At 41.7% G+C, this 57,671-nt stretch carries 50 protein-coding genes (1 of these 50 running past the window's edge); 31 read left to right on the plus strand and 19 right to left on the minus strand.

The features are described from left to right. The coding region (locus tag D7322_RS28735) for a hypothetical protein (RefSeq protein ID WP_220700013.1) at positions 1–196 on the plus strand (196 nt) is incomplete at its 5' end. A 632-nt stretch (positions 197–828) separates the two neighbouring features. Here D7322_RS28735 and D7322_RS04045 read toward each other — a convergent pair. The 3 genes from D7322_RS04045 to D7322_RS04055 form a co-directional block, all read right to left on the minus strand. Beyond that, positions 829–1,293, minus strand: coding sequence for an RrF2 family transcriptional regulator (locus D7322_RS04045; protein WP_121121570.1), 465 nt, complete (start codon positions 1,291–1,293; stop codon positions 829–831). Positions 1,294–1,381: 88 nt separating this feature from the next. After that, positions 1,382–2,584, minus strand: coding sequence for an NO-inducible flavohemoprotein (gene hmpA / locus D7322_RS04050; RefSeq protein ID WP_245971247.1), 1,203 nt, complete (start codon positions 2,582–2,584; stop codon positions 1,382–1,384). A gap of 251 nt (positions 2,585–2,835) precedes the next feature. Then, positions 2,836–3,672: a DUF4846 domain-containing protein gene (locus D7322_RS04055; protein WP_121121572.1), complete on the minus strand. Its 837-nt coding sequence runs from the start codon at positions 3,670–3,672 to the stop codon at positions 2,836–2,838. 162 nt (positions 3,673–3,834) lie between these two features. Between D7322_RS04055 and D7322_RS04060 the strand changes: the two genes are divergently transcribed. From D7322_RS04060 to D7322_RS04070, 3 genes are all read left to right on the plus strand, one after another. Then, the gene (locus tag D7322_RS04060) at positions 3,835–7,257 is read left to right on the plus strand and encodes a glycosyltransferase (RefSeq protein ID WP_121121574.1); all 3,423 of its coding nucleotides are present in this window, start codon (positions 3,835–3,837) and stop codon (positions 7,255–7,257) included. 102 nt (positions 7,258–7,359) lie between these two features. After that, positions 7,360–8,865 carry an NAD(P)H-hydrate dehydratase gene (locus D7322_RS04065; protein ID WP_121121576.1) on the plus strand — a complete coding sequence of 502 codons (1,506 nt, stop codon included), beginning with the start codon at positions 7,360–7,362 and terminating at the stop codon, positions 8,863–8,865. Beyond that, positions 8,865–9,284, plus strand: coding sequence for a GNAT family N-acetyltransferase (locus D7322_RS04070; protein WP_121121578.1), 420 nt, complete (start codon positions 8,865–8,867; stop codon positions 9,282–9,284). The genes D7322_RS04065 and D7322_RS04070 overlap by 1 nt, the downstream gene beginning before the upstream one ends. Before the next feature lie 241 nt (positions 9,285–9,525). Here the strand turns inward: D7322_RS04070 and D7322_RS04075 are convergent, their stop codons facing one another. After that, the gene (locus D7322_RS04075) at positions 9,526–10,113 is read right to left on the minus strand and encodes a sugar O-acetyltransferase (protein ID WP_121121580.1); all 588 of its coding nucleotides are present in this window, start codon (positions 10,111–10,113) and stop codon (positions 9,526–9,528) included. Between the two features lie 218 nt (positions 10,114–10,331). Between D7322_RS04075 and D7322_RS04080 the strand changes: the two genes are divergently transcribed. Next, the gene (locus tag D7322_RS04080; RefSeq protein WP_121121582.1) at positions 10,332–12,545 is read left to right on the plus strand and encodes a glycosyltransferase family 4 protein; all 2,214 of its coding nucleotides are present in this window, start codon (positions 10,332–10,334) and stop codon (positions 12,543–12,545) included. Here D7322_RS04080 and D7322_RS04085 read toward each other — a convergent pair. Then, on the minus strand, positions 12,517–14,001 hold the full coding sequence (locus tag D7322_RS04085; RefSeq protein ID WP_121121584.1) for a glycoside hydrolase family 130 protein: 1,485 nt from the start codon (positions 13,999–14,001) through the stop codon (positions 12,517–12,519). The genes D7322_RS04080 and D7322_RS04085 overlap by 29 nt on opposite strands. 127 nt (positions 14,002–14,128) lie before the next feature. On the opposite strand from D7322_RS04085, the gene D7322_RS04090 reads away from it, so the two are divergent. The 6 genes from D7322_RS04090 (at position 14,129) to D7322_RS04115 (ending at position 21,519) form a co-directional block, all read left to right on the plus strand. Continuing rightward, positions 14,129–15,595, plus strand: coding sequence for an aminoacyl-histidine dipeptidase (locus D7322_RS04090; protein WP_121121586.1), 1,467 nt, complete (start codon positions 14,129–14,131; stop codon positions 15,593–15,595). 343 nt (positions 15,596–15,938) lie between these two features. Beyond that, positions 15,939–17,267 carry a GntT/GntP/DsdX family permease gene (locus D7322_RS04095; RefSeq protein ID WP_121121588.1) on the plus strand — a complete coding sequence of 443 codons (1,329 nt, stop codon included), beginning with the start codon at positions 15,939–15,941 and terminating at the stop codon, positions 17,265–17,267. A 33-nt stretch (positions 17,268–17,300) separates the two neighbouring features. Beyond that, the gene (locus D7322_RS04100; protein ID WP_108632217.1) at positions 17,301–17,765 is read left to right on the plus strand and encodes a RidA family protein; all 465 of its coding nucleotides are present in this window, start codon (positions 17,301–17,303) and stop codon (positions 17,763–17,765) included. A gap of 10 nt (positions 17,766–17,775) precedes the next feature. Beyond that, positions 17,776–18,882, plus strand: a complete 1,107-nt coding sequence (locus tag D7322_RS04105; protein ID WP_121121590.1) for a D-TA family PLP-dependent enzyme — start codon at positions 17,776–17,778, stop codon at positions 18,880–18,882. Between the two features lies 1 nt (position 18,883). Further along, a complete protein-coding gene (locus D7322_RS04110; protein WP_245971248.1) occupies positions 18,884–19,975 on the plus strand; it encodes a dipeptidase in 1,092 nt (363 codons plus the stop codon). Positions 19,976–20,280: 305 nt separating this feature from the next. Next, the gene (locus tag D7322_RS04115; RefSeq protein WP_121121592.1) at positions 20,281–21,519 is read left to right on the plus strand and encodes an MFS transporter; all 1,239 of its coding nucleotides are present in this window, start codon (positions 20,281–20,283) and stop codon (positions 21,517–21,519) included. A 133-nt stretch (positions 21,520–21,652) separates the two neighbouring features. On the opposite strand, the gene D7322_RS04120 is transcribed toward D7322_RS04115, so the two are convergent. Both D7322_RS04120 and D7322_RS04125 read right to left on the minus strand, forming a co-directional pair. Then, positions 21,653–21,997, minus strand: a complete 345-nt coding sequence (locus D7322_RS04120; RefSeq protein ID WP_121121593.1) for a hypothetical protein — start codon at positions 21,995–21,997, stop codon at positions 21,653–21,655. Positions 21,998–22,130: 133 nt separating this feature from the next. Further along, positions 22,131–23,912 (minus strand): ABC transporter ATP-binding protein, encoded by a 1,782-nt coding sequence (locus tag D7322_RS04125; RefSeq protein WP_121121595.1) that lies wholly within the window; start codon positions 23,910–23,912, stop codon positions 22,131–22,133. A gap of 181 nt (positions 23,913–24,093) precedes the next feature. Here D7322_RS04125 and D7322_RS04130 point away from each other — a divergent pair, with 181 nt between their 5' ends. From D7322_RS04130 to yajC, 4 genes are read left to right on the plus strand one after another with little or no spacing between them, the layout of a single operon-like run. After that, positions 24,094–25,173, plus strand: coding sequence for a Glu/Leu/Phe/Val family dehydrogenase (locus D7322_RS04130; protein ID WP_121121597.1), 1,080 nt, complete (start codon positions 24,094–24,096; stop codon positions 25,171–25,173). A gap of 60 nt (positions 25,174–25,233) precedes the next feature. Continuing rightward, the gene (gene nusB / locus D7322_RS04135) at positions 25,234–26,181 is read left to right on the plus strand and encodes a transcription antitermination factor NusB (RefSeq protein ID WP_108632211.1); all 948 of its coding nucleotides are present in this window, start codon (positions 25,234–25,236) and stop codon (positions 26,179–26,181) included. Between the two features lie 14 nt (positions 26,182–26,195). Then, positions 26,196–26,657 (plus strand): DUF1573 domain-containing protein, encoded by a 462-nt coding sequence (locus D7322_RS04140; RefSeq protein WP_121121600.1) that lies wholly within the window; start codon positions 26,196–26,198, stop codon positions 26,655–26,657. Positions 26,658–26,683: 26 nt separating this feature from the next. Further along, on the plus strand, positions 26,684–27,004 hold the full coding sequence (gene yajC / locus D7322_RS04145; protein WP_121121602.1) for a preprotein translocase subunit YajC: 321 nt from the start codon (positions 26,684–26,686) through the stop codon (positions 27,002–27,004). Between the two features lie 154 nt (positions 27,005–27,158). Here yajC and D7322_RS04150 read toward each other — a convergent pair whose 3' ends face one another. Further along, positions 27,159–27,794 carry a hypothetical protein gene (locus D7322_RS04150; protein ID WP_121121604.1) on the minus strand — a complete coding sequence of 212 codons (636 nt, stop codon included), beginning with the start codon at positions 27,792–27,794 and terminating at the stop codon, positions 27,159–27,161. A gap of 501 nt (positions 27,795–28,295) precedes the next feature. Between D7322_RS04150 and D7322_RS04155 the strand changes: the two genes are divergently transcribed. The 4 genes from D7322_RS04155 (at position 28,296) to D7322_RS04170 (ending at position 32,130) form a co-directional block, all read left to right on the plus strand. After that, positions 28,296–29,300, plus strand: coding sequence for a BtrH N-terminal domain-containing protein (locus D7322_RS04155; RefSeq protein WP_121121605.1), 1,005 nt, complete (start codon positions 28,296–28,298; stop codon positions 29,298–29,300). A gap of 330 nt (positions 29,301–29,630) precedes the next feature. Beyond that, entirely contained in the window at positions 29,631–30,581 is a 951-nt protein-coding gene (locus D7322_RS04160; protein ID WP_121121607.1) for a CdaR family protein, read from the plus strand. 9 nt (positions 30,582–30,590) lie between these two features. Next, positions 30,591–31,172 (plus strand): dephospho-CoA kinase, encoded by a 582-nt coding sequence (gene coaE, locus D7322_RS04165; protein WP_121121609.1) that lies wholly within the window; start codon positions 30,591–30,593, stop codon positions 31,170–31,172. Between the two features lie 4 nt (positions 31,173–31,176). Further along, positions 31,177–32,130, plus strand: a complete 954-nt coding sequence (locus D7322_RS04170) for an MBL fold metallo-hydrolase (RefSeq protein WP_121121611.1) — start codon at positions 31,177–31,179, stop codon at positions 32,128–32,130. Between the two features lie 21 nt (positions 32,131–32,151). Here the strand turns inward: D7322_RS04170 and D7322_RS04175 are convergent, their stop codons facing one another. Continuing rightward, positions 32,152–32,556, minus strand: coding sequence for a hypothetical protein (locus D7322_RS04175; protein ID WP_121121613.1), 405 nt, complete (start codon positions 32,554–32,556; stop codon positions 32,152–32,154). 328 nt (positions 32,557–32,884) lie between these two features. On the opposite strand from D7322_RS04175, the gene dinB reads away from it, so the two are divergent. Together dinB and D7322_RS04185 are read left to right on the plus strand one after the other, a co-directional pair. Further along, positions 32,885–33,982 carry a DNA polymerase IV gene (dinB, locus tag D7322_RS04180; RefSeq protein WP_121121615.1) on the plus strand — a complete coding sequence of 366 codons (1,098 nt, stop codon included), beginning with the start codon at positions 32,885–32,887 and terminating at the stop codon, positions 33,980–33,982. Positions 33,983–34,119: 137 nt separating this feature from the next. Continuing rightward, positions 34,120–36,246, plus strand: a complete 2,127-nt coding sequence (locus D7322_RS04185; RefSeq protein WP_121121617.1) for a S9 family peptidase — start codon at positions 34,120–34,122, stop codon at positions 36,244–36,246. Positions 36,247–36,345: 99 nt separating this feature from the next. On the opposite strand, the gene D7322_RS04190 is transcribed toward D7322_RS04185, so the two are convergent. Continuing rightward, the gene (locus D7322_RS04190; protein WP_121121618.1) at positions 36,346–37,098 is read right to left on the minus strand and encodes a hypothetical protein; all 753 of its coding nucleotides are present in this window, start codon (positions 37,096–37,098) and stop codon (positions 36,346–36,348) included. 429 nt (positions 37,099–37,527) lie between these two features. Here D7322_RS04190 and D7322_RS04195 point away from each other — a divergent pair, with 429 nt between their 5' ends. The 5 genes from D7322_RS04195 (at position 37,528) to D7322_RS04215 (ending at position 41,916) form a co-directional block, all read left to right on the plus strand. Continuing rightward, positions 37,528–38,334 carry a beta-carotene 15,15'-monooxygenase gene (locus D7322_RS04195; protein WP_121121620.1) on the plus strand — a complete coding sequence of 269 codons (807 nt, stop codon included), beginning with the start codon at positions 37,528–37,530 and terminating at the stop codon, positions 38,332–38,334. 15 nt (positions 38,335–38,349) lie between these two features. Then, positions 38,350–39,507 (plus strand): 1-deoxy-D-xylulose-5-phosphate reductoisomerase, encoded by a 1,158-nt coding sequence (locus D7322_RS04200; RefSeq protein WP_121121622.1) that lies wholly within the window; start codon positions 38,350–38,352, stop codon positions 39,505–39,507. A gap of 15 nt (positions 39,508–39,522) precedes the next feature. Next, the gene (gene rseP, locus D7322_RS04205; protein WP_121121624.1) at positions 39,523–40,848 is read left to right on the plus strand and encodes an RIP metalloprotease RseP; all 1,326 of its coding nucleotides are present in this window, start codon (positions 39,523–39,525) and stop codon (positions 40,846–40,848) included. Positions 40,849–41,088: 240 nt separating this feature from the next. Next, the gene (locus tag D7322_RS04210) at positions 41,089–41,292 is read left to right on the plus strand and encodes a YwbE family protein (RefSeq protein ID WP_121122101.1); all 204 of its coding nucleotides are present in this window, start codon (positions 41,089–41,091) and stop codon (positions 41,290–41,292) included. A gap of 255 nt (positions 41,293–41,547) precedes the next feature. Further along, positions 41,548–41,916, plus strand: a complete 369-nt coding sequence (locus tag D7322_RS04215; protein ID WP_121121626.1) for a response regulator — start codon at positions 41,548–41,550, stop codon at positions 41,914–41,916. A gap of 22 nt (positions 41,917–41,938) precedes the next feature. Here D7322_RS04215 and D7322_RS04220 read toward each other — a convergent pair whose 3' ends face one another. The 8 genes from D7322_RS04220 to D7322_RS04255 form a co-directional block, all read right to left on the minus strand. Next, the gene (locus D7322_RS04220) at positions 41,939–42,151 is read right to left on the minus strand and encodes a DUF6965 family protein (RefSeq protein WP_121121628.1); all 213 of its coding nucleotides are present in this window, start codon (positions 42,149–42,151) and stop codon (positions 41,939–41,941) included. A gap of 25 nt (positions 42,152–42,176) precedes the next feature. Beyond that, on the minus strand, positions 42,177–43,643 hold the full coding sequence (locus tag D7322_RS04225; RefSeq protein ID WP_121121630.1) for an efflux transporter outer membrane subunit: 1,467 nt from the start codon (positions 43,641–43,643) through the stop codon (positions 42,177–42,179). Next, the gene (locus tag D7322_RS04230; protein WP_121121632.1) at positions 43,640–46,795 is read right to left on the minus strand and encodes an efflux RND transporter permease subunit; all 3,156 of its coding nucleotides are present in this window, start codon (positions 46,793–46,795) and stop codon (positions 43,640–43,642) included. Before D7322_RS04230 ends, D7322_RS04225 begins: the two co-directional genes overlap by 4 nt. 73 nt (positions 46,796–46,868) lie before the next feature. Continuing rightward, positions 46,869–48,032 (minus strand): efflux RND transporter periplasmic adaptor subunit, encoded by a 1,164-nt coding sequence (locus D7322_RS04235; RefSeq protein ID WP_245971249.1) that lies wholly within the window; start codon positions 48,030–48,032, stop codon positions 46,869–46,871. 498 nt (positions 48,033–48,530) lie between these two features. After that, a complete protein-coding gene (locus D7322_RS04240; protein ID WP_104382493.1) occupies positions 48,531–49,355 on the minus strand; it encodes an AMP nucleosidase in 825 nt (274 codons plus the stop codon). Between the two features lie 220 nt (positions 49,356–49,575). Continuing rightward, positions 49,576–50,826: an ATP-dependent Clp protease ATP-binding subunit ClpX gene (gene clpX, locus D7322_RS04245; RefSeq protein ID WP_077435192.1), complete on the minus strand. Its 1,251-nt coding sequence runs from the start codon at positions 50,824–50,826 to the stop codon at positions 49,576–49,578. 2 nt (positions 50,827–50,828) lie between these two features. Beyond that, a complete protein-coding gene (gene clpP, locus D7322_RS04250; RefSeq protein WP_121121635.1) occupies positions 50,829–51,530 on the minus strand; it encodes an ATP-dependent Clp endopeptidase proteolytic subunit ClpP in 702 nt (233 codons plus the stop codon). Between the two features lie 170 nt (positions 51,531–51,700). Next, positions 51,701–52,162 carry a type I restriction enzyme HsdR N-terminal domain-containing protein gene (locus D7322_RS04255; RefSeq protein WP_121121637.1) on the minus strand — a complete coding sequence of 154 codons (462 nt, stop codon included), beginning with the start codon at positions 52,160–52,162 and terminating at the stop codon, positions 51,701–51,703. A 188-nt stretch (positions 52,163–52,350) separates the two neighbouring features. On the opposite strand from D7322_RS04255, the gene holA reads away from it, so the two are divergent. Beyond that, entirely contained in the window at positions 52,351–53,358 is a 1,008-nt protein-coding gene (gene holA / locus D7322_RS04260) for a DNA polymerase III subunit delta (RefSeq protein WP_121121639.1), read from the plus strand. A gap of 21 nt (positions 53,359–53,379) precedes the next feature. Here the strand turns inward: holA and D7322_RS04265 are convergent, their stop codons facing one another. Continuing rightward, positions 53,380–54,438 (minus strand): tetratricopeptide repeat protein, encoded by a 1,059-nt coding sequence (locus tag D7322_RS04265; RefSeq protein WP_147430286.1) that lies wholly within the window; start codon positions 54,436–54,438, stop codon positions 53,380–53,382. Positions 54,439–54,810: 372 nt separating this feature from the next. Here D7322_RS04265 and D7322_RS04270 point away from each other — a divergent pair, with 372 nt between their 5' ends. From D7322_RS04270 to D7322_RS04290, 4 genes are all read left to right on the plus strand, one after another. Beyond that, entirely contained in the window at positions 54,811–55,197 is a 387-nt protein-coding gene (locus D7322_RS04270) for a DoxX family protein (RefSeq protein WP_245971250.1), read from the plus strand. Positions 55,198–55,525: 328 nt separating this feature from the next. Beyond that, entirely contained in the window at positions 55,526–56,143 is a 618-nt protein-coding gene (locus D7322_RS04280; protein ID WP_121121645.1) for a TetR/AcrR family transcriptional regulator, read from the plus strand. Then, positions 56,133–57,443, plus strand: a complete 1,311-nt coding sequence (locus D7322_RS04285; RefSeq protein ID WP_121121647.1) for a TolC family protein — start codon at positions 56,133–56,135, stop codon at positions 57,441–57,443. The genes D7322_RS04280 and D7322_RS04285 overlap by 11 nt, the downstream gene beginning before the upstream one ends. A 14-nt stretch (positions 57,444–57,457) precedes the next feature. Continuing rightward, positions 57,458–57,671 carry the start of an HlyD family secretion protein gene (locus D7322_RS04290; protein WP_121121649.1) on the plus strand. Its footprint extends 890 nt past the window's final position, so the window shows 214 of its 1,104 coding nt (coding positions 1–214); it begins with the start codon at positions 57,458–57,460; its stop codon lies beyond the right edge, outside the window.

A 57,671-nucleotide genomic window follows, 5' to 3' on the forward strand; every position in this document is an offset into this window, starting at 1 on the left:
AGCAAGCAAGCAAGCAAGCAAGCAAGCAAGCAAGCAAGCAAGCAAGCAAGCAAGCAAGCAAGCAAGCAAGCAAGCAAGCAAGCAAGCAAGCAAGCAAGCAGAGTGTAACAGAAATATACAGCATTTGAAAAATGATATTTTTAGATTGACTGGATGCAGGGAAGGCTGTCGTATTGAAGAAAAACGGTGTGGATAGAATTTTATCCACACCTTTTTTAGTTGAAAACCCCAGTTTTTTCTGTGTTTTATATATTATTTTTTTATTTATGTGAATTCTGTAAAGTATTCTATTTTAAATAATAATATAATTTATTTTGATAAATTTGGTAGCAAGGATTGAAAACTCTGGTAGAAGACAATTTTGACCAATAATGCGCATGGCCTATGTGGTTTTAACCCATAAGAAATGTGCTTTTGAACCCTGCTATTTTAGCATTTTTTCGCAAAAAGACCTACTCATCCACTGACTTATTTTTGATTAACGTATCGTTTACAGCTATTTAATGCAGACGGTATTGGGGTAGGTAATGGTGTGAAGGAATTCTTTATAGGTGTTCTTTTTCGGGAGAGAAGGCATCAGTACCTGCTGTTATAGCTACAAGATCAAAAAGAGATAGGGTACTGGTTTCTTGGTGTTTTTATTTTGTTTAAGTTGTTTTATTTCAATATAATTATGAGGTTTATTTGTTTTTTTTGTTCATAATAGAAAATCTCAATAGAGATAGCATTTGAAAGACTGCAGCAACAATTGGAATCCTGGGAAGGCATCCATAATAGGGCGAAAAATATGTTATTTTGGACCTATATTGTCCACTTTTGAGTGGCGCTTTAGTTGTCCTGGTCTGGCGTAATTTTGGATTTTGTCAGCAGTATTTTTCCTTTAATGAGGTCATCGTTGAATTGGCCGACAGTCGTTTTTTGAAGCATCTCCGATAGGCTATTGCGAATACTTTTAAACTCATGATGTAGCGGACAGGGATATTGTTCGGAGCAGAACTCCAGCCCCATTCCGCAACCCACAAAAAGGTTCTCCCCATCAATTGCTTTAACCACATCTGACAAAGGGGCAGACATATCGGATGCATCCAGATAGAACCCGCCACCAGGCCCTTTCATGGAACGAATAATACCGGCGCGGCTTAAATTTTGCAAGATTTTTCCGAGAAAGGCCTCAGGAGAATGGATATTTTCGGCGATTTCCTTTATGCCGACACGTTTGTTTTCTTGTGAACTCTGTGCGATAAAAAAAACTGCCCGAAGGCCATATTCACATGTTTTGGAAAAAATACCCATAATCTATTCTTGCTTTTTCACAAAGGTACAAAATCAAGAATAGCCATCCGCAATCCATGGAAAATTTACGGATGGCTATCACTGCTGCCTAGTTGAGCTGTAGGGAGGCTGGTCCAAACTCTTCAAAATGAATATGCTCGGTTTGGATACCTTGGTCAGTCAGATATTGAAAGTGTTTTTCTATAAAGCCCGAGGGGCCGCACAAGTAGTAATTGGCATTTTGTGGCAGATGATCTGGATGGATTTTAGCCAGATCTACCCAGCCCGGGAGATTACCACTGTTGCTTTCCTGGAGTTCATCGTAAAACGAGAAGCATCTGATATGCTCATGTTGTACCTCAAGTGTCCTGAGTCTGTCTTTAAATGCGTGTAAATCGCTATTTCTACAGCCATGAATCCATGTCACTGGATTTTGTCCCTTTGTCTTGATAAGCTGTTCCAGCATGGCCATCAACGGAGTCTGGCCGACTCCGCCACTGATAAACACATGCGGATGCCCGTTCTCAATCAGGTTGAAGGAGCCCGTAGGTGCTGTCAATTCCAGCTGTTTTCCCTCCTGAAAGTATTGGTGTAAGTAGTTGCTGACAATGCCTTCGGGTTTTCCCATGGGAGTTTCTTTTTTAACAGAGATACGAAGGTACTCACCATTACTGGCGTCAGATAGGCTGTATTGCCGCGGTTGGTAGAGGTGAAGCTCAGGTAGATACACACGTACACTTACATATTGGCCGGCAGTATGTTTTGGAAGTTGACCGCCATCAGTCGGTGCTAAATAAATCGATTGGATTTCTTCGGTCTCCGAAACGATTTTAACGATGTTAAAAGGTTTCCAACCTGTCCAGCCACCTTCGTTTTGGATCATTTGGTCGTACATCTCCTTTTCGATACCGATCATCAGGTCGGCCAATTGAAAGTAGGCAACTTTCCATGCCTCAATAAGCTCATCTGTAGCAGCATCGCCCAATACCTCCTGGATGGAAGCCAATAGGTGCTTGCCAACAATCTGATAATGTTCAGGACGAATATTGAGACTACTGTGTTTTTGTCCGATGTGTTTGACAGCGGGTAATAGTACACTGGGATTATCAATATGCTCCGCATACGCCAATACAGCGGTGGCCAATGCCGTTTGCTGTTTTGCATTTTGCTGATTCCCCATATTGAATATATGCCTGAGCTCAGGATTGTGTGTAAACATGCGTTTGTAAAAATGACTGGTTAACGCAACACCGTGCTCCTTCAAAACAGGTATAGTGCCTTTGATTAAATCTTTCTGTGTTTCGGTAATCATAATAAAATATTTAAATACCTTTTTGTCTTTTATTTTGATAAAAAAAAGGAATGAAATGTGATTTTACCTCTTTTAGAGGCTGTTAATACTCCTTGATAGGGTACATTTGCAAATGACTATCGTAAGCAAAAATAGTAAAATTAAATAAAAGACAAAAATGTCTTTTATTTAATTTACCTGCTTGCTCATGTTGACCGTTACTTGGATTTTATTGTTTAAGAATTGCGGAAAGAATATTCAGGATGATGACACTATTTCCAGGTTTTCAGGTTACGGGCATAAAAAGTCCATTCTGGGGTATTGATCACATCTTTGTCAATATCGTACCAAGGGCTTAACGCTGCATTGTTCCAATTGTTCAATAGCTGTATTTCCTGCGCAGGCATATAGCTTTGGGCGAGTAGTACAATTGTTTTGCCTTCCTTATTTTTAGCAAGGTCAACGACGATAATCGCATGGCCAATGGGGGAGCCTTTCTGTACGAAAGTGTCACCGATTTTGACAGTTGTGGACGATTTTACATTAGGAAGCTCATCGTGCAAGGAAGCCGTGTTGGCATAGGCAAAAATATACTCCATATACTTCCAATATTTTGGATACGAATAGTCTCCTTTGGCATAATCTGTATAGGTGCGTGGTTTGCCATCGGAGAGAAAATTGAAGCTAATGTCCTGATATCTCTTTTGCTGGTAGAGGTAATCTGCCCGTAATCGCATGACCGCGTCGGCACATTGGTGCAGGTCGCGTTTGCCAATATCGAGTTTTATAACGCTATTATAGATATTGTTTCGGGGCTTAATTTTTCCGTTATAATAACGTACCTCATGATCAATGGGGTATAATGGAAGGTTTTCGAGAAAACTACCGAAATCTTTTGACGTGTAGCTGAGTCTTTCAAAACCTGCAGGCAATAAGATTCTTGATTTGACAGTCATTCCCTTTGGATCAATAAATTGTCTCCCGTCAGGATTGCTGGTCTCCACAGTTAGGTCTTTGGATTTCGGTTGGGATACTGCTGAACTAGACTGTCCGCAGCCGATAAGAGCTTGTAAGGAAAGGATGGATAATAGCAGGTATGTTGTTGTCATATCAGAGTTTTTAAGTCAGTGTTACCGATCTTACTAAGATAGTCAAAATTCGGCAGAGTGTCCAGGTTGAGGAGTCTTGTGAAATTAAGGAATTTTTAAGCTGAGGATGAATGTTTTGGATCATTTTCTGATGTAGCTTAGCCAAATTAATCGCAATATTTTATGTCAGAAAAACAGATTTTTCAGACGTCGAGCAAAAAGCGTTGGTACGCTTTTTCATGGATGAGCAGGGCACTAGTCATTGGAATGATCGTAGCCATCATATGTGTTGTCTATACCCTGGGCAAGATCCAGGTACCTCCATTTCCAACAATCAATACAAATGCACCTTTGACGGCAAAGTCTACCGCAAAGTTGAAAAACTCGAAACAGTTTAAGGAGTTTACAGTCGTCAGATCGGAACTTGAAAAGATCAAACGCGACCGGGAGCTGAAACATATGAAGCATCTTGGCAATAAAAATAGGATTAACATGGGCTTTTATGTGAGTTCCTGGTCCAATGTGGTTCGTCAGCAATCTTTGTCAGACCTCAGGCGAAACATAGGACATCTAGATATGGTGGCCATGGAGTCCTTTTTTACGGTGCCCGGTCAGGATACCATTGTCGATAAAGCCGATACCGCTGCCCTGAATGCGATCCATCAATATAAACGGAAAGCAATTGCCCAAATTTCCAATTTCAGCGGCAATGACTTTGACGGACAGACTGTAAGGACAATACTGTCAGATCCAGCAAAACAGCAACGCTTTATTGATGATATTTTAATCAAAATAAAGCGGAATGGTTTTTCAGGCATCAATATCGACTTTGAAAACCTTCAACTGGATGACCGTAAACCTTTAAACGATTTTATGGCGCGAATCTATCAGGTTTTTCATAGCGAAGGTTTGCTGGTGTCACAGGATATTTCACCCGAAAATAATGATTATGACCCTATTTCGCTTCAAAAATACAATGATTACATCATTTTAATGGCCTATGATCAGCATTCTATCGAGAGCAATGCCGGCGCGATTTCCCACCAGGCTTGGGTCGAAAAGAACCTGGATGAGCTGTGCAGTAAGGTGGATGCAGATAAAGTGATTTTGGCGTTGGCCTGTTATGGATACGATTGGCCAGCTGGAAAAGTGGGCAAGACGCTGACCTATGACAATGCGGTTATCCTGGCACATAATTACAATGCGAACATTCGGTTCGATCGGGAGTCAGCGAATCTTAATTTTAGTTACAGGGATGGCAACGGCATGCGCCATGATGTCTATTTCACAGATGCTGCAACCTACTTTAATTTGATCCGTAAAGCTGACGATTGGGGATTGGCTGGTATAGCACTTTGGCGGTTGGGAAGTGAAGATGCCCGTTTATGGTCCTTTATCTCGAGATCTTTGGATCATGATCATTTGGCCAGGGAGCCTTTTGATTTTGAAAAAATAAGCAAAATCAAGGTCGGGGGGATACAATATATCGGTGATGGTGAGATTCTGGATTTGGTGAATAGCCCCGAGCCCGGATTGGTAAAATTTGCATACAATCCGGCTAATGATTTGATTGAGAATCAACAGTATGTTAAGACGCCGAGTAATTATGTGATTAAGCGTTTTGGCGAAAGGGACAACACCGTCGTATTAACTTTTGATGATGGCCCCGATCCTACATATACTCCCGAGGTTTTGGATATTTTAAAAAGAGAGCATGTTCCGGCAGCATTTTTTCTTGTGGGGGTTATGGCCGAAAAAAATATGGATCTGGTACGTAAAGAGTATCAGCAGGGGCATGAGCTTGGGAACCATACTTTTTTCCATCCCGATATGTCAACAATAGGTCCCAATCGGGTCAAATTTGAGTTAAATGCAACCCGGAAGATCATAGAATGTATTACCGGGCATAGTACGATTCTGTTTCGTGCACCGTTTAATGCTGATGCCGAACCGCAGACTGTCGCTGAAATTCTTCCGGTCGCCCAGAGCCGAAAGGAAAACTATATTAATGTTGGTGAGTATATTGATCCCAATGACTGGCTTCCCGGTCGTACTGCGGATGAAATTTATAATGAAGTTGTAAAACAACGTGACAATGGTAATATTATCCTGCTGCATGATGCTGGCGGTAATCGGGAGGCTACTATTGAGGCACTACCCCGTATTATTCATTATTTCAAAGCGCATGGTTATAAATTTGCGACGATCGGAGACCTTATGGGCAAGAAACGCGATGAGTTAATGCCGCCCGTGCAAAATGCATCGGATTCGGGGTTCAGCGGATCATCCAATCGGCTTTTTTTAGGCACACTGTTTTACGGAAATATCTTTCTTAACCTGATTTTCTCAATAGCGATTGTATTGGCAATCTTTCGTACAGTCATGGTAGCCTATCTGGCCATACGACAAAAAAGAAAAAATAGGAGGGAACAATCGGAATTGATATCGGATTCCCAGGAAAAGGTCAGTATTATTATCCCTGCCTATAACGAGGAGGTGACCGTTTTGGCGACAATCAAAAGCCTGCTTCATCTCGATTACCCAGCCTATGAACTGATTTTTGTCGATGACGGATCCAAAGATAAAACCTTCGAAATTGTGAGTAAGGTCTATGGCGACCACCCAAAGGTCAGGTTGTTTACAAAACTCAACGGCGGTAAAGCCTCGGCGCTCAATTATGGTATCCAACAGTCCGATGCGGCTTTTGTACTCTGTATAGATGCAGATACACAGTTGAAGACTGACGCTTTGCGGATGTTGATGAAGTATTTCAATAAAGATCAGGTTGCTGCGGTTGCCGGTAGTGTGAAAGTTGGTAATGTACACAATATGCTGACCCATTGGCAATCTATCGAATATATTACTTCCCAGAATATGGATAGAAGGGCTTTTGATCTGCTCAATATGATTTCGGTCGTTCCCGGCGCAATCGGTGCTTTTCGGCGGTCCGTCATTTTGGAAGTCGGTGGGTTTACAACAGATACATTGGCCGAAGATTGTGATCTGACCATGCGTATACTGAAGGCTGGTTATACCGTACGCAACTCCGCAGAGGCTGTTGCATTCACCGAAGCACCTGATACGGTAAAAATGCTTTTCAAGCAACGCTTCCGTTGGAGTTTCGGCGTGCTGCAGAGCTTCTGGAAAAATAAAGATACCTTGTTAAATCCCAAATACGGCTATTTCGGTATGGTCGGTATGCCCAATATCTTGATTTTTCAGATTATCCTGCCCTTATTTGCGCCATTGGCAGATTTATTTATGCTGTTTTCTTTGGTTAGCGGCTTGTTTTCGCTGAGCGAAGTCAATGGAATCAGCTGGACAGGGTTAGCCGGTTTGCTCTCCCTGCATAATGGTTTTGGTCAGGTCATGTTTTATTATTTTTTATTTGTATTCGTGGATATTTTCTTTGCTGGGATTGCTTTTCGGATGGAAGGTGAGAGAATGAAAAATTTGATCTACCTGTTTCCGCAGCGTTTTTTCTGGCGACAACTGATGTATTTTGTGCTATTCAAATCGGTCAGAAAAGCCATTAAAGGTGAGTTGAATACCTGGGGTACATTGAAGCGAACTGGGGGAGTGCGGGAGGTAACGGTTAGCCAATAGCGGCTATATCTTGGTGGTAACCCATTTTCTAAGTAATTTAGATCAGAGAATCTGTTTTTATCGTCAGGCAGGACATGATTCGTTTAAAAAAGGAAAATAAGAATGAAAATACTTTCGGCATCCCAGATGAGCTGGGTAGATAAACAAACAATGCATGATAAAGGGATCAGTAGCCTTGACTTGATGGAGCAGGCAGCGACCGCTGTTTTTGAAGCAATCAAGCAGCAGTATCCAAGATTGGAACAGCATTCCTTTTGTATTTTTTGTGGTAAAGGCAATAATGGTGGTGATGGATTGGTACTGGCCAGGCTTCTGGATCAACAGCAAGCCGAGGTCCGCGTCTATTTAATTGATACGCCGGATTATTCGGCAGATAACTTAGCAAACCAAAATCGCTTGCCTGCTCATCTTATCCGAAAAATTAGTACCAAAACTCAGATTCATATTCCTGGAGAGGCAATTGTGTTAGATTGTCTATTTGGTTACGGACTGAAATACCCGCTGAATGAAGACTGGCGGAATCTCATCGCAGCCATTAATGGCTTTAGTGGACCTGTTTATGCAATAGATATACCTTCAGGTCTTTTAAGTGACGAAACTACACCCAAAGATTCACCCGTGGTGGAGGCAGATCTGGTGTATACGTTTCAGTCCCCTAAATTGGCTCTGTTAATGCCTGAGAATAGATTTCGGGTCAAAGCGTTTCATGTATTGGATATTGGGCTGAGCCCAACGGCCTTTGATCAGGTTGATACTGCTTTTCACTATGTCGATTCAGCTTTGCTCAGGTCGTTCTATCGGAAACGAAATAAATTTGATCACAAAGGAACCTTCGGACATAGTCTGATCGTCGGTGGGAGTAGGGGCAAGATGGGCGCTGTGCAATTGGCCTTAAAGGCTGCTTTGCGCGCGGGCTGTGGTTTAGCTTCTGCTTATATACCATCCTGTGGGTATACAAGTATCCAGACCGCCGTCCCCGAAACTATGGTAATTACTGATCCCGACGACGATCTGATTACACAGTTTCCCGATGTGCATAGTTTTCAATCCATCGGTATCGGCATTGGTATGGGGACAGCCCAATCTACGATTGATGCTTTTAAGATGTTTATCGCGCAGGGTCTTGATACCCCCTTGGTATTAGATGCTGACGCATTGAATATCTTGGCGCAACAACCCGAACTATGGCAGTTCGTTCCGAAACAAAGTATATTGACTCCACATCCTAAAGAATTAAGTCGATTACTGGGTGCTTGGCAGAATGACTTTCAAAAGATGGATAAGGTGAAGGCTTTTGCAGCACAATACCAGTTGTACGTTTTGATCAAAGGGGCCAACAGTGCGCTGGTAACACCTGAGGGAGTAATTTATTTCAATAGCACCGGCAATGTCGGAATGGCTACGGGTGGCAGCGGAGATATCTTGACTGGGATATTGACGGCTTTGATCGGTCAGGGCTATTCTTCCCGGGAAGCACTGATTATGGGAGTATACCTTCATGGAAGGGCAGCCGATATTGCGGTACCGTCAATTGGCGTTTATTCCTTATTGCCTTCAGACATTATTAGTTATCTTCCAGCAGCTTTTTTAGAACTCGAAATACAGTGATGACAGATTGGTATATCGAACAGGTATTTGCGGCCCGCACCTGGAAGCTCCGAAAGGAAGTATTCAGTGCCAAAGGGCAACTGTCAGAGGTCATGCTTGACGGGGATTTTGAAGCCTCGCATTTTGCGGCTTACAATGGCGATGAAGTTGTGGGGGTACTTACTTTGCAGCGCTCGGAAGAGGACTATGAAATTCTTTATTTTGCCGTTCACCCCGATTTTAGAAAACAGGGAGCAGGTAGTGCGTTACTTCGTTATGCGCTACAATTTGTTAAAATAGTTGAAGGTCGTAGTCTCTTTGTTCGGACGACTTCGCAGCAGCAGCATTTTTGGATACAAAATGCATTTGTTCTAATGAAAGAATCAGGTATGCCAGACCGATTCATATACAATATAAAAGAGGATATTATATCTCCGTGAGATGCATGAATGGGGAATTCCTGTCACGATTGGGCTAGTTCTTGAACTCTCCTTCGTGTTGAATAATAGACTGAGTGGGCATAAAACCAGATTTTTTGAATTACCTTAGGTTTTTATTGTTTGCGGTGGCATGAGACAATAAGGCAAGTCATGTCTGTTGCGTAAGGCGAAGTATGTAAAAACAACGTTCATCAGGTACATGATGCCCTTGTTTTGATAGTAAATGACATCTTTATGCTGTCTAAATGCTTGCATAATCAATACGGTCTGCGGCTGTAATCGGCCGGATGACGCGACATGGATTTCCTGCCGCAATGACATCAGCAGGGATATCTTTGGTCACCACCGAACCTGAGCCAATCACCGAATTTCTTCCGATACGTACTCCGGGGTTAACAACGACCTGCCCGCCGATCCATACATTATCTTCAATGACAATGGGGGCCGAAAATTCCCAGCCCTGATTTCTTGTTTCAAAATAAATCGGATGACCTGCGGTAAAAAGACTGACGTTTGGCCCGAACAGTACATTTGCACCAATTGTCACGGGTGCACCGTCCAAAATGGTGCAGTTGTAATTGCTGTAAAAGTTCTCACCAATGGAGATGTTATAGCCATAATCGCAACGGAATGGTGGTTCCAGAAAGAAACGGCTACCTGTTGTTTTAAATAGCTTTTGAATGATCTGCTTTCTGAATTTGATCTGTTTGGGTTCGGAGTCATTGAAACGTTTGAGCTCTTCTTTTGCAAATTGCCTTTCTTTAAATAGTTGTCCATCCGTATCGATATAGGGTATGCCCGCAATCATTTTCTCCTTGGGTGATTTCATTCAGTCAATATTTTTGATCTGGCGCAAATATACGGGAAGTTTTTTAGGCACTACATGGACAGTTAAAATTAAACTGTCGTTTATGAGCTGAATTTATTCTTTCTGGATGAAATAATATATTCTTTACAAACAATTTGCTGCTGAGAAGCATTTAGATAATGGAACACACAGAATGCTATTGTCTTCACGGAAGGCTTTTATTCAAAACAATCATTTCAATGAAAATCGCTTATATCAGTACCTATTTACCCAAAGAATGTGGTATCGCAACCTTCACTTCGGATCTGCTGCATGCAGTGGCCCTACACAATCAGGATCTGACCCAGCACGTTATTGCCGTTGCTGATCGAGATTATCTTTATCCAAGTGAAGTGGTTTTTACTATTGACCAGTACCATCAGCTTTCCTACATCGAAGCTGCCAACTACATCAACGACAATGGTTACGACTGCGTCGTACTTGAACACGAATATGGTATTTTCGGAGGAAATAGCGGTATGTATATTCTTTCGCTCATTAATGCGCTTCATATTCCGCTGTTGGTAAATTTTCATACCATTCTGGAGAAACCGAATGTTGACGAGAAAGCGATTTTGATAGAATTGGTTAAACGTGCTTCCATCGTTGTTGTCATGAGCAATTACGCGATTACATTGTTGAAATCCGTCTATCGTGTCAATACCGCGAAAGTGAGGCTCATCCACCATGGGGTACCCGAATTTTGCCTTAGTCAGGAAGAAGCCAAAGCGCAGATAGGGCTTTCAGGCAAAAAGATTTTATTGACTTTCGGATTCATAGGACGGAATAAGGGAATTGAAACCGTGATTGAGTCTCTTGCCGAGGTGGTTAAAGACGAACCTGATCTTTTGTATTTGATCGTTGGGAAGACGCACCCCAATGTACTGGCCCATTCCGGAGAAGAATACCGTGATTATCTCAAGAGCTTGATAGACACATATAAGTTGGGAGAACATGTACAATTTGTCAATTCTTTTGTCAGCCAGTCGGACCTTGTTACCTACCTGTCGGCCTGTGATGTGTATGTGACTCCTTATGTCAACGAAGCGCAAATCACAAGCGGAACACTATCCTATGCCATAGGGGCGGGGGCTGCAGTGGTGTCTACGCCCTATTGGCATGCCAAAGAGCTGTTGGCTGATGGCCGTGGCGTACTGGTAGAGTTTAAAAATCCTGCCCAGATGGCGAGGACTTTGACAGCATTATTTAGCAATCAGGAATACCGTATGACCCTGCGCGACAATGCCCGAAACTTTGGTAAGGAGATGACCTGGCGAAATATCGGGCTTCGCTATACCCGGCTTTTGGATAAAGTGGTGCCTTCACAGGATGGTTTCAAAGAAAATGTCACATTTTCTAAAGATGAAATGCCTAAGTTCAGCTGGAAACATATTGATCGCTTGACCAATCAGGTCGGTATTTTGCAGCATGCGACCTATTCATTGCCTAATTATAAAGAGGGGTATTGCTTGGATGATAATGCGCGTGCACTACTGGTTACTTTATTGGCACAGCGTGACTTTTCAGACAAAAAACTAGACCGTCGTATCTCCACTTATCTGAGTTACATCTACTATCATCAGCGACAAGACGGGCTGTTTCATAATTTCATGAGCTTTCAGCATAATTTTCTCGATGAAGTCGGATCAGAGGATTCTTTTGGCCGAACGATCTGGGCTTTAGGGGTACTGCTCCGGGAAACAAAGCTGACAAGCTATTATCAGTTGGGGCATGAACTGTTTTTTAGATCCGTGCCAAATTTTCGTCAGCTGCGGTCCAATCGTGCCATTGCCTATACCATACTCGGTATAGCCGAGTATTTGCATCATCAGTCGAATGACGAAGTCATGATCGAATTGATGCGGGAACTGGTCAGTAAGTTGATACGGGAATATGAGGCAAGTTCGGATGACAATTGGCAATGGTTTGAGGCGGTACTGGCCTATGATAATGCTATTTTGCCTTATGCTTTACTGACAGCCTATCCATTTCTTAACGATGAGGCCGTTAAACAATTGGGCTTATCGACCCTGACATTTCTGGAGAGCATTACCGTTCAGAATGGCGCTCTTTCGCTAGTCGGAAATCAGGACTGGGCAAAACAGGGGAAACACATCAGCAAATTCGGTCAGCAGCCGCTTGATGTCACGGCAATGGTGTTTATGTACCGCGAAGCATTTCGTCTGACCAACAAAAAGGTCTATTTTGCCCGTATGATCGCTTCGTTCCGCTGGTTTTTAGGCGAGAATGACTTAAAACTCGGACTTTACGATGAAGAAACCAAAGGCTGCTGCGATGGCCTTGAATCTTATGGAATCAATAGAAACCAGGGCGCCGAAAGCACCCTCTGTTTCTATCTTGCCTATATTATCGTTTACGGTGCTTTTATTGATAGCGCTCAGGATTCAAAATAGCAAGCAGCAAGTCCTCCAGATTGATCGTCGCATAGGTGGATGCATAGTCAGACATCGCGTAGGGCAAAATCAGCTGTTCATTGTGAACCAGTGCACCACAGGAATAAATGACATTAGGGACGTAGCCTTCGCGCTCCTCGTCATTGGGAGTCATCAAAGGACTGTGAAGACGGCCTATTTCCACATGCGGGTTGTCCAGGTCCAGTAAGGCTGCGCCGAGGACATACTCGCGCATCGGGCCGACCGCATGTGTCAGGATCAGCCAGCCGTACTTGGTCTCTATCGGTGATCCGCAATTGCCTATCTGCACATATTCGTAGGCATATTCAGGTTGCTGGATCCTAATCGCCGTTTCCTGCCAGATATTGATGTTATTGGAATAGGCGATATAGTTGTTTTCACCATCAATACGGCACAGCATCGCATACCTGCCGTTGATTTTTCGGGGGAAGAGTGCCGCCCCTTTATTGGCAATCTCCCCATAGATCGGTTTTACCTTGAAATGGTAGAAATCTTTGGTGGTCAAAAGCTTGGGGAGTATGCTGAATCCGTCGTACGCTGTGTAGGTCGCATAGTAGATGCTTTCTCCTTTTTCATCCTTAAACTGTACAAAACGGGCGTCCTCGATGCCTCTTTTCTCTGTATCCGCAATCGGGAAGATGACCCGTTCAGAAATGGAGGTGTCCAGTGAAAATGTCATTTCATAATGGGATGAGGCCAGCCATAGTGCCTGTTGTAAAAAGGTGATGTTTTCGAGATTTTCTTCGCTATCCCGTCTGACCTCGTCGATATAACGCTTGAGTTCCTCATAAGTAAACGTCGCTGTTAATTTTTGCTCAAGCTTCATTTTCACTTCCGTGGGCTCGGCATGGAGCTCGTTCATCTTTTTTAAGAAGGACTCCTTATGATAACGGTGGTTTTTGACCTGAATTGGTTTGTCCAACAAATTACCGATATAATCTATATGGATATTATTGTCCAGGTCAAGGGTTCCGGCACGAAAAACAATCGAAGATACATGGCCTTCACCTGTGGCCCTAAAGCTCAGTATCACACGTTTTTCACCTTTAAAGAGTTCGGTCTGATCTGGGTGCTCTACAATGGAAGGATTAAAAAGCGCTGCGGATTCAATGGAATACTCCATCGTAAAGTATGAACCGATCAAAAGCTTGTCCAATTGGCTGAGTTTATCTTTCGGAAAAGGAACTTTCTCCAGTAAATGGCTGACACGTTCAAAATTACGTTCAAAAATGTTGATAATGCTACGATGTCTTTTTGTATAGCTACGGAGGATCTGACCAAAAACCTCTTTACGCTCGGGCTCGCTCAGTCCTAAGGTGCGTTTTATTACCTTGACAGTACGCTCGTCACCAAGAGAGAAAAATCTGGCCAATACTCTTTTCTTGTCCGGCTTGAAATATATGTCTTTTCGATCTACTTTTACAGGTTTATGCATATCAGCGTTTTTCAAGTTTACATGCTATAAGAACGATCAGCGACGGGTTTTTGTTTTTATAAGCTTCGGATAAAGACAGGATATGTTGTAAAAATGGAGTAACTTTGCCCGATACAAATTTTTAGATATGGCTGAAAATAGTTTAGATACATTAGAACCAAAAGCAATTTGGAAAAATTTTGCTGCCCTGAACGCTGTTCCGCGGGCCTCGAAAAAAGAGGAACGTGTCATTTCGTTCATGGTAGATTTTGGAAAATCACTGGGATTGGCGACCAGTGTAGATGAAATTGGTAATGTGTTGATCAAGAAACCGGCAAGTACGGGAATGGAAGATCGTAAAACGGTTGTCCTGCAATCACATCTGGATATGGTGCACCAAAAGAATAACGACACCGTTTTTGATTTCGACAATGAGGGCATTAAAATGTATGTGGATGGTGACTGGGTAAAAGCCGAAGGAACTACTTTGGGTGCAGATAATGGGCTTGGTGTGGCTACGATCATGTCTATTTTAGAATCGACAACAATTGTTCATCCAGCGATTGAAGCTTTGTTTACCATCGATGAAGAGACTGGAATGACCGGGGCTTTGGGATTAAAAGGAGGTGTGTTGTCAGGCGAGATCCTATTGAACCTTGATACTGAAAATGACAATGAGATAGACATTGGTTGTGCTGGCGGTATTGATGTTACGGCAACACAATCCTATATCGCAGAAGCCTGTCCTTCAGACGCCATATCTTTTGAACTTACGGTAAAAGGATTGCATGGCGGGCATTCAGGCATGGATATCCATAAGGGCTTTGCGAATGCCAATAAAGTGATGAACCGTCTTTTGTTTAAGGCCAATGAACGCTATGGATTACGTATTGCATCGTTATTGGGCGGCAGCCTTCGCAATGCGATCCCAAGAGAAAGCGTGGCCAAAGTTGTCATAAATAAAGACAAATCGCCGGCATTCATTGCGGAACTGACACAATTGGCGCAGGACATCAAATTTGAATTTGCAACGACCGAACCCCTAATGGAAATCATAGTGCAGCCAAGTGATGCAGTTCATACGACAGTTGTTCCTGTTCGCGTACAGGAGAATTTAATCAATTGCGTATATGCGGCATTGAATGGTGTCTATCGGGTGAGTGCAGATTTTGAGGATCTTGTTGAAACTTCCAACAATATAGCTAAAGTTGAGGTGGGGGATGGGCAGATGGCTATTAAATGTTTGACCCGTTCTTCGGTTGAAACGTCCAAGTTTGATCTAGCCTATTCATTGCAGGCAGCCTTTGAATTAGGAGGCTTTGATGTGGCATTCTCCGGAAATTATCCGGGATGGGCACCCAATCCAAATTCTGAAATTTTAAAGGTGCTTAAATCCATTTATACAAAACAACACGGGGAGGCTCCAGAAGTTGTGGCCTGTCACGCTGGATTGGAATGTGGTATATTGGGAACCAATTATCCCGGTATGGATATGATTTCTTTTGGTCCAACGATATTGGGGGCGCACTCACCGGCAGAACGCGCTTCGATATCTTCTGTTCAGAAATATTGGAGCTTTGTGCTCGAAATATTAAGAGAGATTCCACGTAAGTAAGCCGCTGCTCTACTTCGCAGCAAGAGCAGCGTATACTAACAATATACCAGCCCCCAAAGTTTAGCCAATTTTGGGGGTATTTTTATGCTGTTTATTTCCCATTCGCTTTTAGGTTGCTTATTTCATTATCCGAAAAAGGTTAATAACAACAGGATGTACGCATCTAAAAGAATCAAACAAACTTACCACGTATATTATCGTCATATATCGTGGGATTTTCAATTATTTTTCACTTTCCTTGTAGAAAACGAAAAATAATTGTATTTTCAGGATGAAAAAATGATTTACTAGACCAAAATTTTATTAAACCTCTCTATTGAGGGGTGGACCTAATATTGATATAATGACCATAATCCTCATTGTAATCAGCATTTGTTTGCTCATTCTATGCATTACTTATTTTAAGATTAATGCGTTTCTTTCGTTTTTATTGGTTTCTATTCTCAGCGGACTGTGTTTGGGTATTGCACCGGATCAGCTGGTAGGTACTGTTGAAAAAGGAATCGCGGGCGTTATGGGGAGCCTGACCTTGATTATCGTGCTGGGCGCCATGTTGGGCAAGATCGTCGCCGAAAGTGGCGCTGCTGAAATCATCGCTGTGCAGATGGTTCGGCTGATGGGGGAGAAATACCTGCAGTGGGGCCTAATGCTGACCGGTTTTGTCGTTGGGATTCCGTTGTTTTACGGGGTTGGTTTCGTGCTGCTGGTACCGCTGATTTTTTCGATTTCTTATCGATACAAGCTTCCGGCCGTATATATTGGGCTGCCCATGCTGGCCGCATTATCGGTTACCCATGGATTTATTCCTCCCCATCCATCACCAGTTGCGCTGGTCGCACTTTTTCATGCGGATATGGGGCTGACATTGATTTATGGTCTTTTGATCGCTTTTCCGGCGATTGTATTAGGAGGACCTATTTTCGGCCGACGCCTGCGGAATATGCTCCCGAGTCAAGAATCAATCTTCCGGCAGGAAAAAACAGTCGATCAACAGGTGTACAAGCAGCCTGCGGTTGGTACCAGTTTGGTCGTTGCCTTGCTACCCGTTCTATTGATTATCTTATTTACCCTTATACCTTATATATACCATACCGATGATGCCAACGTACAGCGCTGGTTGAAATTTATCGGCAGCACAACAGTGGTCATGGTCATTGCAATCGCTTTGGCCACCTACTTACTGGGATTGAAACTTGGCCGTTCCATGGTCAAAGTCATGTCGATCTATGAGTCAGCAGTCAAGGATATTGCGATGATCTTATTGATTATTGCCGGATCTGGAGTTTTCAAACAGGTCATGGAGGATAGTGGTGTGAGCCTTTTGTTGGCCAATACCTTACAGCAACTTCCTATTTCACCCTTGCTATTAGCATGGTTAATTACTGCTGTCATCAGAGGTTGTGTGGGGTCAGCAACAGTTGCCGCACTGACAGCTGCTGGAGTTTTATTACCCATTGTTACAGCAGGCAAGGTTGACCCCAATCTGATGGTATTGGCAATCGGGGCTGGAAGTCTCATGTTTTCCCATGTCAATGATGCGGGCTTCTGGCTGTTTAAGGAGTATTTTGGCCTGAGCGTCAAGGACACTTTATTCTCCTGGTCGATTATGGAAGCCATTGTTTCCATCGTCGGACTGGTTGCTGTTTTGCTATTGCAAATAATTTTATATTAGCTATTATATTTTTAAACTTTAAAATCATTCACGATGTACAACGCAGATGAACAATTTGAGAAATTAGGTTTGACATTACCTCCGGCACCAGCACCTAAAGGTGTATATAAACCCTACGTTATCGATGGCAAGTATCTTTATCTTTCTGGACATGGGCCGGTACAGGATGACGCTTCGCTGATTATCGGACGGATTGGTAGCGATATCAGCCCCGAGGATGGTAAACTTGCGGCTAGACAAGTGGGATTGACTATGTTATCGACAATCAAAACTAATTTGGGCTCGTTGAATAAAATTAAGCGAGTTATTAAGGTATTGGGTATGGTCAACTGTACCTCCGATTTTCTGTATCATCCCGGGGTAATCAACGGCTGTAGTGAGTTGTTTGCTGCGGTATGGGGCGAGGAAAATGGAATCGGTACACGTAGTGCGGTCGGATTTGGCTCCCTACCAGATAATATTCCTGTTGAGATAGAAGCATTATTTGAGTTATATTAACCGGTGGATCATGGAAAATTGGTATCGGGTACAAAATGTGGATCAGATAGATTCCCCGGCACTGCTGGTATATCCTGATCGTATTGTTCGGAATATAGAAAGGGCACTGAAATTTGTTAATGTGGATGCTGGCCGTTTACGGCCACACATCAAAACCAACAAATGTAGGGAGGTCTGTCAGTTATTGTTGGACAGCGGGATCAGCAAATTCAAATGTGCGACTATCGCTGAAGCCGAACTTCTTGGTATGGTCGGAGCGAAGGACGTTTTATTGGCTTATCAGCCAGTGGGACCAAAGATTGACCGTTTGCTGCATTTGATCGAAGCATTTCCCAATACACATTATACCTGTCTGGTAGACAATGCCGATTCAGCGCATGAGCTATCAGCGCGAGGACTGCAAAATGGCAGGCCTCTTGCAATTTACATCGATGTTAATGTTGGTATGGGGCGTACCGGGGCTTCTATCGCCCAAATGGAGCGTCTTGTGCTTGATATTCAGTTACTGGATGGCATTCATTTGATGGGGGTACATGGCTATGATGGACATATTCATGATAAGGATCACCAAGTTCGTGAACAACAAAGTCAGCAGGCATATCGTGTACTCGAAATGGCTTATCTGATGGCGCAGGGTTCTACTTCTACACCGTTGACAAAGGTGATCGGTGGATCACCCAGTTTTCCGTTCCATGCCGAACGTGACGATGTGGAATGCAGTCCCGGCACCTTTGTGTTCTGGGATTTTGGTTATGCCGAAAATTATGCCGAACAGGACTTTCTGGTAGCTGCTGTATTGCTCACACGTGTTGTTTCCATCGTGGATCATAAGCATCTGTGTCTGGATCTGGGTTACAAGTCTGTGGCAAGTGAATCGCCGCAGCCCCGTGTCAAATTTTTTGATCAGCGGATCGGAACGATCAAAATGCAGAGTGAGGAGCACCTTGTTGTTGAGGTGCGGGACAGTACCGATTTTAAGATTGGCGATGAGCTGTATTGTGTGCCACGGCACATCTGTCCGACAGTCGCTTGTTATGACGAAATGCAGGTAATTGATAAAGGAAACGCTGATCAGGTCTGGAAGGTGCTTGCACGAGGTAAAAAGATAAATTATTGATATGTACGAATTTGAAATGCCTTTTGTGGTTGATGCTCACTTAGACTTGAGCATGAATGCCATGGAGTGGAATAGAGATCTCCGGCTACCCATTCAGGAATTGAACCGAAGGGAGCAAGGGATGGAAGATAAGCCCGACCGGGCAAAAGCTACGGTTACTTTTGAAGAGTTACGCAAAGGAAATATCGGTATCGTTGTAGCCACGCAGATTGCACGGTTTGTCCGTCCGGACAGCACTTTGCCGGGTTGGTACTCAGCAGAGCAGGCCTGGGCGCAGACACAGGGGCAATTGGCTTGGTACAAGACCATGGAGGCTGACGGACACATGAAAATGATCAAAACAAAGAGCGATTTGGAGCAGCATCGCGCTGTGTGGTCCAAGGTAACTGATCATTCAATTAAACCCATCGGTTATCTGCTGAGCCTGGAGGGTGCCGATTCTTTGGTGGATATCAGTCATGTGGAAGTTGCCTACAATTATGGTTTGCGGGCGATCGGCCCGGCACATTATGGACCAGGGAGATATGCCAATGGAACCGATTCCTCCGGTAAACTGAATGCGCAAGGTGTACAGTTATTGCAGGAAATGGAACGATTGGGGATGATCCTGGATGCAACACATCTTAATGACGATGCTTTTTGGGATGCGATGGGACGATACAATGGCGCAATCTGGGCCAGCCACAACAATTGTCGGAAGTTTGTGGATCACAACCGACAGTTTAGCGATGAGATGATCAAGATTCTGGTGGAGAAGGGAGCCGTTATCGGCGTTGCTTTAGATGCCTGGATGATGGTGCCCAACTGGGTACGTGGTATATCTGATCCCAAATCTACCAATTGTTCGATGGAAATCATGGCCGATAATATCGACCATATCTGTCAATTGGCGGGCAATGTCAATCATGTCGGGGTAGGGAGTGATTTGGATGGAGCCTTTGGTCGGGAACAGTGTCCTTACGATCTGGAGACCATTGCTGATATCCAAAAGGTTTTTGGAATATTGAAACGACGCGGCTACGGCAACGCTGATCTTGAAAAAATCGCCAGCCAGAACTGGTTGAATTTTATGCGGGATGCCTTACCGGAATAACGGAAAGTCTTACCAGAATAGCAGAAAATCCTCCTTGGGTAATAGCAGTTCATGATATCAATGGTTTTGTTGAGATGCTTAGCATACTATAATTATCTTCAATGACGATTAAGGTCGTGATCGTTAAAAACTCAGATTTAGACCTTTAGGGGGTAGTAGTCTTCTGGAAAGTCACTTCAAGGTTAGGCCTATAGGGCAGATAAAATCAGATTACGGTAAGCAGATCGTTACAAAAGGGCCGCTTACCCAATAGATATGTCTTCGAAATAAATGATATATTCGTACAGAAACAATTCTAAACCGTTATGACGCTTACCTTACGCCTCCAGTTATCTCTGATGATGTTTTTGGAATATTTTATCAAAGGAGCCTGGTTTGTTACTTTAGGTACCTACCTGATCAAGTCGCTAAATGCATCAGGAATGGAGGTAGCCAATATATTTTCTACGCAGTCCCTAGGTGCGGTATTTGCTCCTTTTTTTGTAGGTTTTGTCGCAGACCGTTATTTTAATGCAGAACGTGTGCTCTCAGCTTTACATCTGCTGGGTGCGGCGTTGCTCTATGGGATGTCTCAGGCGCCAGATGCCAGCCATTTTTATCCCTACGTTTTTGTTTATTTTATGGCCTATATGTCGTCACTTTCCCTTTCCAACGGTATTGCTTTTCGACATATCGCGGATGCTAAAAAGTATTTTCCGGGAGTCCGGGTATGGGGAACAATCGGCTGGATCTGTTCAGGTCTTGTGATCAGCTATCTATTCCGCTGGGATAGTCCCGGGGCAATAAGCCGGGGAGCATTGCACAATACCTTTATTATGGGCGCTGTCTGTTCTGTGCTTTTGGCGCTATTCAGCTTGTTCCTTCCTAAAACTCCACCACAGATAAGGGTAAAAGATGAAAAATTTGATTTTGGAAAAGCTATCGGGCTGGATGCACTGGGGCTGTTAAAACAAAAGAGTTTCTTAATCTTTTTTGTTACGGCCATCGTGATCTGTATTCCCATTTCGTTTTATTACCAAAATGCCAACCCCTTTTTGGTCAATGTCGGTATGGCAAATCCAACCGCAAAAATGGCATTGGGGCAGTTTTCAGAAGCGATCTGTTTGCTGTTGATTCCATTTTTCTTTAGACGTTTGGGCTATAAGAAAATGATTTTATTGGGCATTGCCGCATGGGCATTGCGGTATCTGTTCTTTGCTTTTGGGGATGGACAGGAAAAAGCCTTTTTGCTTATCCTAGGTATTGTTTTGCATGGAATATGTTATGATTTTATGTTTGTCGTCGGACAGATCTATACCGATCGGATTGCTGGTGAAAAATATAAAGCTTCGGCACAGGGGCTGATCACGATTGCCATGTATGGAGTAGGGATGCTGATCGGGTTCTGGGTTGCCGGTGGAGTTTCAGATTATCTCAAAGTGGCTTATGCCGAACAATTCTGGGAATACCTATGGTTTATACCGGCTGGAATTTCATTTTTCTGTCTGCTCCTGTTCGCTGTTTTTTTCAAAGAAGAAAAAATGGTACAGGAGCAGGAGATATAAAGTGATCTGGCAAAGTAATAAAAAGGCTGCTCAAAAGTTTAATTGGCCTTCAAAAGTATTTATCTTGCTTTTGAAGTTCATTCCAGTTTTTTGAACAGCCTTTTTTCTGAAATAGGGGCTAAATAAGATCTGATTAAACCATATCAAACCATTGCTGATATTTTTCGCCAATAAGAGGAAGGGCTTTTTTCTCGCCCGAGAATGCCGCAATTAAACCCAATATAAGAGCGATAAGCAAGATTATACCGACAACATTCATCATTATTCCACCGATACCTGGGATAAAGCGCAATAGACCTAATGCCATTCCTGTAACGGTAATACCGATACTCTGTCTGATGTGGAACTGACCTAAAGAAGTCTTTTCCTTATTGTTCATGATGATGGCTGCAATCAGACCGATGAGGGTTAAATAGGAAATAATAGCAACTGTTTTGCCTTCGTTTGATGATGTGCTCTGCACTGAGTTTCTCTCCATGATACTTATACGATAAAGTGTGATGTAAATGTATAAGGCAAATGTAAAAGAGAAAATCCCTGTTTTCTTTAGCTGAATTCAGGGATATTTAATTTTGTGCAGTATTTACTGTCATTATTTAGGGCAGTTGTGACTATCCTTCGACGCTTTCCAGCAATTGTTTTTCGTGAAGTTCAAAATATTCACCTCTTTTCTCCATTAATTCAAGGTGAGTGCCCTGCTCGACAATCTGACCTTGATCCATGACAAGAATATGGTCCGCATTTTTGATGGTCGAAATCCGGTGGGCAATGAAAATACAGGTTTTACCCTTCATGATACGGCTTAATGAGCGTAATATGGTTTCTTCGGTTTTGGTATCAACAGCAGATAAGCAATCGTCAAAGATCAATATATTGGGTTCTTTTACCAACGCTCTGGCAATGGATACACGTTGTTTTTGACCACCCGATAGGGTGATACCGCGTTCTCCAACAGCAGTTTCAAAACCATCTTCGAAAGCGATAATATTATCATAGACAGCAGCGTCTTTAGCGGCTTGTTCGATCTGTTCCTGCGTGAAATGATCCAGACCGAAACCAATGTTATTGGCAATTGTATCTGAAAATAAGAATACATCCTGAGGGACAAAGCCAATTTGCTGACGTAGATTTTTGAAGTTGAGATCCTTTAATGCAATACCATCGTATTGGATATTACCTTTGTCTATATCATACATGCGTAGCAGTAGGTTGGCCAGCGTAGATTTTCCGGAACCAGTTTTTCCGATGATAGCCAGTGTTTTTCCGATAGGTACCTGAAATGATATATTTTTAATGGCCTGAATGCCTGTTTCGGGATAGGTGAACGAGATATTTTCTACCTTGATTTCACCTACGATTTCTTTATCTATTTTCCCATTGGCAATTGGCGATTGGGTTTCAAGGAACTCATTGATCCGTTTTTGTGATGCCGCGGCACGTTGTACCAGTGAGGTCACCCACGCTAAAGACATGGCCGGAAAGGTCAATTGATTGACATAGATAATAAATTCAGCAATGTTTCCGGCTGTGACCGTTCCCTTGGCAACTTCAATCCCGCCGATATAGATGGTGATGACAGTACTGAGACCGATCAGCAATAAGATAAGCGGAAAGAAAACTGCCTGTACCTTAACCAGATCCAGCGCTGTGTTGCGGTAGACTGTACTTTCCTTTTCAAAGGCCTGCATTTTGTTCTGCTCCCGGGTATAAGTCTTGATGACACGGATACCGGCAAAGGTTTCCTGAACAAAAGAAGAGAGGTTTGCCAGCTGTTTTTGTATTTTTAAGCTGCGCTTATTGATAATTTTATTGACAAAGAGAATGATGACTGATAACACAGGTATCGGTGCCAATGCATAAGTAGCCAATCTTCCATTAACGCTATACATGGCATAAATAACCATAATAGACAGGACCACGGTATTAATGGCATACATAATGGCCGGTCCTAAATAGTTCCGCACCTGATTGACATCCTCTGTCGCGCGGCTCATTAGATCACCGGTATTATTTTTACGGAAAAATCCGAAATTCAGCTCCTGATAATGATTGTATATTTCATTTTTAAGATCATATTCGATATAACGGGAAGTCAGAATAATGGTCTGCCGCATAAAGAATAGGAAAATGCCCCTTAGCAGAGAAAGCAGCAGGACAACAAATCCAAAGAATAGCAGGCTCGTGCCAAATACTTTGTAAATAAGTTCCTGCCTGTCAAAACCATCGAACAGCCGGTAGAGGTAAATATTTTCTTGTACCAAGTCAAACGCTTCACGAATCACTTTAGCGGGGAGCACCCCAAAGTAATTGGAAATGATGACAAAAATCACCCCTGGAACCAGTTTCCAGCGGTATTTATAAAAGTACTTATTTAAGTAGGCGAGATCCTTCATATTATGGATACAAAAATAGGACTAATTCGTCAACTCTGCTTTATATTTCGATGAAATTACTGTCATTGGGAAATCAAATGTTAAGTCTTGGATAAAAAAAGATATTATGCACAACGAATAATTTTCCTACTTTTGCATCAAGTACCTTAAAAAATTAAAACAAATTAGAGTAGTACATTTTATGTCAACATCTCAAAATTCTATTTTTGAATTGATGAGCCAGTCTGGCCATCAAAACTTATTTTTCTGTAATGATGAATTAGTGGGCTTAAAAGCTATTGTTGCGATCCATGATACCACATTGGGTCCGGCAATAGGAGGGGTTCGTATGTTGCCATACGAAACGACAGAAGAAGCTATTGAGGATGCTTTACGTTTATCTAAGGCCATTACCTATAAATCCGCGATCACCGGATTGAACTTAGGTGGTGGAAGTGCTGTTATTATCGGTAATAGCCGTTTGGACAAATCTGAGGTTTTATTGCGCCGTTTGGGCCAATTTATTGAGGGATTGAACGGTAATTTCATTGCTTCTTTGGATGTGGGTACAACACAGCGTGATTTAGAATATATTTATACAGAAACAGAACATGTTGCCGGTTTGCCAAAAGCGATTCACGGCAGTGGGGTTGGAGATACATCAATTTTTGCAGCTCAAGGTGTTTATTTCGGTATTAAAGCCTGTTTGAAAGAATTGTATGGATCGGAGAATGTGGCAGGCAAAAAAGTTATTGTACACGGGGTAGGTAGTGTCGGAGAGCGATTGATCGCGATGTTACGTGAGGAAAATGCACGAGTGTATGTGAGCGACATTACAGAGGAGAAAATGCTTAAGGTGGCGGCGAAATACAAAGCCGAACCGATCCCATACAACGAAGTCTTCGATCATGAGTTTGATGTCTATTCACCTTGTGCATTGGGCGGTACGGTAAATCCGGAATCGGCGCAAAAAATGCAATGTAAAATAATTGCCGGTTCGGCAAATAATCAGCTGAAAGATGAGGTAACCACAAGTACAATTCTTCATGAGCGCGGTATCTTGTATGCACCGGACTATTTAATCAATGCAGGTGCGTTGATCAGCTGTTATTCAGAAATTCAGAATTATGGGGTGGATCACACGGAATTTGTGATCAAAAACATATATAATGCGACTAGGGACGTGTTGAAAAAATCGAAAGAGGAGAATATCTCTACTTTTGAAGCGGCCAATCGCATTGCGGAGAAGCGTATCCAAGATATTAAAAAAATCAAGAGATAGTCTTCTTCCCAAAATCGTTCTTATTTATTAGTTTATAAAAAATCGTTCTTTAAAATTACTATGTTAAACAGGAGACACCTGAGGGTAAAAGTAGTGCAAACGCTTTATGCGTACAGTCTTACAGAAGACAAAGACATCAAAACATTTGAAAAAGCACTATTAAAAAATGTGGATGAGGTCTACGAGATGTATATCTGGACACTAAATCTATTGGATGAGGTATCCGATTATGTATTGATAGACGCAGAAGGCAGAGCCAACAAGTTTTTGCCGACTGAAAAAGACTTGTCCTTAACGACCAAGTTGAGTACAAATACTTTTATTGAGTCATTGAGACAAAATCCGCAATATGCCGAGGGAGTCAAAAAATATAAGATTTCATGGAGCTTTGACCCGGAGATCGTGCGTACGGTATTTTTGCAGTTAAAGGATTCTGAGGCTTATTTGGAATATTTGCAGCAGGAGGACCGTTCGATCGGTACGGAAAAAGATATCATTAAGCATATCTTTAAAAAGATCATTTTGAAATCACCGGTTATCGAGCAGGTTTTTGAGGAGAAATTTATCAACTGGCCTGTCGATAAAGAAGTGTTGCAAGCATTGATCGCGAAAACTTTTAAGAACTTCAGTTCGGAGGATCCACGTAAAAACAAGCTTGCTGAAATCACCCAAAACTGGAACGATGACAGCGATTATGTGATTGCCTTGTTGGGTAAGACAATCCGCAATACAAATGAATATCAGAAACTGATCTCTGATAAGACAAAGAATTGGGAATCAGATCGTATTGCGCTGATGGATACCTTATTGATGCGCATGGCAATATGCGAATTGGTGAATTTTCCATCTATTCCTGTGAAAGTGACAATAAATGAGTATATTGAAATTTCAAAGGTATTCAGTACTTTGAAAAGTAATACATTTATTAATGGTATCTTAGATAAAATATTAAGCGACTTGAACCAACAGGGAAGAATCCAGAAGGCAGGTCGTGGTTTAAGGGATTAAAGATCAATCAACAAATGAAAAACTTTAGTAAATATTCAGTCTTAGCTTTGGCATCGGCCCTTTTCTTTTCTTGTGGAAATGCACAAAAAGAAAAAGTGGAGGCCGCTACGATAGGACCGGCGGCTGTCGCTACAGACAGTCTTTCTAAAGCTGCGGCACAATTGGGGAAAATAGAATTTGAAGAGTCAGCTTTCGATTTTGGTCAGATCAAAGAAGGTGCAGAAGTGAAACACACATTCGTATTGAAGAATACGGGGGATGCGCCGGTTATTTTGTCCAAAGTGAACGCTTCCTGTGGCTGTACACAACCTGAGTTTTCAAAAAGCCCAATTTTACCGGGAGGAACATCGGATATCCGTGTGACTTTCAAGAGTGAGGGACAGGTGGGTAAGCAACAGAAGATTATCACGGTCCAATCGAATGCTTCCAATAGTATGACGACCGTCCAGTTAAAGGGTGAAGTATTAGCGAAATAACACATTATTAAACGATATAATAACAGATGAATACAGTATTATTACAAGCAGCAGGTGGCAGTAACATGATGAGTTTTTTACCAATGGTTTTGATCATTGTGGTATTTTATTTCTTCATGATCAGACCACAGATGAAGAAGCAAAAAGACCATAAGAAATATATTGAAGAATTGGGCGTAAACGCTAAAGTTGTTACTACTGCGGGCATCCACGGACGCATCGTAGAGGTATCTGACACTACTTTCTTGGTCGATGTAGGTTCGGGCGTAAGAATCCGTTTTGACAAGTCTGCCATTGCTTTAGATGCTTCAAAAGCTGCGAACGCAACTGAAAAAAGCGCTTCTTAAGCGTCTTTATCGAAAAAATAGCAAAGCCAGTCTCCAAAAGGGTCTGGCTTTATTTATTTAAAGGATTTTTTCCGATTGCAGCTGTTCGATTCCACCGTTGTACGGGAGCTTCTATGCCATCCTTCGTTTGTCGTGAGCCTTTAGACTGTCTACTTTATATAACTCCACAGTAAGTGGAATTTGAAAAGCCGCCATTCAGCGTATCCCATATGCAGACGTAAACGTGATAGTCACAGCTTTTTGTACTTATTTCATCAAATTGTATTGAACAGCTACCCTGATTTATCTCTGCAATGGAAGTTTTCAAATGAGATTCACCATATAAACCAATCAATGCCAGATTGATTTTGTAGAAGCTACCCTCATATTGCGCATCAGGTGTCCATTTGAGAGCGATTACACTACCGTGAAGGCTAACCTGACAGTTTGATAATGGCCTAAGCTGTCCTGCAAATACAACTAGCTTTTCAGGGTTAATGAAAGGATCATTCTCCGAATCCAGTTCCAGGGCTTCCTTAAAAATATGGCGCTGAGCCAATTGGAAAGCACCAATTCGACTTCCTTTTTCCGCTAAAAACTGGTAACCAAAATCAAGTATCCTGCTATTGTCACCGGCAAATCTTCCGGCAACTTTTTGCTTTTTCCTATTCAGGAGTTCTGATTCGCTTGGAGGGGAAGTGCGTTTTCTTTTCAGCCCGCGGACCACATTTTGACCATTTAACATATAAGCACTGACAGAGCCAAATTTTCCGGTAATTGGACCATTAGGCCCATTTTGTAAGATTGCCATAGTCTTTGTTTTTATTGTTTATAATTGCTGGTATCTAGCTTATTACCAAATTAATACCAAATTCGAAATTAAAAGTGAAGTAACACGATTTTTACAGTGTATTAATAGGGGGTTAATAGGGACCTATCCCTGTAATACCCCTGTTAACCCCCTGTAAACTCCCTGTATAAACCCTATTAATGGCGAATTTGGTAATAAGCAAATATTATCTTTGTACCTAGCATAATGAAGAGCATTACCATTAGATACTATGACGTTAAAAACTGATTTCAGCTTTAGAATTTATCAACCGAGGTAAAATTGAAAGCGTTACTAGTGATAATAATTTTTATGTAACTTATAGGCTCGTGCCATCAATTATGAAAATAAATATTGACAGTCGGAATGAGGGGCTGAAGGTATTGACGGCCCTTGTTGTATTGATGGTGTTTTCTAATCTATAACTACCTGTTGACATAGTGATGTCAATTCAGATAGCTAATTTTAAGCAAAAGAAACATCATGAACAATCTAAAACTGTTTGACGGACAACATTGTGAAACTACAGCTACTGGAACTTTACTGCGGCAGCTTGGAATTGAACTTTCTGAACCCATGCTTTTTGGACTCGGGGAGGGGCTTAGTTTTATCTATTGGAATATGAAAACAATGGATTTCCCTTTTTTGGGTGGACGTATCAAGACTGATCTGTTGACAAAGAATCTCTGTAAAAACCTCAATCTCGAGCTTTCTGTAAGGGAAACTACCTCAAAAACAAAGGCCTGGCAGCAGGTCAAACAGCTTTTGGATGAGGGGCAAATCGTTGGGCTCAAACTTGATGCCTACTACCTTGAGTATTTCTCTAATCCGTTCCATTTCGCTGGGCACTATGTTGCGATTTACGACTATGACGATCAAAACGCTTTTTTGGTCGATACCAGGCAACAGGGGGGGAAGGTCAAAACCTCACTCGAAAGTCTGGCTTTGGCGAGAGCTGAGAAGGGGCCAATGGCATCGAATAATTTATACTACACAATACAGCGAACGAGTGAAGACTTTGACTTAAAAAAGTCTGTCATCACTGCTATTGTAAACAATGCAAACGAATACCTGAATCCGCCCATCACAAATATTTCTTACAAGGGGATTTTGAAGACGAGTCAAGAGCTTATAAAATGGTTTAATAGGAGTAAGGATGTAGCCACTGAATTTAAAATGGCTGCCAATCTGATGGAAAAAGCCGGCACTGGAGGTGCACTGTTCAGAAATCTATATCGCGATTTTCTAAAGGAAAGTTATGACCTGCTCCAGATTGAGCAACTTCGTGAGGCATGTCAGGAATTTGTAGAAATAGCTTTGTTATGGAAATCCGTTTCAGACTTATTTTATCAAATCGGTGAGACAGCCCGGATTGAGTATATACAACAAGCTTCGGAAATCCTCAAAATCCTGGCTGATAAAGAGAAAAAGGCGATGGAGCGGTTGGGGACCTTATATGAATGCCCAAATAATCATGTGTTTTCGTAAAGAAATAGTTTTTAACTAAGTTTATACTATGTATAGTAGCAAAGAAAATGCCTCGCGGTCTTTTAGTGAATCTGAGATCGCTTTGTTGAAAGAAGGCCTTAGCCGTACATATTAAGAACAATTTGAAATGGCTACGCGTCTTTACAAAATTCAGCAAACGCTTAAAAAGGCTAAAATTCTACATAAACCCTTTCTTCAAAAATAGTCTATGGATTTATCTGATGAAGAGATATTGAACTTTTTAAAGTTACTTAAGGGAAAGGTTGCTTCCAATCCAAGTTTTTATCCCACCAAGAACTGATTTTTACGCAAATTGATTAAGTTTGTAACATGGCAAACGCAGTTCGATTAAATAAGACCCAACGACGCAAGATCAACATCTTTGTGCGTTGTGTTGCAATTTCGTTGCTGGCTTGGTTGTTGTTTTCAATTTCCAACCAATATACGGTATCTGTCAAGGCTGCGATAGAATATGTCAATCTGCCCGAAAAACGAGCTTTTCACCCCCAACAATCGGATACGGTTAAAGTAAAGCTCGAGATGACGGGATGGCAATTCCTGTTTTCGAAAGCGGCACTGAAAACACCCAAAGTGCAGGTGGACCTCAGCTCGCTGAAAACAAAAGATTGGATCGTATTCTCTAATCAGCTGGGATTTATCAACCGCCAGTTTCCACATGAACAACGTGTGGTGTCGGTGAGCCCTGATACCTTGTTTTTCGATTTCTCAAAACAAACACAGCGCAAGGTTCCTGTAAAGCCATTGTCCAATATCTTATTTAAAAAGGGCTATGGTGTTATCGCTGATACTAAGGTCACCCCTGCATACGTGACTATAACAGGACCATACGAAGATGTTTCTACCATTGAATATTGGGATACAGATACTGTTCGTGGGAAAGAAGTGGAAACTGATGTGCGCACAGTAGCCAATCTCGCACGCAATCAAAAGGGAAATATCAATGTTTATCCCACATCCGTGGAGGTACTGATGCCCGTAGGGGAGCTGACGGAGAAGGTTATCGAACTGCCTGTAAAGGTTGAAAATGGACAGCGTTATAGTTCCGTAAGGCCCAATCCCAGTAAAGTGGTGATCACGGTACTGATGTCGGTCAAGGATTATAACAATTATACATCCCGTGATTTTGAGGCGGTGGTGGATCTGGCAGACTGGGAAAAGAATGAGGTGCAATACCTGCCAATCCTGCTGACCAAGGTGCCGGATTACTGTAAGATTATCAGTGTCGTGCCGCAAAATGTGGACTTCTTTGTACGAAAATAGGGAATAAAAATGGGGCTGAAAATAGGAATAACAGGCGGAATAGGTTCCGGAAAGACTTTTATCTGCAAGCTCTTTGAAGCTTTGGGGATACCAGTTTATAACGCGGATGAGGAAGCCAAAAGGTTGATGAATACCGATATACGGATCAAGGAAAAACTTATTGCGCAGTTTGGTGAGGCAACTTACAAGGATGGGCTGCTGGACCGGGCATTCCTGGCCGATATGGTCTTTTCGGATAAGGATAAACTGGAACTGTTAAATAGTATTGTACACCCGATTGTCATCCAGGAAGCGAAAGACTGGGCCGAGCGGCAGACTACACGTTATTCACTCAAAGAAGCTGCGCTCCTTTTTGAAAGTGGCTCATACAAAGAACTGGATTATACCATATTGGTTACTGCGCCAATGGATATTCGCATACAGCGTGTCATCGAGCGGGATGGCGCAACGGAACAACAGGTACGCGAACGTATTAACAAACAATTGTCTGACGAGGAAAAACTGCAGCTTGCGGACTTCGTCATCGTTAACGATGGAATCACTCCACTACTACCGCAAGTGTGGACATTGCATCAAAAATTTCTAAAATAAATATATGTCTATCATATTGTCTGACTTTCTGGTCAGAAAACCGGAAGGGTATTATTGCCGTTATGGCGACTTTTTTATCGATGCGGGTAGCCCCGTAACACATAATGTGGTATCTCATGCCCATGGCGACCACGCCAGTTCAGGACATGATTATGTCTATTGTACTAATGGAACGGCATTGTTTATGAGCTATCGTTATAAGCAGAACCGTAAGGATTCCTATCAGGTCAAATTGTTCAACGGCACTTTTAAAATCGGTCCGGTGGAAATTACCTTTTTAGCAGCTGGCCATATATTAGGATCGGCGCAAATCTTAATGGAATATCAGGGGGTACGCTATTTGTATACCGGCGACTACAAATTGCAGGCTGATGAGACCTGTGAACCTATCGAAGTGCAGCAGGCTGATGTATTGATTACCGAAAGTACTTTCGCAAATCCTGAAGTTATCCATCCGGATCCCATTCAGGAGATCAAGAAACTGGAGGGGCATGCGAGCAATATTCTATTGGGAACTTACGTGCTTGGTAAAGCGCAACGGGTGACGGATCTAATCAATAGGTACTGCCCAGAAAGAAGGGTATTGGTCCACAGTGGAATATTGCCTTATCATCGCCTATATGATGAGCATGGGTTTAAAAAAATGAGCTATGAGCCTTATAACCGCAGAGAAATGAAACAGGGTGAACAGAATAAGGTTTATCTGGTGCCACCCATGACCTTCAACAGCTATTTTAGGGCTACAAAAGTATTGCGTGCCTTCGCCTCTGGATGGAAGCGGCTACAGGCACAGAATGATATCGAATTGTATATATCGGATCATGTGGACTGGAACGATATCTTGCATTATATTAAGCTTGTGGCTCCACGGGAGGTGTGGACATTGCATGGTGATGGCACGATACTCAAAAGCTATTTTGGCGAACAGTTAATTGTAAGAGATGTGCACTCAGCATAAAGGAGGGTATACCCTCCTTTATTATTTCATATTGATAATCTTGTCAACAACGTATACCGTATTGCCACGCCAGGGCAATACCCCATGATATTCTTTGTATTGAAGATCGAAATATTTACCGCTATTGAGCTCAAGCTGGCGAAATATAGAATCATCTTCAATAGAAAATTCGAATTGGTTGCTGGCAATTCCGCCAGTCTTGACACTACCAAATCCTTCCTGAATCAGCTTTCCCTCATAGGTCTTAAATATATTGCCTTTTTTGACAGCAAAATTTAGATAACCTGATTTTACGCCTTCACCAAAGACGTAATAGTATTTCCAGTAACCATAAGACCCAAAGCCTACTAACAAAAAGAGCAACAGAATAAATAGAAATTTCTTAAATCCTGATTTAGTCTTTTTTTGTTCCGGTAAATTTTCCATAATTTTTTACGCTAGTTTTTACTGTATTATTTTCTTTTCATTTTATTCAAATATGTTTTGGCGCAAAGCTGCCCATGTCCATCATACACAAGAACTCGGCCAATTATAGCGGGTTGAAAAGTATCATTGCTAATGAGAGCAGGGGCAGCATGAGGAGTGGTCAGCGCGGAGCGCATGATCTGCATCTAAAGGGTGAAAAAGTACCGGCAATAATACCAGTGGGTCTGATTCAGAAATTAACTGCCTGAGAATTGGTTTGATGAACTAATTATGTTAGTATTTTGTCGTGGTTTATAGTGATTCTTGCTAATTTTTGTAAATTTGGATAATGGATTCACCCCAAACATACCGCAAAATTATCCATCTGGATATGGATGCTTTTTATGCATCTGTGGATCAGCGGGATTTTCCGGAATACCGGGGGAAGGCTATCGCGGTAGGTGGTTCGCCTGATGGGCGGGGGGTAGTGGCTACGGCCAGCTATGAAGCACGGAAATTTGGTGTCAAATCAGCCATGAGCTCCCGCAAAGCACTGCAGCTCTGTCCGGAGATCATATTTACACGGCCACGATTTGATGTGTATAAACAGGTTTCCTATCAGATTAGGGAAATCTTTCAGCGGTATACTGACTTGATTGAACCCTTGTCGCTGGATGAGGCCTTTCTGGATGTGACGATGGACAAACAGGGCATTGGTTCAGCCATTGACATCGCCAAAGCGATCAAATCTGCCATCAAAGAAGAGCTTAATCTGACTGTCTCCGCCGGGGTTTCGGTCAATAAATTTGTCGCCAAGATTGCCTCCGATATGGATAAACCCAATGGCTTGACATTTATAGGGCCTTCAAAGATTCTGAAATTTATGGAATCCTTACCGGTAGAGAAATTCTTTGGTGTAGGTAAGGTGACCGCCAAGAAAATGCACGAGCTGGGTTTATTTACAGGGATGGATCTCAAAAAACAGCGCGAAGACGATCTGGTGCGTTGGTTTGGTAAGACCGGGCATTTTTTTTACCGTATTGTTCGTGGCATAGACGACCGGCCGGTCATACCCAATCGGAGCAGTAAATCGGTCGGAATAGAGGATACATTCGACGCAGATATTGAAACTTTTGAGGAACTGAATGCCATTCTTCAGAGACTGAGTAAACAGCTTTGGGAGCGCATCGGAAAAAAGGAAATATCAGGCAGGACATTAACCCTGAAACTTAAGTATGCTGATTTCGTACAGTTGACACGAAGCCTTACACTGGATACAAGTTTTGATTCCGAAGAGAAAATCTATGCGACAGCTCATAGTCTGTTGAGTAAGATTGCTTTAGCCAATAAGGTGAGGCTGCTTGGAGTTTCAATTTCTAATTTCGTCGAAGAGACCGATTTTCCAAAAGAAGGTGTGCAGCTTGCTCTTTTTGAAAATTATCGGTAGGCTGTAAAATCCTCCCCATTTCAAGAATGGTCATCTGATAGGTATCGGGTGAATAAGCTTGTTACAGGTAAAATCGTTGTTATTTATCGCAATTCTTTATCTTAGCTGAAATAATTAATAAACATATCCAAGAATTAATGAATACAGTATCAAGAGTGCTCTTAGGCGCATCTATTGTGTTTTTTGTGCATGATCTGACTTTTGCGCAGAAAAAATTGGATTTTGCGCAATCCTGGGGACAGAAACAATCTTTAACAGTGCGCACAAATCAATATCCGGGCTGGGCGGATGGGGCTGCTTATCTCGAAAATGACGTCAACGATAGCCGGCTCTATCAGGTCGATGTCAAATCGGGAAAGAGAAGTATCTATACTATTCCAGCAAAAGAGGGAACTGTGGTCTATGTTGAGAATAATGATATTTTTATCAGAAATGGCTCTGGAACAGCGAAAAAACTGACCAATTCACCCGAGATTGCCGAACAGAATCCAACCTTATCGCCAGATGGTCAATATGTGGCCTTCACACGCAGAAGTAACTTGTATAGTGTGGAAGTAAATACGGGAAAAGAAACACAATATACCAACGATGGTACTGATGTCATCTACAACGGCTGGTCTTCATGGGTTTACTACGAGGAAATTTTGGGTCGTTCGACAAATTATAAAGCTTTTTGGTGGTCTCCGGATAGCAAAAAAATCGCTTTTATGCGTTTTGATGATACCAAAGTACCCATGTTTCCCATTTATTCATCCAAAGGACAGCATGGTTATCTCGAAGAGACCCGTTATCCGAAAGCGGGTGATCCGAATCCTGAAGTCAAAGTGGGTATCGTGCAGCTGAACGGGGGTAAGGTAACTTGGGCGGATTTCAATGAAAAGGATGATCAGTATTTCGGGCAGCCATATTGGGCTTTTGATAGTAAAAATATCATGGTGCAATGGATGAACAGGGATCAGAACAACCTGAAATTCTATCAGGTGGATCCAAATACTGGTTCGAAAAAAGAGATTTATGATGAACGTCAAGCTTCTTGGATCAACCTGGATCATGACGAGCGTATTACTTACCTTGCCGACAACAGATATTACATTTTAAAATCGGATAAAACGGGCTGGGCACATTATTACCTGTATAAGTTGGATGGCACTTTAGTAAATCCGATTACATCCGGCGATTGGCAGGTGACTGAAATCAAACGAATAGACGAGAAAAATAAGGTGCTTTATTTTACTGCACGTAAAGAAAATTCAGCCCGTTTTGATCTGTACCGTGTAGATTACTCCGGTAAAAATCTCAAACGTTTGACCTTTGGTGAATATTCACATGATGTCAATGTATCGCCTGATGGCAAGTATTTTATCACCCGATATTCTAACGTGAGCACACCGGACCGTTTTGCTTTAGTGGACAATCAGGGTAAAGTGGTACGTCAATTGGCAGATAGCAAAGCTGCGGACTTTAGTTCGTACACTTACGGTAAAACGGAGTATTTACATATTAAGTCGGATGACGGTCTATTTGATTTACCACTGACGATCACTTATCCTACGGATTTTGACAAATCGAAAACTTACCCTGTTGTTTTCAGTATCTATGGTGGTCCGGATGCGGGTACTGTGAAGGATACCTGGAAAGGCACGGGCAATCAGTATTGGGCGAATGAAGGTGTTATCCAGGTTTCGGCGGATCACAGGGCTTCTGGTCACTTCGGTAAACAGGGCGTAGCTTACATGCACCGTAATCTGGGACATTGGGAGATTATAGACTATTCTACTATCGTAAAATGGTTGAAATCTCAATCTTGGGTAGCTAAAAATAAGGTATTGATCACAGGCCATAGCTATGGTGGTTATATGACCTGTCTGGCGATGACTAAAGCTGCTGATGTATTTGACTTTGGTATTGCCGGTGCTCCGGTAACGTCTTGGGAATTATACGATACCCATTATACCGAGCGTTGGATGGATACACCTCAAGATAATCCTGAAGGTTATAAAGCGGGGTCGGTCTTGACTTATGCAAACAATTACAAAGGCGTACTGCGGATTATGCATGGCGATATGGATGATAATGTCCATCTGCAGAATACAACGCAACTGGTTGATAAATTAACAGATAGAAGTGTACCTTTTGAATTGATGATCTATCCGGGCAGCCGTCATGGATTTGACCGTTCAAAAAGTAAATATGACTTTAATGAGCGTGCACGTTTCTACTATCAATATCTATTGGAGAAACCACTTCCAAACGAATTTAAGTAGATTGCTGGGCTCCGGTATTTGAGCCCGGAAAGTCTCAGGATATCTATGTGATTACAGAAAAACACGCGGTTCAGCTAAATCGCGTGTTTTTTTGTTTAGTTAGTTGATTCTGTTAAATAAGTGTTCCGGGATCTCCCATTTGATGGGGTTTACTTCTTTGACCGGATCGTAACTCAAAATCTCAGGGTATTCATTTCGTTCGAGCTTATCAACAATATTTTCCAAAATAAGCCTTATTTCCGGCCAATCTTCCGCATATAATGTCATGCTCGAATATCTCTCAAGTAGCCAATAGAGCATCAGAGCAATTGCTTTGTCACAATATTTATGTCCGATTACACATTGATATACGTCGAATTCGCGATGTTTTAATAAGGCCGCAATGTTGTACAATTCAACAGTGCTGTCGCTCCGGATGATCTGATTGATCAGATGTTCTCCAAACCAGCTATGTACTTCCTTTTCTTCTAAATAAATATAAGGTTCCTCTCCGTGACTTGCTTGCAAAACAACATTCGGTATTTTAGGAGCTTGTGCAATTTTTTCAGCGGGATCGTAGCTGATAGCTGTTTTGAGATAAAACTCTTTCTCAAAATTATTTATAACCGTTTTTATAATGTCAAAGTTTTCGTCAGTTCCTTTCCTTGTTTTCCAGCTTCGACGAATAGCTTCAAAAGGATAGTTATTCCAGAAGATCATAAGGGCGGTGGCCTCACTACAAAATGGGCTTTCAACGATCCATTGTTGGATGTAGAAAAAACATTGTGTCGCTAATTTATGAAGTTCATAGGGGGTGGATAACAACTGGAATTCTTCAAATTCCATGTGGCGATAGGGATCTTCTGTTTCCATTCTTGTTGGGTGTATCTTATAGTGATTTTGCTTTAACTTATTTTCAGCTGTTCGCTTGTTTCGGGCAACAGCATGATTTGGTAGATCACATCATCTCGCTGAAGCGATAAATGATTTTGTCAGGATCTTCTAAAATAGGAAAAATTCCTGGATATTAATTGAGAGCTCGGGCAGCCTAGAGTTTTTGTGAATAAGGGGGATGATGGCAATGGGAACGCAGGGACAGGCAATTAACATATGGTAGCTTTTATTGCCCTTATTAGGGAGAGATTTTACAGGGATGGAAAATAACTGAGCATACGAAGGCCAGTAAAAATACTTGGATTGAATAGGATGTTAAAAAACTTAAAAAATGTCAATTTTATGGGGGTGTAAATTGTTGAAAATTAAAAATAATGGCATCTTTGTAAAAGTTTATTCAAAGAAAAAATGATTCAATTCCTAAAGGAAAGTACTTTTGCCGTAAATGAAGTTTTTAATAGGTCGTTGGAGCTCCTGAAAAAGCATTACTTTTCGGTTGCTGGCTTGTGTTTTTTACTGTTTGTAACCTCTGGTTTATCTAATTTTTTGGCCACGACGATCAGTGATTTTAATGTGGTGCTGAGTGGTTTTATGGCCTTCTTTTTTATGGTAATGTATTTTGGACTGAATCTTACTTTGTTTAAATATATCCTTAATCTCATAGATGGTAACGAGGATAAAAAATTGATCCATTGCATACCAAGTTCAAAAGAATTAGCTTATTTTTTCGGCGCAATGCTGAGTATCATGGTGATGTCTATTGCGTTATTGATGCTATTGGGGGCAGTGTCGCTTCCATTTTTATATTTATTTGAAAATGGTGAAAATCGCGCAGAAATCATGGGTAAATTCACCGTCTTTGTGGTTTTTGTAGCTGCAATATTGACTTTTATTTTGATTATTCGTGTTGCATTTTACCCTTTCTTTATCATTGATAAACATGCGGGCACCTTTAAGTCACTACGCTTTAGTTTTGCGTTGACCAAAGGAAATGTATTCAAATTATTATTGATCCTGGCGGTATTTGCTTTTTTTCAATTATTGCAGATGTATTTTAATTATTTAGAATATTACATAATTTTTATTATTTTGAACATTGTGAGCTCATTCTTAGTGGTACCTTTGGCCTGTATTGTTGTCTCGGTTGCTTACCGGGAAATGATGTCGGACTACCACGGTGGAGAGGATCCGAAGATTTTGAATAATATATTTTAATAAAGAGAGAAGGTTTTGAGTAAAAAAGGAATTGCCATTTTAGGGGCAACGGGTAGTGTCGGTACACAAGCCTTGGATGTTATTAGAGCCTTTTCGGATAAGTTTGAGGCAGTTGTTCTGACTTGCGGCAGCAATGGCGAATTATTGATCAAACAAGCCTTAGAGTTTAAACCAAAATCGGTCGTTGTGACCGATCCGATCCAATACAAAAAAGTTAAAGAAGCCTTAGCATCTCAGGAGACAGCTGTATTATACGGCGAAGAGGGCCTGATCGAAGCGGTACAATATGCCGAAATCGCTATTGTTTTAAATGCGATTGTTGGTTCTGCAGGATTAAAACCTACGGTAACGGCCATCCGATCTGGGAAAGATATTGCCCTGGCCAATAAGGAGACCCTTGTGGTCGCAGGGGAGCTGATCATGGCCCTGGTCAAAGAATATGGTGTCCATATGTTGCCTGTAGATTCCGAACATTCGGCAATCTTTCAATGTCTGGTCGGTGAGGAGCAAAACCCCATTGAAAAAATTTATGTGACGGCATCTGGTGGTCCTTTTCGTGGAAGAAAGCGGGACGAGCTGCTGCAGGTAACGAAAGCACAGGCCTTAAAACATCCCAATTGGTCTATGGGAGCAAAAATTACGATAGATTCCGCTTCATTGATGAATAAGGGATTGGAAGTAATCGAAGCAAAATGGCTTTTCGATCTTGCCATTGATCAGGTAGATGTTATCGTACATCCTCAGTCAATCGTGCACTCCCTGGTCCAATTCAAAGATGGTTCCATGAAAGCACAAATGGGTGTACCGGATATGAAGTTGCCTATTCAATACGCATTGACTTATCCTGCCCGATTTGAAAATAATTTCGAACGGTTCAATTTTATGGACTATCCAACGCTTCATTTTGAAAAAGCGGACATGGAAACGTTTCGTAACTTGGCACTGGCTTACGCAACTCTTCGTGCCGGCGGAAATAAATCCTGTATACTGAACGCCGCTAATGAGGTCGTTGTAGGCGCTTTTTTAGACGATAAAATTGGTTTTCTGGAAATGAGCGATGTAATCGAACGTACCTTGGATAAAGTGGAATTTATAGCCAATCCGACACTTGAAGACTATTTGGAAACTGATCGGTTGGCGCGGTTAATAACAAAAGAAATAATCAAAGATTAAATATAGAAAGCATACATGGGTGTTTTAATTATGGTCGGACAAGTGATTTTAGGCTTGTCAATTTTAATTGTTCTACATGAGTTAGGACATTTTTTAGCAGCACGTGCATTTGGCATTAAAGTGGAGAAATTCTATTTGTTCTTTGATGCATGGGGAGTGAAGTTGTTCAAATTCAATTATAAAGGCTGTGAGTATGGTATAGGCTGGTTGCCTTTGGGTGGCTATGTAAAAATTGCCGGTATGATTGACGAGTCAATGGATACAGAACAATTGAAGGGCGAGCCACAACCTTGGGAATTCCGCTCCAAACCGGCATGGCAACGTCTGATTGTGATGTTGGGCGGTATTATTGTCAATATTGTCGTAGGTGTTCTTGTCTTTTGGATGTTGACCTTCAAAATGGGCAATACAGATGTCAAAATGGATCAATTGGTAAATGGTATCGTACCGGGATCTATCGGTGAATCTATCGGTCTGAAGGCCGGTGATAAAGTAGTCGCAATAGATGGGCAACGCGTTGAAAATTACTCCGAGTTAATCAGTTCGAAAGTATTGATGGGGGGGGTGGCTCTCACGGTAGAACGTGATGGCGCGACAACAGAAATCAAGGTTCCGGCAGACCTATTGAATACCTTGTCCGATAAAAAGGGGGAAAAGTTTATTGAGCCTCGTTTTAAAACAACAAGTGTCGCACAGGTGGCTCCGGGATCGGTGGCAAGCAAAATGGGCTTCATTAAAGGAGATAGTATTGTTGCCCTAAATGAGACTCCGGTACCTTTCTTTGATCAATTTAGAACGTTAGTTAAAGCAAATATCAACAAGCCTGTTGTCATTAAAGTAATCCGTTCAGGAGCGGAGGTTTCTCTACAAGGAAATGTACCTGCGGATGCCATGTTAGGTATCAGTGTCAACCATGACAATTCGATTAAGTCGTTTACAACGCATTATACCCTTATGGAGGCTTTTCCGATCGGTGCTAAGAAAGCATTTACAGTGATTACAGATAATGCCAAAGGATTCGGTAAAATTTTCAAAGGCGAAGTCCGTGCTGATAAAGCACTGTCCGGGCCTATCGGTATTGCCACATTGTTTGGTACCGAAGTGGACTGGATCCGTTTCTGGTCTTTGGTCGGGATGCTTTCAATGGCTCTTGCATTTATGAATTTATTGCCTATTCCGGCATTGGATGGTGGTCACGTGCTGTTTTTACTGATCGAAATGATACAGGGGAAACCACTGAGTGAAAAATTTCTTGAAAAAGCACAAATGGTCGGATTCTTTATTCTTTTGGGCCTGATGGTGTTCATTTTCGGAAATGATATTTTTAAGTTGTTCAAATAGATTAAATGACGTGTAGCTGTGATGGAACACCATCATTAAGATGGTATTCCGAGCGATTTTGTTGTAATAAGCCAAGATACATTAGTCGCTGACGTATATTGCTGAAAATAAAAAATATAGGCCATGATGATCACTTCGAGGCCCCCCGGCTTATATAGGGGAGGAAAAAAAATAAATAATTCAACAAAAATAGGGGAGTTTTCTTTTGGAAAACTCCTTTTTTATTTCTTACATTTGACCATGGACGGAAGAAATAGAGCGGACGTAAAACCAGGAATGCTGGTCAATATTATTTTGAAAAAAGACCAACGCAGCGGCAATCTCACAGAAGGCATTGTAAAGGATTTACTGACATCCTCATCTTATCATTCAAGAGGGATAAAAGTAAGACTGACGGACGGCCAGGTGGGGCGAGTGGCTGAAATTATAGCGGATGACTTTTAATGGTATCATGTTGTCGTGAAATTAAATCTTCGACTAATCCAAATGAGTTAGACTTATTGTCTAATCAACATTTTACTACCTAATGATGTTCTTATTATTCGAGCTAATTGAATTTAATGGAAGAGCTGTTGTGCACTTTTTTAATAAGATTTGCATATTAACATAATTTTTACTAACTTCTTACCAAATTTTTTATTTTTATCACATATTTATAGAATTTTATTATATTAATTAGTTGAATGACATCTTTTTCGAATGGATACCAAAAGCAAATGTAAGATTGTCTACGCAGATGATGCGATGATCCATCATGTCATGATGAAGGCAATGGCCCAATCCCATTCATTGGAAATAATTTATTGCGCTGCTAATGGTAGAGATCTGATCGAGTATTTGACTGAACATAAAAACGCGCTCCCTGAGGTATGTATATTGGATCTGCACATGCCCATCTTAAATGGCATTGAAACTGCGAAGATAGTCAGGGAAAAGTTCCCCACCATTCGTATTTTTGGCCTTACCTCGAGCAGTGATGAGAGTGAACGCCTTGAAATGCTGGCGGGGGGAGCGGAGCAGATTTTTTCGAAGGAGGAGATGTCCGTATTGTTGAAGCAACTTAGCTAAAAAATAAAAAGCCTAACATTCGTTAGGCTTTTTCGCTATTTTCCAGTGCTTCTTTAAACTTTAAGAGCCTGACCCATGAAGGGCATTTGCTCAGGTCTTTTTTCCATAATCCAACATGGATAAAACTTGTGCTGATAAATCGCTCCACATCAAATACTTGCATATCTTGTTGTATTTCCAGTGATTTGGGCAAGTCCCGCGACCGAAAATATTCTTGTAATTCCTCTGGTGTCATAATACAAAAATAGAGTTTTAAATCATTATCTCCAACCACCACCTAAAGATCGGTAAAGATCTAAGAATCCATCCAGATGTTGCTGGCGCAATTCGACGAGATCTAAGTCGCTATCCAGGGCATTGCTTTGGGCGGTGATGACTTCCAGGTACGTTGCATACCCGCTTTTGAAGAGTAAGTTTGCATTTTTTACAGCAAGATGTGCATTGTCCACTCTTTTTCTTGCTAGTTCAAGCTGTTCCCGTTGCTTGTCTACTGTTACTACAGCATTGGAGACTTCGGCAACGGCTTCAACCACTTTCTGTTGGAACTGGATTTCGGCCTTATCCCGTTCCAGTTTCGCAACTTCATATTGTGTTTTTAATGTTTTGTTCTTGAATATAGGTGTGGTCAGATTGCCAGTGATACCACCTAATAAGGCTCCGGGAATATTGAACCAGTTTCGGGGAAGCATCGCATTTACACCGAATACACCGCCTATATTGAACGAAGGATAGCGCATAGCCTGCTGAATATTGGCGTTCGCATTGGCGGCCATCAGCTGAAACTCGGAGGAGCGGATATCCGGTCGATTTCGTATGATTTCGACAGGTGAACCTAAGGATATCTCTTTGCTTTCCGCAAAGAGATGTTCGTATGAAGTCCCGCGCTTGATGCTGTCGGGTAGTTTTCCCGTTAATGTCTGAAGGGCATTCTCCTGAATAACAATCTGCTTTTCCAATTCTGGTACCAGTGAGGCTGCTAGCAGACGCTGGGACTCTGTTTGCTGGATAGCAAGTGCAGTGATCTCTCCAGCGGTGTATTGGAGCTTGATCATGCGCAATGTGCTGTCGTTCAGCTGAACATTACGTTTGGCTACTTCGATCTTAGCATCTAACATCAGCAGGTTGAAATAGCCTTTGGCGACAGACGTAATGATATTGGTCTGAATCGCATTTTTGGCTTCTTGTGTGTCCAGATACTCAGCTAAAAGCTGCTCTTGTTTGCTGCTGATCTTTTTCCAGATATCTATTTCCCAGCTGAAATTGATGTCAGAGCCAAACTGGGATTGGTAGACAAACCTATTTTCGGGCGCTTTTTCACCTTTGCGGTCATAATACTTTGTCAAGGGGCCACTTCCAAAATCTTTCGATCGCCAGGTACGGCTTCCATTGGCTATGGTGGCACCTACACTTGGTAAATAATTTGATTTATTCTGTGCTAGAAGGTTGTTGGAGATCTGCAGATTCAGCAGTGCTGTTTTCATCTCAAAATTGTTAGCAAGCGCTGAATCGATCAGCATCTTGAGTGTGGGATCATGGAAAAAGGTTTTCCAATGGATCAGCCCCATACTTGAGGTATCTCCAAAAAAATCCAATGTATCGCCACGGAAGGTACTGGGTAGTTGTAATTTGGGCTGAACATAATCTTTACCGATTTTACAGGCATTCATCGAAATTAGTAGCCCCGTAGCTAGACATAGCGCTGAAATGTATTTTTTTATGTTCTTCATTCTTCTTCTTCTTTAGCGAGTTTATTCTGTAATTTTTCATCCAGACCTTTGAAAACCACAAATAGTACCGGAATAATAAAGATGCCGAAGGCAACACCAAATAACATTCCCCCTGCAGCACTGAAGCTAATGGAGTGATTACCAATGGCCGATGGGCCAACCGTCCACATCAGCGGAACCAGACCCGCTACAAATGCGAGACTGGTCATCAGGATCGGTCTCAACCGCAGTTTCGACCCACTGATCGCTGCTTCCACGATACTTTTTCCATTTTTGCGTTCCTGAACGGCAAATTCTACAATGAGGATTGCGTTTTTAGCCAGCAGACCGATCAGCATGATCAAACCAACCTGTACATAGATGTTATTCTGTAAGCCGACAAGATTGATCACTGAAAAAACACCGATCAGGCCAACAGGTATGGACAGCAAAACCGCCCAGGGCAGGATATAGCTTTCATACTGTGCCGAAAGCAAAAAGTAAACAAATAAGATACTCAAAACAAAGATCAGAATGGTCTGAGAGCCGGATTGGCTCTCTTCGTAACTCATTCCCGTCCATTCAAAGCCATAATTTCCGGGTAACTTTTCGTCCGCCAGCTTTTGGATGGCCTGCATGGCATCGTCGGTACTAAAGCCTTCGGCCGGTGTGATATTGACCGCAATGGCGTTGTATAAATTGTAACGGGTAATAGTTTCAGGACCGACGGTTTTTTCTAATGTCAAAATGGTATTGATGGGTACCATCTCGCCCTTGTTGTTCCGTACGAAAATTGAATTGAAAGATTCCGGATCTTTCCGGAAATCAAAATCGGACTGCACGTATACGCGGTATTGCCGGCCAAAGCGATTGAAGTCACTGGCCTGTACACGCGCAAAGTAGGAACGGATCGTAGACATCAGATCTTTGATCTCAACACCGAGTGATTTCGCTTTTACGGCATCAATGTTTACCTCATATTGTGGGAAATTGGATTTGAAACTGGTGTAGGCACTACGGATTTCAGAACGCGTATTCAGCTGACTGATAAAGGTATCGGCAATGGTGTTAAAATCTCTGACGTCTCCTCCCATACGGTCTTGAAGAACCATTTCAATACCCGCAAAATCACCAAATCCCTGTACTGTTGGTCTCGGGAATACTGTAAATGTAGCCTCATTTATCTGTGCCAAGTCGTTTCTTATGGTATCCATAAAAGCATTGATATCTTTAATGTGCTTACGTTTGGCATGCGGTTTAAGGATAATGTAACCTGCGGCAAAGGCAGGGCTTGAACTACCGTCCAGTGCATTGAAGCCAGATACAGTGGTCATGCCTTCGATATCTTTTCTCTTTTTCAATATACTGTCAGCACGACGGAGTACTTCTGTGGTACGGCTTAACGAAGCCCCGGGAGGCAGGGCGATGTTATAGGTGATAAAACCGTCATCTTCGGTCGGAATAAAACTCTTCGGTGTTCTGATCATCAAAGTTACACCGATCGAAGTAACCAATATCAGGCCTATCCAAGCTATTTTTTTATGATTGATCAACAACTGTACAATGGTTACGTATCGGGCCGTCAGACGATCAAAAGACGTATTGAATGCTTTAAAGAAACGATCTTTGAACTGGTTGATTCTTGACTTTTGCTCGTCTTCTTGTTGATGCTTTGGTACCTTTAGTAATAGCGCGCATAGGGCAGGACTCAATGTCAGTGCATTCAGCGCCGAAATCAAGATCGCTGTTGCCAGCGTGTACGCAAATTGTCGGTAAAAGATACCCGCAGGTCCTTCCATAAAACCGACCGGTAAAAATACTGCCGCCATGACCATAGTAATTGAGAGGATTGCGCCCGTAATTTCTGACATGGTCGACAATGTTGCAGCTTTGGGTTTTAGTCCCGTACTGTGCATCTTTTCATGGATAGCTTCAACAACAACGATTGCATCATCCACGACAATACCGATAGCCAGCACCAAGGCAAACATCGTCAATACATTGAGCGAGAAACCAAAGAGCTGTAGGAAAAAGAAAGTACCGATCAAAGAGACAGGTATGGCAATCGCCGGAATTAAGGTGGATCTAAAATCTTGTAAAAATATAAAAACAATGATAAAAACCAGGATAAAGGCTTCGAAGAGAGTATGTTCAACCTGATTGATGGATTCATCAATCTGGTCACGCACGGAATAAGTCACCTCATAATGTAATCCTTTTGGGAATGTCTTGGCTTGTTCTTCGAGCACTTTTCGAACGGCTATGTCGATATCGTGGGCATTGGAACCACTGGTTTGCGTCAGATTAAGGGTTAATCCAGGGTGACCGTTGACCTTATTGTCGCTACTGAGATTGGTGGCGCCAAATTCTACCCGCGCTACATCCTTGAGGTAGAGGACCGACCCGTCGTTGTTTGTCTTGATGACGATACTTTGAAATTCTTCGGGTGTCGTAAAACGTCCTTTATGCCGAATGACGGTTTCAAATGCCTCGTCGGAAGTCTCCCCAAATTTACCGGGAGCAATCTCAAAGTTTTGATCTTTGATGGCATCCATAATGTCCTGGGGAACCAAGTTATATAGGGCCAGCTTTTCAGGGTTCAGCCAGAGCCGCATGGCATAATCCCTTGCACCGAGCCGGGATACCTGTGCGACACCGTCTACACGTAATAGGGGCCGCATCAGATTGATCTGCGCGTAGGCCTGCAGAAAGGTCTCGTCATAGGCTTTATCCTGATGATCTGAATAGAGGTTGATGGTCATGATGACACCCGTCTGACGAGGCATAACGGTAATCCCAGCCTCGTTTACTTCAGCAGGAATGGAACTGATGGCTTTGGAGATACGGGTCTGCACATTGACAGAGGCAATATCCGGATTGGTTCCGGTCTTAAAATAGACAGAAACGCTTCCCGAACCGGAATTGGAGGCGGACGACTTAATATAGGTCATATCTTCGACGCCATTAATAGCCTCTTCAATGGGAAGCAGTACACTTTTCGCCACGGTCTCCGCATTGGCACCTGGATAACTCAGTGATACGAGGACACTCGGCGGTGCGATTTCGGGAAATCGGGAGACAGGGAGCAATTTTAATCCCACCAAGCCCAATATGACTAAAATAATAGAAATGACTGTCGCTAAGACAGGTCTATTTATAAAGGTTTTTAACATATATAAGAATTTTAGACATACCTCAGGCAGACCTGAAAAAGGATTGCCGTAAATACGTAAAAACGTGCGCTAATTATTTTTGTGGAATAGGGGCTACGGTTGAGCCATCTGTTAGTTTATCAAATCCGCTGGTAATAACACGGTCGTTTTCCTTGAGACCGGAGTACACAATGTAATTGCCCTTACTTTTACCGGAAAGCTGGATATTGCGGCGTTGCGCTTTATTATTTTGATCCAATATGTAAACAAAGGTTTTATCCTGCAATTCATTGATCGCAATCTGCGGAATCTGGAGTACATCTTTTTTTACTTCGGCAATTTTTAATGTACCGCTGCTTCCCGAACGTAGGATGTTATCCCGGTTCTGAAAAGTCGCACGTAAAGAGATCGCCCCTGTAGTTCTGTTGATCTGTCCATTGACAGCGTCAACAACTCCTTTGATAGGATATTCTTCGCCATCAGCGAGAACGAGTGTAACCTGGGGAAATACCAGTTTTTGGTTTTGGTTGTATTTCTTACCTTCAATGCTGTCTTTTTTTGCCTGTGCCTTTGAAAAGTAAAGGAAGTCGGATTCATTCATGGAGAAATAAACATAGACTTCCTGGATATCGGAAAGGTAGGTGAGGGGTTCCTTGTCACCTTTGGAAACCAAATTACCGATACGTTTTGGAATACGTCCGATATAACCGCTTACAGGAGCGGTGATAATGGTAAAGTCTTTGCTGATCTGTGCCGAACGTACAGCAGCAATGGCCTGATCTAGGGTGGCCTTGGCGACCTGATAGTCAGATTTTGCGGAGGCCAGCTTTACCTCTGAAATGACATCATTTTGAACCAATGGTTTCAAACGGTCCACTTCGAGTTGTGCATTTTTAAGTTTGGCCCGTGCAACCTGCTCCGTTGCGACCATATTGTTTAGGTTTTCTTGATAAGTAGAAGGGTCTACTTTGAATAGTTTTTGTCCTTTTTGCACAAAAGAACCTTCGTCAACATAGATTTCCTGCAGTAAACCTTCAACCTGGGGTCTCACTTCAACATTCACTTTTCCTTCAATGGTACCTAAATAATCCTTGATTGTGGTAGCATCTGACTTGACAACAGTATAAACTGGTAGTGCTACAGGCTTTTCTCTGTTATTATTTTCTTTAGAAGAACTTGAAGAACAACTTACCTGGGTGGTTAAGACCGAACAAATCAATAAGGAGACGCTGAAAATAGATAATGTTTTTTTCTTCACAATGCTTGATTAAATTTATGATATATGTGCTATTTGTAATATTACTATTACAAGTTATAACGCCAAATAGTTTAATTATTGTGCAAATTAACATTTGTTAACGTTTCAATTTATAGTTAATAACAGGTCAGTTAATAATCAAATATGCTGTTTATTAGTTTTAAGTTGCTGTTTTTCAGAGAGTATTGGTTAGCGGTATAACTAATATATTGCGAACGGTAAATTGATCTTGCTACTGATCATTCAACTTTTACGGAAGGGATTCGGATGATTGGCTATTAAAAGAAATGGTAGATTTTTAATGAATACAAACATGCTTCGGAGGCGATTAATCTGGCTGTGTGAAGCCCATATTGAAAATAATGAGCCCGATATCGGGCTCATTATTTTTAATCATCAATTTTTATTCTTTTCCGATTTTCAGGATGTTTTTGGAGACCGAACTCCTTATCCTTTGGGAGAATCTATTTGCAGTCAATTTTCTTTCTATTGAAACGCTTAAAATTTAAGGTGTTTCACAGTCAGTCCGTTATTAATAAGCTGTTTCAGGGCATCAATACCTATACTGATATGTGCTTCGACATACTTAGCTGTAACCGTGACGTCGCTGACAGAAGTTTTGACTCCTTCCGGAACCATCGGCTGGTCAGAAACCAACAGTAAAGCGCCTGTTGGAATTTTGTTGGCAAAACCGACGCTAAATATTGTTGCTGTTTCCATATCGACACACATGGCGCGGATAGATTTCAGGTATTTTTTGAACGCTTTGTCATGCTCCCAGACTCTTCTATTGGTGGTATATACGGTTCCTGTCCAATAGTCGCGTTGATGATCACGGATTGTTGTGGATATCGCTTTCTGCATGGCGAAGGCCGGTAGCGAGGGCACTTCGGGTGGAAAGTAATCGTTCGATGTTCCTTCACCACGGATAGCCGCAATCGGGAGGATCAGTTCGCCTACTGGGATTTTCTTTTTGATACCGCCGGTTTTGCCTAAAAATAGAACGGCCTTAGGGGCAATGGCGGATAACAGATCCATGATCGTTGCGGCCATTGGGCTGCCCATCCCAAAGTTGATAATGGTGATGCCGCCAGCAGTGACAGATTGCATGGGTTTGTCCTCGCCATAGATCGGAGCGTTGTCATGCATTTCCGAAAACAGGTGGATATATTTTGAAAAATTTGTCAATAGGATATATTCTCCAAACTCTTCCAGCGGTCTTCCGGTATAACGCGGAAGCCAGTTGTTTACGATTTCTTCTTTGGTTTTTAAACCTGGGGTTATCGGGCTATTTACCGTATTTTTTGTACTTTTCTTTGTCATAGTCATCAAATTTTTATTTCACGAATCTCTTATCTGTCTGTCAACATTCCGTTATGGCTATGTTATTATTGTAATATAAGATTTTTAATTCTTTTTTTATTATGCTTTAGCTTGTTTAAGCGCTTTTTATTCACGGATTTCAATATGGATAGGGGCGTTATTAAATTCAGTGACGAGGTTAAATAGTAAAAAAAAATCCCGTTCAGCGAACGGGATTTTTTTAAGCGACTTTAAGCTTTTTCAGATCGGATTTTTCGAATTTTTTCTTCGCATAGTCCAAGGTGATCTCCAAACTTTTCTGTCCCGTTTGTTCTTTCGTTGACGGCATTTCAAACATGGCATCCAGCATGATCGCTTCGCAGATACTTCGCAGCCCCCGGGCCCCAAGTTTAAATTCATCCGCTTTATCTACAATAAAAGTATATACTTCGGGATCAAATTTCAGTTCAACACCTTCGTACTCAAATAACTTTTTGTATTGTTTGACCAATGCATTTTTTGGTTCTGTCAAAATACTTAACAAGGTTTCCTTATCCAATGGGTTTAAGTATGTCAGAACTGGAAGACGGCCGATTAACTCTGGAATCAATCCAAAGTTTTTGAGATCCTGAGGCGTGATATACTTGTATAGATTGTTCAAGTCGATTTCCTCTTCATCTTCATTCATCTTATAACCCACCGTTTGTGTGCGCAGACGGTTTGCAATTTTCTTTTGGATTCCGTCGAATGCACCACCACAGATAAATAGAATGTTACTGGTATTAACAGCGATCATTTTTTGATCTGGATGTTTGCGGCCACCTTGAGGTGGTACATTGACCACCGTACCTTCTAAAATCTTTAATAACGCCTGTTGAACGCCTTCACCTGAGACATCTCTTGTGATGGAAGGGTTGTCGCTCTTACGTGCGATTTTATCAATTTCATCGATATAGATGATACCACGTTCTGCTGATGCAACATCATAATCGGCCGCCTGAAGCAAGCGCGTTAAAATACTTTCCACGTCTTCTCCTACGTATCCAGCTTCAGTTAGTACAGTGGCATCAACAATACAGAAAGGTACGTTCAATATTTTGGCAACGGTCTTTGCCAATAATGTTTTACCTGTACCCGTTTCACCAACGATAATCAAATTGGATTTTTCGATTTCTATTTCATCTTTATCCACTTTTTGATTCAAACGCTTATAGTGATTATAAACAGCTACTGAAATTACTTTCTTTGCGTCATCTTGACCGATTACATACTGATCCAGGTGAGTTTTGATCTCCTGGGGACGTATTAATTTTAATGCGGTCTGTAATGTTTTGCTTTTACGTTGTTTTAATTCTTCTGCCAAAATCTCTCCTGCCTGTTGGATACATCTGTCACAGATGTGTGCTCCATTTCCAGCAATGAGCATCTGAGCTTCATTTTTGCTTATCCCACAAAACGAACAATGAATGTCTCTATCGTTATTCTTCGCCATCGTTATTTAATAATCTCCTTCTTAGGAAGTAAAATCTCATCAATCATACCAAATTCTTTGGCCTCGTTGGCTCTCATCCAGTAGTCACGATCAGAAGATTTTTCCACCCACTCATAGGTTTGTCCGGAGTGTTCTGAAATAATGGTATATAATTCTTCTTTTAATTTTAACATTTCACGTAAATTGATCTCCATATCTGCAGCAACCCCCTGCGCACCGCCAGATGGTTGGTGAATCATTACACGTGAGTGACGTAAAGCTGCACGTTTTCCTTTTGCTCCTGCTACAAGTAGGACAGCGCCCATAGATGCTGCAATACCAGTACAGATTGTCGCCACGTCCGGGGTGATGTACTGCATGGTATCGTAGATACCCAGACCTGCGTAAACACTTCCTCCGGGTGAATTGATGTAGATCTGGATGTCACGCTGTGCGTCAGTAGACTGTAAAAACAACAATTGTGCCTGGATAATATTTGCAACCTGGTCATCTATACCGCTTCCCAAAAATATAATACGATCCATCATCAAACGTGAAAACACATCCATCTGCGCAACGTTCAGTTGACGCTCCTCAACGATGTACGGCGTAAGATTGGTCGGAATGCTAGCTTCTGTGCGGGCAATAAAACTGTCAACATGTTGACTTCCAATTCGGTGATGCTTTACTGCATATTTTCTGAATTCGTTTTTATCTATATTCATCTTTTTATTTTTTCTATTCTGTAGGACTAATATAAAACTATATTTTAAAAATCAAATAAAGTGAAAAGATGTTTTACATCTACTTTACATTTTTTTGATACGGTCTCTTTCAGCAAAGAAAGGCATTTTATTAATAGGGCTTATGCTTTATCCATTTCACTTAGAAGTCCTTAGCCGATTTCAGCATAATCTGGAAGCTCTTCTATAAATTGATACGACTCGTTATCAAAGTCAACTTTGCAATAATAATGATTTATGCCATTGCTCACCAGTAAGTATGGGATACGATGCACCGAATTATAATTGGCGATCTGTGCGAATACTTTTTGTGTGATCTTGATATGTGGTGCTTTGAATTCGGCCAAAACCACCTTATGTCCTTTACTGTTATAAATCAATAAATCACTCCGTCGCCGAAGACTGTTTAGTTTTAACCCGCCCTCAATATTCATCAGTGACTTGGGATAATTTTTGATCAATGCCAAATAATTTATCCAATGTTGCCTGACCCATTCCTCCGGCGTCAATACCAGCTCTTTTTTTCGCAACTCATCAAAAATATAAACCGCATTATTCTTTTTGGATATCTTAGCTTTGAATGGTGGCAAATTGAGCGGTGTCGGTGAAAACATACACAAATATACTAAAATTTTAGCAAAAAAAGGGAAATCATAAGATCCCCCAAGCGTTTTTTTTGTCTTTATAATTGCTTCTTCTAATCAATTGGTTAGGTCTCTTTTACCGAATTGGCTCAAATGCCGGATGAATTCTGGCCGGTTTACTGCTGCAGATTTGGCGGTAAAATCGTAATTTCGCTTATATGAACATAAATCCGATCTTATCCGATATCAAGAACAGATCTTTTAAGCCGGTCTATCTGCTACAGGGGGAGGAAAGTTATTTTATTGATACCATCGCAGATACACTGGAATCGACAGTGCTGAATGAGGCACAAAAAGGCTTTGATCAATCTGTTTTTTACGGCAAGGATATCGATATTTCCACAGTGGTTAATGCCGCCAAACGATATCCTATGATGAGCGATTATCAGGTGATCATTGTAAAGGAAGCCCAGGAACTCAAATGGAAATCGGATACAGAGGAGCTGTTGACTAAATATCTGGAACATCTGACACCAACAACTATCTTGGTATTTTGCTATAAGCATGGCAAATTTGACAAGCGAAAAAAAATATACAAGGTGTTTGAGAAGGCTGGATTGGTGATCGATGCCGCTAAATTATACGATGATAAAGTTGCGCCTTGGATCGGCGGATATCTTAAAGATGCCGGCTGGCGAATACATCCACAGGCAGCGGGTTTAATCGCGGATTATCTCGGGAATGATCTGGCCAAGGTATCCAATGAATTGGATAAACTGATGCTGAATGTTCCGAAAAGTCAGGAGATCAGCGTAGATGATGTGGAACGTAACATTGGTATTTCGAAAGACTTCAATGTATTTGAGCTCAACACCGCGCTCGCAAAGCGCAACGCCTTGAAGGCTTATCAGATTGTGGATTATTTTGTGGCAAACCCAAAGAATAACCCGCTGGTGATGGTGGTCGGGCAGGTGGCTACTTATTTCACCAAAATACTAAAATACCATTACCTCATTGATAAATCCATTGCCGCGAAGGAATTGGGGGTGCATCCATTTTTCTTGAAAGAGTATGAACTGGCTGCCCGAAATTACAACCGCCGGAAAACTTTTGATGTACTGAATGTCCTCAAAGAGACTGACCTGAAATCAAAGGGCGTCAATGTGCCTAGCAATTTCAATAGTGAGGAGATTCTCAAAGAAATGGTTTATAGGATCTTAAGTTAGGGGCTGGCAAGTTCTTCAAGACTAATGTGTGCTCAGAAATTTGACGACCCGTTGTGGAATTTTTGCCTGCATACCACGTTTATTCATCAGTGCAATGTAGGTGCGGTAATCCTTAACAGCTTGCTTGAAAGAAGATTGCCCTCTTTTGAAAAACACATCACCACGGTTTAAATAGGCAACCTCACGCTCAGGAAAACGCTCAATTACTTTATCTAAAAAAATTTGTGCCGCGTCCAGCTGATTCGCCTGCTCCAGAAAATAACCGATCTCATTGGCCGAAAGGACATTTTTACCATGAATCGGGTTTGTATTGTCAGGCTGGTCCTCGTCCAAGCCGTTTTCCATAAAATACTTTGCTGTATGCTCGTTAAAAACTCTAGGTAGCAGAAATAGGCTATTTTTAGGTATTTCTTTTAACGAGCGAAGGAGAGCAGCATAGTCTCCGGGCTTGTAGCTCAGACCAATCCGTTGATTGCTTACTACTGTGGAATCATAAGATAAGGACTCAGCATTGTAGTCGTCTAGATACACCTTGATGTTTTTAGAATAGGTCATATATTCTCTGCTGCATGTACCTTCGTCATCCGATCCGGAATTATCTCGTTCAGCCAGTTGCCAGCGTTTAGTTGCCGGTCTATAGACAAAACAATAACCCTCATTTTGACCATGCGCGTTCGGCCCCCACGAAATTGAGATGCTTACCGTATCGCGGCTGGTATTTACATCATAATAACTCATATTATTGCACGATGCACAAAAGAAAGCATTGTCATTTTTGAAGGACAGCTGATAGTCATTTCCTTTTCTCGCGTAAAATGCCAATCCGACCCTAATGTAATCTTCAGCTCCAAAGCACTTATAAAATTCATGCTTGAAATTAAGTGTATCAGCTTTTCTGTAAGCAACAAAAACTCCTGCAGGTGTTTTGCTCGTGTTTAGCTGGCTTAACTGTACCGTGTCTGTATTAAAGTACGCAGCGAAATTGTCCGCTGAAACTGCGCCTATTAGCCTCACATGCCGGGGTTGTGCTGCTGAAAGCAGCGTTAGGCTCACAAATAGTGTAAAAAGATAAATTTTCAATCGAATACTGTTTTATGTTGAATACTGGTAGTGCTCTATGTGATTGGCATTTCAATCCGCTGTATGCTTATAAAACACTTGGGAATAGAAATTACTCGAATTTACATTAATCTGGGAAAAAAAATAAAAAATATTTCGTAGTCAAATAACTACATGTATATTTGTAGTTAAATAACTACATGTAGTCTTGAATATTTATGGATTGACGGCCTGGGGTTTAATTTCGTGATATGCTGCATAACAAGCGGCTAGTGGAGCAGTGTTATTCGCAAAATTATTGGACGTAGAATCCGATGTGAATAGTCCATATCATATGGGGTTCAAAGTCGACCACCAGGATATTGGTTTGGCCAATTTTAAATAATATATATAATGATGAAAAAGAGAGATAAAATAATTTATTGGGTCGCAACGGCATGGTTGTCTTTGGGATTGACGTCTACCGCTATCATACAGGTCTTTAGCATCCAAACTGAGGGAGCTGGTGGCGGACAAAATGTAGATCATTTGGGCTATCCACACTATATACTACCGCTGCTTGGTCTCTGGAAGATTTTGGCTGTCATAGCGCTACTGTCACCAAAGAGACCGCTGTTGAAGGAATGGGCTTATGCTGGTATTTTCTTTACGGCAACTGGAGCATTGTATTCCCATCTTATAGTAGGGGATACTTTTGGTTTAATGGCTCCAGCATTGCTTTACCTGGTTCTAATTGCGGTATCCTGGTATTTTAGGCCTGCCGAAAAAAAACTTAGATAGCCTTTAGCCTGATCTGTCGTCCGTTTTGTTTGATGGATGCGTTGGGCGACCAGTTAATCGGATTTTTTTGTGCTGTAACGGGGCAAAAACCATTTAAAGACCCTTTAAATGTTTTTTTTTGTATACGGTATATTTTTTTGTAAATCAATTTATTATGATTTTTTAGCTTTTTGTGCAACATATACTGCTGTATTTTTTGACATAAATTTAATAATTAAACACTTGTTTAAATTAAACGTTTGTTTAACTTTGTCCCGCATTTAACAAAAGACGATTTTACCTGTTGGATAAACAGGTAGAATTAGCTATAAAAAGTTAAGGGTTTTACATGGAATTTAACGATAAACAAATAGATATCCTCCTTGCAGCTGAGCGACTTTTTGCGACAAAAGGTTTTGATGGAACGTCCGTGCGCGATATCGCACATGAAGCAAATGTTAATGTGGCTATGATCAACTATTATTTTGGGTCGAAAGATAAGTTGCTGGATACCTTTTTTGAATGGCGCGTTCCAGATTTCATGATCAACGTGGATGAACTCTCAGTAGTCGGCAACGCGCTTGACAAAATTGACGTGATGGTCGACAGGTATGTTAAATCGATGAGCTCTCATCGGAAACTCTATCGCGTTATTGCAATTGAAAGTACCTTAAAACAGCGGATGCTGATTTCGGATGCTTTCAAAAAATTAAAAATTCACAATTTGGAGGTCATTGCATCCATTATTAATGGAGGTATAGCGGACGGGGTATTCAAAGCGGGCAATGATCCTATTTTGATTCATTCGATGATGATGGGGACGTTTATGAACTTTCAGATGAATCAGGTCTTTTTACAGGATCAATTAGGAATAGCCGATGACGAAGGTTATGGCCACTATATAGAAACAACGTTAACAGAATTCATACAGAAAACAATTAAAGCTTTATTGACATATGAAAAATAAGTTGGCCAATTTAAGTGCTTTATTGCTTTTAAGTCCTTTGGGTTTGCTTGCACAAGACAACAAGCACCTGACTTTGGAAGAAATAATTCACATGGCTGCAAACCAAAGTGTGGAAGCGAAAACTGCCGATACCAAAATATTGGGAAGACAGCTCGAGGTCGAAAGTGCCAAATCGAAACAGCTTCCTGATGCAAAATTGAGTGGGCAATATATGGCGATGACCACGCCGAATGTTAATCTAAAGTTGGCACTGGGTGACGGAGGCTCTGCACCGGATATCGCTGCAAATCAATTGTGGTTGGGACAGGCTTCTGTGAGTATGCCAATCTATACAGGTGGACGGATCAAAGGGGGAATTGATATTGCAAAAGATGTGTTAAAAGCCGAGGAATGGAACGCCGTTGCTAGTAAAGAACAATTGGCTATGCGCGCTGTGAATCTCTATCTGAGTTTATATAAGGCGCAGCAAACCAATTTGTTGATTGCTGAAAATATCAAGCAGTCTGAGCAACGGGTTTCAGATTTCAAAGCGATGTTGGACAATGGTTTAATCGCGCGAAACGACCTGTTAAAGGCGGAATTGCAGCTATCAAACTATCAGGTATCGCTTCAGGAAGCGCAGAAAAATATTAAGGTGCTCAATTATCAACTGGCTAATTTTCTGAAAATTGACGAAGATACACAGTTGGATCAGATCAATTTAGGTGAAGTGAACGGGCTAGATTTAGGTTTGAAGGCCTCTTATGAAACTGCCAAGACCGTACGTTCTGATGTGAAGTCCATGGAGTCTCAGCGCTTGGTTGCGGAGGATCAGTTGAAAGTGACAAAAGCGGCTACATTGCCAACAGTTTCGGCAACCGCTGGTTATAATGCTTTTGGTTTACAGAAAGTCGTTACGGTAACGAACGCTGCCATGGTAGGTGTTGGAATATCTTATGATATAGGTTCTTTATATAAGAATAAGAGAGAGGTGAATGTCGTTAAGAACCGGATCAAGCAAATTGATGAGAACCTAGAACTGCTCAATGACCGGGTAAAAGTTCAGGTGCAACAGGCGAATGAAAGCTATATGCTGGCACAAAAACAAGATGTGGTGTACCGTCAGGCCTTAGATCAGGCCGTTGAAAATTACCGTATCACAAAAGATAAGTATGATAACGGAATTGCGGATACGGATGATTTATTGACGGCTGATGTTCAACAGCTTCAGAGCAAAATAAATCTGGCAATCAGCAAAGCAAATACAATTGAAAAATACTATGACTTACTGTTGGCAAATGGGTCATTAAATATTAAATAGCAATTAATCTAGACATGGAAAATACAGTAGAAAACGCACCTGAAAAAAAAGGTACAAATAAAAAATTCACAATTATTTTGGCCGCTTTGGTCATCTTCGGTGGGGCTTACGGCGGTTATAAATATTTGCACGGTCAAGCGCATGAGACCACTGACGATGCGCAGGTTGAGAAGAATATGAGTCCTATTATCCCGCGTGTGGGGGGATTTATTACCAAGGTTTACGTCA

Origin of the sequence: Sphingobacterium puteale (assembly GCF_003627955.1) — a bacterium.
Taxonomy (GTDB): domain Bacteria; phylum Bacteroidota; class Bacteroidia; order Sphingobacteriales; family Sphingobacteriaceae; genus Sphingobacterium; species Sphingobacterium puteale.

What these genes read in the sequence shown, in the direction of transcription:
- D7322_RS04230 (WP_121121632.1), bottom strand. Translation starts at nt 46,795, where the DNA reads ATGTTAAAAACCTTTATAAATAGACCTGTCTTAGCGACAGTCATTTCT.
- D7322_RS04285 (WP_121121647.1), top strand. Translation starts at nt 56,133, where the DNA reads ATGAAAAATAAGTTGGCCAATTTAAGTGCTTTATTGCTTTTAAGTCCT.
- D7322_RS04115 (WP_121121592.1), top strand. Translation starts at nt 20,281, where the DNA reads ATGACGCTTACCTTACGCCTCCAGTTATCTCTGATGATGTTTTTGGAA.
- D7322_RS04160 (WP_121121607.1), top strand. Translation starts at nt 29,631, where the DNA reads ATGGCAAACGCAGTTCGATTAAATAAGACCCAACGACGCAAGATCAAC.
- D7322_RS04185 (WP_121121617.1), top strand. Translation starts at nt 34,120, where the DNA reads ATGAATACAGTATCAAGAGTGCTCTTAGGCGCATCTATTGTGTTTTTT.
- D7322_RS04090 (WP_121121586.1), top strand. Translation starts at nt 14,129, where the DNA reads ATGGCTGAAAATAGTTTAGATACATTAGAACCAAAAGCAATTTGGAAA.
- holA (WP_121121639.1), top strand. Translation starts at nt 52,351, where the DNA reads ATGAACATAAATCCGATCTTATCCGATATCAAGAACAGATCTTTTAAG.
- yajC (WP_121121602.1), top strand. Translation starts at nt 26,684, where the DNA reads ATGAATACAGTATTATTACAAGCAGCAGGTGGCAGTAACATGATGAGT.
- D7322_RS04100 (WP_108632217.1), top strand. Translation starts at nt 17,301, where the DNA reads ATGTACAACGCAGATGAACAATTTGAGAAATTAGGTTTGACATTACCT.
- D7322_RS04225 (WP_121121630.1), bottom strand. Translation starts at nt 43,643, where the DNA reads ATGAAGAACATAAAAAAATACATTTCAGCGCTATGTCTAGCTACGGGG.
- D7322_RS04175 (WP_121121613.1), bottom strand. Translation starts at nt 32,556, where the DNA reads ATGGAAAATTTACCGGAACAAAAAAAGACTAAATCAGGATTTAAGAAA.
- D7322_RS04120 (WP_121121593.1), bottom strand. Translation starts at nt 21,997, where the DNA reads ATGGAGAGAAACTCAGTGCAGAGCACATCATCAAACGAAGGCAAAACA.
- clpX (WP_077435192.1), bottom strand. Translation starts at nt 50,826, where the DNA reads ATGGCGAAGAATAACGATAGAGACATTCATTGTTCGTTTTGTGGGATA.
- D7322_RS04045 (WP_121121570.1), bottom strand. Translation starts at nt 1,293, where the DNA reads ATGGGTATTTTTTCCAAAACATGTGAATATGGCCTTCGGGCAGTTTTT.
- D7322_RS04080 (WP_121121582.1), top strand. Translation starts at nt 10,332, where the DNA reads ATGAAAATCGCTTATATCAGTACCTATTTACCCAAAGAATGTGGTATC.
- D7322_RS04190 (WP_121121618.1), bottom strand. Translation starts at nt 37,098, where the DNA reads ATGGAAACAGAAGATCCCTATCGCCACATGGAATTTGAAGAATTCCAG.
- D7322_RS04110 (WP_245971248.1), top strand. Translation starts at nt 18,884, where the DNA reads ATGTACGAATTTGAAATGCCTTTTGTGGTTGATGCTCACTTAGACTTG.
- D7322_RS04220 (WP_121121628.1), bottom strand. Translation starts at nt 42,151, where the DNA reads ATGACACCAGAGGAATTACAAGAATATTTTCGGTCGCGGGACTTGCCC.
- D7322_RS04215 (WP_121121626.1), top strand. Translation starts at nt 41,548, where the DNA reads ATGGATACCAAAAGCAAATGTAAGATTGTCTACGCAGATGATGCGATG.
- D7322_RS04270 (WP_245971250.1), top strand. Translation starts at nt 54,811, where the DNA reads ATGATGAAAAAGAGAGATAAAATAATTTATTGGGTCGCAACGGCATGG.
- D7322_RS04240 (WP_104382493.1), bottom strand. Translation starts at nt 49,355, where the DNA reads ATGACAAAGAAAAGTACAAAAAATACGGTAAATAGCCCGATAACCCCA.
- D7322_RS04210 (WP_121122101.1), top strand. Translation starts at nt 41,089, where the DNA reads ATGGACGGAAGAAATAGAGCGGACGTAAAACCAGGAATGCTGGTCAAT.
- D7322_RS04255 (WP_121121637.1), bottom strand. Translation starts at nt 52,162, where the DNA reads ATGTTTTCACCGACACCGCTCAATTTGCCACCATTCAAAGCTAAGATA.
- D7322_RS04105 (WP_121121590.1), top strand. Translation starts at nt 17,776, where the DNA reads ATGGAAAATTGGTATCGGGTACAAAATGTGGATCAGATAGATTCCCCG.
- D7322_RS04140 (WP_121121600.1), top strand. Translation starts at nt 26,196, where the DNA reads ATGAAAAACTTTAGTAAATATTCAGTCTTAGCTTTGGCATCGGCCCTT.
- coaE (WP_121121609.1), top strand. Translation starts at nt 30,591, where the DNA reads ATGGGGCTGAAAATAGGAATAACAGGCGGAATAGGTTCCGGAAAGACT.
- D7322_RS04060 (WP_121121574.1), top strand. Translation starts at nt 3,835, where the DNA reads ATGTCAGAAAAACAGATTTTTCAGACGTCGAGCAAAAAGCGTTGGTAC.
- D7322_RS04065 (WP_121121576.1), top strand. Translation starts at nt 7,360, where the DNA reads ATGAAAATACTTTCGGCATCCCAGATGAGCTGGGTAGATAAACAAACA.
- dinB (WP_121121615.1), top strand. Translation starts at nt 32,885, where the DNA reads ATGGATTCACCCCAAACATACCGCAAAATTATCCATCTGGATATGGAT.
- D7322_RS04070 (WP_121121578.1), top strand. Translation starts at nt 8,865, where the DNA reads ATGACAGATTGGTATATCGAACAGGTATTTGCGGCCCGCACCTGGAAG.
- D7322_RS04170 (WP_121121611.1), top strand. Translation starts at nt 31,177, where the DNA reads ATGTCTATCATATTGTCTGACTTTCTGGTCAGAAAACCGGAAGGGTAT.
- rseP (WP_121121624.1), top strand. Translation starts at nt 39,523, where the DNA reads ATGGGTGTTTTAATTATGGTCGGACAAGTGATTTTAGGCTTGTCAATT.
- D7322_RS04280 (WP_121121645.1), top strand. Translation starts at nt 55,526, where the DNA reads ATGGAATTTAACGATAAACAAATAGATATCCTCCTTGCAGCTGAGCGA.
- D7322_RS04075 (WP_121121580.1), bottom strand. Translation starts at nt 10,113, where the DNA reads ATGAAATCACCCAAGGAGAAAATGATTGCGGGCATACCCTATATCGAT.
- D7322_RS04130 (WP_121121597.1), top strand. Translation starts at nt 24,094, where the DNA reads ATGTCAACATCTCAAAATTCTATTTTTGAATTGATGAGCCAGTCTGGC.
- D7322_RS04155 (WP_121121605.1), top strand. Translation starts at nt 28,296, where the DNA reads ATGAACAATCTAAAACTGTTTGACGGACAACATTGTGAAACTACAGCT.
- D7322_RS04095 (WP_121121588.1), top strand. Translation starts at nt 15,939, where the DNA reads ATGACCATAATCCTCATTGTAATCAGCATTTGTTTGCTCATTCTATGC.
- nusB (WP_108632211.1), top strand. Translation starts at nt 25,234, where the DNA reads ATGTTAAACAGGAGACACCTGAGGGTAAAAGTAGTGCAAACGCTTTAT.
- clpP (WP_121121635.1), bottom strand. Translation starts at nt 51,530, where the DNA reads ATGAATATAGATAAAAACGAATTCAGAAAATATGCAGTAAAGCATCAC.
- D7322_RS04055 (WP_121121572.1), bottom strand. Translation starts at nt 3,672, where the DNA reads ATGACAACAACATACCTGCTATTATCCATCCTTTCCTTACAAGCTCTT.
- D7322_RS04125 (WP_121121595.1), bottom strand. Translation starts at nt 23,912, where the DNA reads ATGAAGGATCTCGCCTACTTAAATAAGTACTTTTATAAATACCGCTGG.
- hmpA (WP_245971247.1), bottom strand. Translation starts at nt 2,584, where the DNA reads ATGATTACCGAAACACAGAAAGATTTAATCAAAGGCACTATACCTGTT.
- D7322_RS04195 (WP_121121620.1), top strand. Translation starts at nt 37,528, where the DNA reads ATGATTCAATTCCTAAAGGAAAGTACTTTTGCCGTAAATGAAGTTTTT.
- D7322_RS04150 (WP_121121604.1), bottom strand. Translation starts at nt 27,794, where the DNA reads ATGGCAATCTTACAAAATGGGCCTAATGGTCCAATTACCGGAAAATTT.
- D7322_RS04085 (WP_121121584.1), bottom strand. Translation starts at nt 14,001, where the DNA reads ATGCATAAACCTGTAAAAGTAGATCGAAAAGACATATATTTCAAGCCG.